This window comes from Streptomyces sp. TSRI0281, from assembly GCF_001905125.1.
Lineage (GTDB): Bacteria > Actinomycetota > Actinomycetes > Streptomycetales > Streptomycetaceae > Streptomyces.
On the sequence record NZ_LWLE01000010.1, the window covers coordinates 57672 to 115342 of the forward strand.

General features: G+C 71.9%; 51 protein-coding genes and 1 pseudogene (1 of these 52 only partly in view). 21 read left to right on the plus strand and 31 right to left on the minus strand.

Translation table 11 applies throughout. The features are described 5' to 3' along the window. The first annotated feature begins 309 nt into the window (after positions 1–309). From A6A29_RS16635 to A6A29_RS16655, 5 genes are all read left to right on the plus strand, one after another. Positions 310–3255, plus strand: coding sequence for a sensor histidine kinase (locus tag A6A29_RS16635; protein ID WP_079182805.1), 2946 nt, complete (start codon positions 310–312; stop codon positions 3253–3255). After that, positions 3252–3689 carry a roadblock/LC7 domain-containing protein gene (locus A6A29_RS16640; protein WP_073720868.1) on the plus strand — a complete coding sequence of 146 codons (438 nt, stop codon included), beginning with the start codon at positions 3252–3254 and terminating at the stop codon, positions 3687–3689. Before A6A29_RS16635 ends, A6A29_RS16640 begins: the two co-directional genes overlap by 4 nt. After that, positions 3686–4090, plus strand: coding sequence for a DUF742 domain-containing protein (locus A6A29_RS16645; protein ID WP_385732344.1), 405 nt, complete (start codon positions 3686–3688; stop codon positions 4088–4090). The genes A6A29_RS16640 and A6A29_RS16645 overlap by 4 nt, the downstream gene beginning before the upstream one ends. Positions 4091–4096: 6 nt before the next feature. After that, positions 4097–4666, plus strand: a complete 570-nt coding sequence (locus A6A29_RS16650) for a GTP-binding protein (RefSeq protein WP_073720869.1) — start codon at positions 4097–4099, stop codon at positions 4664–4666. 62 nt (positions 4667–4728) lie between these two features. Then, entirely contained in the window at positions 4729–5862 is a 1134-nt protein-coding gene (locus tag A6A29_RS16655) for an FAD-dependent monooxygenase (protein ID WP_073720870.1), read from the plus strand. A gap of 79 nt (positions 5863–5941) precedes the next feature. On the opposite strand, the gene A6A29_RS16660 is transcribed toward A6A29_RS16655, so the two are convergent. Beyond that, a complete protein-coding gene (locus A6A29_RS16660) occupies positions 5942–6343 on the minus strand; it encodes a RidA family protein (protein ID WP_073720871.1) in 402 nt (133 codons plus the stop codon). Continuing rightward, the gene (locus tag A6A29_RS16665; protein WP_073720872.1) at positions 6340–7473 is read right to left on the minus strand and encodes an acyl-CoA dehydrogenase family protein; all 1134 of its coding nucleotides are present in this window, start codon (positions 7471–7473) and stop codon (positions 6340–6342) included. Before A6A29_RS16665 ends, A6A29_RS16660 begins: the two co-directional genes overlap by 4 nt. Before the next feature lie 91 nt (positions 7474–7564). Here A6A29_RS16665 and A6A29_RS16670 point away from each other — a divergent pair, with 91 nt between their 5' ends. The 4 genes from A6A29_RS16670 to A6A29_RS16685 all read left to right on the plus strand — a co-directional run bounded on the left by A6A29_RS16670 (position 7565) and on the right by A6A29_RS16685 (position 11538). Further along, a complete protein-coding gene (locus A6A29_RS16670; protein ID WP_073720873.1) occupies positions 7565–9238 on the plus strand; it encodes an AMP-binding protein in 1674 nt (557 codons plus the stop codon). Between the two features lie 4 nt (positions 9239–9242). Beyond that, entirely contained in the window at positions 9243–10064 is an 822-nt protein-coding gene (locus A6A29_RS16675; RefSeq protein ID WP_073720874.1) for a PaaX family transcriptional regulator, read from the plus strand. 143 nt (positions 10065–10207) lie between these two features. Then, positions 10208–11032: a GNAT family N-acetyltransferase gene (locus tag A6A29_RS16680; protein WP_073720875.1), complete on the plus strand. Its 825-nt coding sequence runs from the start codon at positions 10208–10210 to the stop codon at positions 11030–11032. Beyond that, positions 11029–11538 carry a hypothetical protein gene (locus A6A29_RS16685; protein WP_073720876.1) on the plus strand — a complete coding sequence of 170 codons (510 nt, stop codon included), beginning with the start codon at positions 11029–11031 and terminating at the stop codon, positions 11536–11538. Before A6A29_RS16680 ends, A6A29_RS16685 begins: the two co-directional genes overlap by 4 nt. Here the strand turns inward: A6A29_RS16685 and A6A29_RS16690 are convergent. Continuing rightward, a complete protein-coding gene (locus tag A6A29_RS16690; protein WP_079182792.1) occupies positions 11525–13858 on the minus strand; it encodes a bifunctional salicylyl-CoA 5-hydroxylase/oxidoreductase in 2334 nt (777 codons plus the stop codon). The two genes, A6A29_RS16685 and A6A29_RS16690, sit on opposite strands and share 14 nt — an antisense overlap. Further along, the gene (locus tag A6A29_RS16695) at positions 13812–14639 is read right to left on the minus strand and encodes an enoyl-CoA hydratase family protein (protein ID WP_073720878.1); all 828 of its coding nucleotides are present in this window, start codon (positions 14637–14639) and stop codon (positions 13812–13814) included. The genes A6A29_RS16690 and A6A29_RS16695 overlap by 47 nt, the downstream gene beginning before the upstream one ends. A 291-nt stretch (positions 14640–14930) precedes the next feature. On the opposite strand from A6A29_RS16695, the gene A6A29_RS16700 reads away from it, so the two are divergent. Next, positions 14931–15380: an ATP-binding protein gene (locus tag A6A29_RS16700; protein ID WP_073720879.1), complete on the plus strand. Its 450-nt coding sequence runs from the start codon at positions 14931–14933 to the stop codon at positions 15378–15380. Here A6A29_RS16700 and A6A29_RS16705 read toward each other — a convergent pair. From A6A29_RS16705 to A6A29_RS16790, 18 genes are all read right to left on the minus strand, one after another. Continuing rightward, positions 15331–16788 (minus strand): amino acid permease, encoded by a 1458-nt coding sequence (locus A6A29_RS16705; protein ID WP_073720880.1) that lies wholly within the window; start codon positions 16786–16788, stop codon positions 15331–15333. The genes A6A29_RS16700 and A6A29_RS16705 overlap by 50 nt on opposite strands. A gap of 220 nt (positions 16789–17008) precedes the next feature. After that, the gene (argF, locus tag A6A29_RS16710; protein ID WP_073720881.1) at positions 17009–18016 is read right to left on the minus strand and encodes an ornithine carbamoyltransferase; all 1008 of its coding nucleotides are present in this window, start codon (positions 18014–18016) and stop codon (positions 17009–17011) included. 73 nt (positions 18017–18089) lie between these two features. Continuing rightward, on the minus strand, positions 18090–19322 hold the full coding sequence (locus A6A29_RS16715) for an arginine deiminase (protein ID WP_073720882.1): 1233 nt from the start codon (positions 19320–19322) through the stop codon (positions 18090–18092). Positions 19323–19447: 125 nt separating this feature from the next. Beyond that, positions 19448–21991 (minus strand): polynucleotide kinase-phosphatase, encoded by a 2544-nt coding sequence (locus A6A29_RS16720; protein ID WP_073720883.1) that lies wholly within the window; start codon positions 21989–21991, stop codon positions 19448–19450. After that, the gene (locus A6A29_RS16725; protein ID WP_073720884.1) at positions 21988–23577 is read right to left on the minus strand and encodes a 3' terminal RNA ribose 2'-O-methyltransferase Hen1; all 1590 of its coding nucleotides are present in this window, start codon (positions 23575–23577) and stop codon (positions 21988–21990) included. The genes A6A29_RS16720 and A6A29_RS16725 overlap by 4 nt, the downstream gene beginning before the upstream one ends. A 106-nt stretch (positions 23578–23683) precedes the next feature. Then, positions 23684–24628, minus strand: a complete 945-nt coding sequence (gene mmuM, locus A6A29_RS16730) for a homocysteine S-methyltransferase (protein ID WP_073720885.1) — start codon at positions 24626–24628, stop codon at positions 23684–23686. Between the two features lie 119 nt (positions 24629–24747). Continuing rightward, entirely contained in the window at positions 24748–25671 is a 924-nt protein-coding gene (locus tag A6A29_RS16735; RefSeq protein WP_073720886.1) for an LLM class F420-dependent oxidoreductase, read from the minus strand. 239 nt (positions 25672–25910) lie between these two features. Further along, positions 25911–26438 (minus strand): DUF6099 family protein, encoded by a 528-nt coding sequence (locus A6A29_RS16740; RefSeq protein WP_073720887.1) that lies wholly within the window; start codon positions 26436–26438, stop codon positions 25911–25913. Between the two features lie 124 nt (positions 26439–26562). Further along, entirely contained in the window at positions 26563–26922 is a 360-nt protein-coding gene (locus tag A6A29_RS16745; RefSeq protein ID WP_073720888.1) for a nucleotide pyrophosphohydrolase, read from the minus strand. Next, positions 26919–28187, minus strand: a complete 1269-nt coding sequence (locus tag A6A29_RS16750) for a biotin transporter BioY (RefSeq protein WP_073720889.1) — start codon at positions 28185–28187, stop codon at positions 26919–26921. Before A6A29_RS16750 ends, A6A29_RS16745 begins: the two co-directional genes overlap by 4 nt. Positions 28188–28241: 54 nt before the next feature. After that, positions 28242–28646 (minus strand): cell division protein SepF, encoded by a 405-nt coding sequence (locus A6A29_RS16755; protein ID WP_073720890.1) that lies wholly within the window; start codon positions 28644–28646, stop codon positions 28242–28244. A 75-nt stretch (positions 28647–28721) separates the two neighbouring features. Then, entirely contained in the window at positions 28722–29975 is a 1254-nt protein-coding gene (locus A6A29_RS16760) for a cytochrome P450 (RefSeq protein ID WP_073720891.1), read from the minus strand. Beyond that, a complete protein-coding gene (locus tag A6A29_RS16765; RefSeq protein WP_079182793.1) occupies positions 29972–30670 on the minus strand; it encodes a GTP-binding protein in 699 nt (232 codons plus the stop codon). Before A6A29_RS16765 ends, A6A29_RS16760 begins: the two co-directional genes overlap by 4 nt. After that, positions 30648–31001: a DUF742 domain-containing protein gene (locus A6A29_RS16770; RefSeq protein ID WP_073720892.1), complete on the minus strand. Its 354-nt coding sequence runs from the start codon at positions 30999–31001 to the stop codon at positions 30648–30650. Before A6A29_RS16770 ends, A6A29_RS16765 begins: the two co-directional genes overlap by 23 nt. Beyond that, positions 30998–31423, minus strand: coding sequence for a roadblock/LC7 domain-containing protein (locus A6A29_RS16775; RefSeq protein ID WP_073720893.1), 426 nt, complete (start codon positions 31421–31423; stop codon positions 30998–31000). Before A6A29_RS16775 ends, A6A29_RS16770 begins: the two co-directional genes overlap by 4 nt. After that, positions 31420–32973 carry an ATP-binding protein gene (locus A6A29_RS16780; RefSeq protein ID WP_241838521.1) on the minus strand — a complete coding sequence of 518 codons (1554 nt, stop codon included), beginning with the start codon at positions 32971–32973 and terminating at the stop codon, positions 31420–31422. Before A6A29_RS16780 ends, A6A29_RS16775 begins: the two co-directional genes overlap by 4 nt. Before the next feature lie 115 nt (positions 32974–33088). Beyond that, the gene (locus A6A29_RS16785; protein WP_073720894.1) at positions 33089–34132 is read right to left on the minus strand and encodes an MBL fold metallo-hydrolase; all 1044 of its coding nucleotides are present in this window, start codon (positions 34130–34132) and stop codon (positions 33089–33091) included. Positions 34133–34587: 455 nt separating this feature from the next. Then, the gene (locus A6A29_RS16790) at positions 34588–35385 is read right to left on the minus strand and encodes a DeoR/GlpR family DNA-binding transcription regulator (RefSeq protein WP_073720946.1); all 798 of its coding nucleotides are present in this window, start codon (positions 35383–35385) and stop codon (positions 34588–34590) included. Between the two features lie 229 nt (positions 35386–35614). Here A6A29_RS16790 and A6A29_RS16795 point away from each other — a divergent pair, with 229 nt between their 5' ends. Both A6A29_RS16795 and A6A29_RS16800 read left to right on the plus strand, forming a co-directional pair. Beyond that, positions 35615–36499 (plus strand): SIS domain-containing protein, encoded by an 885-nt coding sequence (locus A6A29_RS16795; RefSeq protein WP_073720895.1) that lies wholly within the window; start codon positions 35615–35617, stop codon positions 36497–36499. 153 nt (positions 36500–36652) lie between these two features. After that, positions 36653–37198 (plus strand): annotated as a pseudogene (locus A6A29_RS16800) (LuxR C-terminal-related transcriptional regulator); the annotation flags it as partial. Between the two features lie 131 nt (positions 37199–37329). Here A6A29_RS16800 and A6A29_RS16805 read toward each other — a convergent pair. Genes A6A29_RS16805 through A6A29_RS16820 form a run of 4 tightly spaced genes read right to left on the minus strand, consistent with a single transcriptional unit; the run spans position 37330 to position 41173 of the window. Then, positions 37330–37866 (minus strand): hypothetical protein, encoded by a 537-nt coding sequence (locus A6A29_RS16805; protein WP_073720947.1) that lies wholly within the window; start codon positions 37864–37866, stop codon positions 37330–37332. A 59-nt stretch (positions 37867–37925) separates the two neighbouring features. Further along, positions 37926–39065: a FecCD family ABC transporter permease gene (locus A6A29_RS16810; RefSeq protein ID WP_079182794.1), complete on the minus strand. Its 1140-nt coding sequence runs from the start codon at positions 39063–39065 to the stop codon at positions 37926–37928. Next, complete coding sequence (locus A6A29_RS16815) at positions 39062–40099, minus strand: FecCD family ABC transporter permease (RefSeq protein WP_073720896.1); 1038 nt, start codon at positions 40097–40099, stop codon at positions 39062–39064. The genes A6A29_RS16810 and A6A29_RS16815 overlap by 4 nt, the downstream gene beginning before the upstream one ends. A gap of 24 nt (positions 40100–40123) precedes the next feature. Beyond that, positions 40124–41173 carry an iron-siderophore ABC transporter substrate-binding protein gene (locus tag A6A29_RS16820; RefSeq protein WP_073720897.1) on the minus strand — a complete coding sequence of 350 codons (1050 nt, stop codon included), beginning with the start codon at positions 41171–41173 and terminating at the stop codon, positions 40124–40126. A gap of 392 nt (positions 41174–41565) precedes the next feature. Between A6A29_RS16820 and A6A29_RS16830 the strand changes: the two genes are divergently transcribed. From A6A29_RS16830 to A6A29_RS16860, 7 genes are all read left to right on the plus strand, one after another. After that, on the plus strand, positions 41566–42177 hold the full coding sequence (locus A6A29_RS16830) for a response regulator transcription factor (RefSeq protein WP_158074404.1): 612 nt from the start codon (positions 41566–41568) through the stop codon (positions 42175–42177). Between the two features lie 171 nt (positions 42178–42348). Continuing rightward, positions 42349–43995, plus strand: coding sequence for an ABC transporter substrate-binding protein (locus A6A29_RS16835; RefSeq protein ID WP_073720900.1), 1647 nt, complete (start codon positions 42349–42351; stop codon positions 43993–43995). Further along, positions 43992–44939, plus strand: coding sequence for an ABC transporter permease (locus A6A29_RS16840; protein WP_073720901.1), 948 nt, complete (start codon positions 43992–43994; stop codon positions 44937–44939). Before A6A29_RS16835 ends, A6A29_RS16840 begins: the two co-directional genes overlap by 4 nt. Beyond that, on the plus strand, positions 44936–45811 hold the full coding sequence (locus A6A29_RS16845) for an ABC transporter permease (RefSeq protein ID WP_079182797.1): 876 nt from the start codon (positions 44936–44938) through the stop codon (positions 45809–45811). Before A6A29_RS16840 ends, A6A29_RS16845 begins: the two co-directional genes overlap by 4 nt. Then, positions 45808–47655: a dipeptide ABC transporter ATP-binding protein gene (locus tag A6A29_RS16850; protein ID WP_079182798.1), complete on the plus strand. Its 1848-nt coding sequence runs from the start codon at positions 45808–45810 to the stop codon at positions 47653–47655. Before A6A29_RS16845 ends, A6A29_RS16850 begins: the two co-directional genes overlap by 4 nt. A gap of 37 nt (positions 47656–47692) precedes the next feature. Then, positions 47693–48340, plus strand: a complete 648-nt coding sequence (locus tag A6A29_RS16855; RefSeq protein ID WP_073720902.1) for a nitroreductase family protein — start codon at positions 47693–47695, stop codon at positions 48338–48340. Positions 48341–48537: 197 nt separating this feature from the next. Beyond that, entirely contained in the window at positions 48538–48852 is a 315-nt protein-coding gene (locus tag A6A29_RS16860; RefSeq protein ID WP_073720903.1) for an ArsR/SmtB family transcription factor, read from the plus strand. Between the two features lie 69 nt (positions 48853–48921). Here the strand turns inward: A6A29_RS16860 and A6A29_RS16865 are convergent, their stop codons facing one another. The 4 genes from A6A29_RS16865 to A6A29_RS16880 are packed head-to-tail and all read right to left on the minus strand — an operon-like array spanning position 48922 to position 55345. After that, entirely contained in the window at positions 48922–50262 is a 1341-nt protein-coding gene (locus tag A6A29_RS16865; protein ID WP_073720904.1) for a class II 3-deoxy-7-phosphoheptulonate synthase, read from the minus strand. A gap of 30 nt (positions 50263–50292) precedes the next feature. Further along, complete coding sequence (gene asnB / locus A6A29_RS16870; protein WP_073720905.1) at positions 50293–52128, minus strand: asparagine synthase (glutamine-hydrolyzing); 1836 nt, start codon at positions 52126–52128, stop codon at positions 50293–50295. 12 nt (positions 52129–52140) lie between these two features. After that, positions 52141–53718 (minus strand): phenylacetate--CoA ligase family protein, encoded by a 1578-nt coding sequence (locus tag A6A29_RS16875; RefSeq protein ID WP_073720906.1) that lies wholly within the window; start codon positions 53716–53718, stop codon positions 52141–52143. Further along, positions 53702–55345 carry an HAL/PAL/TAL family ammonia-lyase gene (locus A6A29_RS16880; protein ID WP_073720907.1) on the minus strand — a complete coding sequence of 548 codons (1644 nt, stop codon included), beginning with the start codon at positions 55343–55345 and terminating at the stop codon, positions 53702–53704. Before A6A29_RS16880 ends, A6A29_RS16875 begins: the two co-directional genes overlap by 17 nt. A 267-nt stretch (positions 55346–55612) precedes the next feature. Between A6A29_RS16880 and A6A29_RS46600 the strand changes: the two genes are divergently transcribed. After that, positions 55613–56293, plus strand: a complete 681-nt coding sequence (locus tag A6A29_RS46600) for a helix-turn-helix transcriptional regulator (protein WP_073720908.1) — start codon at positions 55613–55615, stop codon at positions 56291–56293. A 17-nt stretch (positions 56294–56310) separates the two neighbouring features. After that, entirely contained in the window at positions 56311–56784 is a 474-nt protein-coding gene (locus tag A6A29_RS16890) for a hypothetical protein (protein WP_079182799.1), read from the plus strand. On the opposite strand, the gene A6A29_RS16895 is transcribed toward A6A29_RS16890, so the two are convergent. Beyond that, on the minus strand, positions 56774–57671 hold the 3' portion of the coding sequence (locus A6A29_RS16895; protein WP_073720909.1) for a GDSL-type esterase/lipase family protein. 170 nt of this gene lie beyond the right edge of the window; the window shows 898 of its 1068 coding nt (coding positions 171–1068); its start codon lies beyond the right edge, outside the window; it ends in the stop codon at positions 56774–56776. The genes A6A29_RS16890 and A6A29_RS16895 overlap by 11 nt on opposite strands.

Genomic DNA, 57671 nt, shown 5'->3' on the forward strand with positions numbered 1-57671 from the left:
GCGCCGCCCCGCTACTCGACGGCCTGCTCGACGGACCGGGTCCCGACGCGCCCCGAACGGACCCGGTCCCGCCGCGCCTCGGCCGGAACGGACCGTACCGCTGCTCGGGCAGGTCGGACGCGGGATTCGTGGGGATGACGTGGGCGCGCCGTGTTGCCCATGTGAGGCCGCTTTCTTTTCTTTTTTGCAGTGTGACTAATATCTATGTGTCGAAGTTCTCCACGCAATTGACCAGTCGTGAGGCTGGCACCCATCGTCAAGGAGCATGCCCTGCGCACGCGCGCGTCTCGGCGGACCGACTCGACCACCATGTCGTTGCGGACAGCCCTGCTCGTACTGGCCATCGTCCCCGGTGTCGCACTGGCAGCCCTCTGGGCCGTCACCAGTGGACAGACACTGCTCGACTTTCAACGCCAGGCAGCCCAGGGACAGTTGGCCGAGAAGGCCGGCCAACCGTCCAACATCGTGTACTACAACCTGCAGGAGGAGCGGCGGCTGAGCGCCGAAGCCCTGGCCGCCTCCGGAGGTTCCACCGAGGCCCTGGACCGTCAGCGGGGGCTCACCGACGACGCGATCGACACCTTCCAGTCGGTCTCCGACGTGTCCACCGACGACGCTCCCGCGGAGGTCCGTGACGCGGTCGGCAAGGCCCGCGAGGCGATCAAGCAGCTGCCCGCCCAGCGCACTCTGGTCGACCAGGGCGACAACAAGCAGCAAACCGTGGTGTACGACTACTACACCGACCTGATCGCCGTGGACCTCAAGCTGTTCTCCGCGCTCAGCCATGTGGACAACGGCAAGGTGACCACGCTGTCGCAGCCGCTCGTCGACCTGTTCTGGACCAAGGAGATGATCTCCCGTTCGGACGCGATCCTGGCCCGTGGCTGGCCCAAGGGGAAGCTGAGCGTCGAGGACCTCCAGCAGTTGCGCGAGGAGGTCTCCGCCCAGCCCTTCCAGTACGGCACCAAGGTCCTTCCCTACCTGCCCGACGACGAGCGGTCGATGTGGCAGGAGATCACCGACAGCGAGGCCTGGAAGGCCAAGACGGCGGTCGAGGAGAAGGCCCTGCGGCCCGCCGCCCCCGACGACGCCGGGATGGTGGCCCTGGACACGGAGCACAGGACCTGGCGTCAGGCGATGGACGACCTCACGCCCCAGCTGGTGGAACTGCTGGAGCACCGCACCGCGATGGTCGTCGAGCAGGGCAAGGGGACCGTCATGTCCCTGCTGCTCAAGATGGCGCTCACCACCGTGATCGGTCTGGCCGCGGTGATCGCGGTCATCGTGACCACCTGGCGCCTCACCCGCACGCTGCGGCGCCGGATCGGCGGTCTCCAGGAACGGGCCGAGGAGCTGGAGAAGACGCTCCCCGAGGTCGTCGAACGGCTGGGCCAGGGCGAGAAGATCGATGTCGAGGCCGAGGCCCGCGCGATCGAGCCGGAGCAGGGCAGCGGTACGTCCGACGAGCTCACCAAGCTCGGTGACGCCCTGAACCTGGCGCGCACCAGCGCCCTCAACGCCGCGGTCAAACAGGCCGACCAGCACCGCGGCTTCGAGCGGCTCCTCCAGCGCATCGCCCGCCGCACCCAGCAGCTGATCGGCCAGCAGCTCAAGAAGCTGGACGAGCTGGAGCGCAAGCACGAGGACCCCGAGGTACTGGACGGGCTGTTCGACCTGGACCACCTCACCGCGCGCCTGCGACGGTACGAGGAGAACCTCGTCATCCTCGCCGGAGGTGCCCCGCACCGGCGCTGGCGCAAGCCCGTACCCCTGCTGGACGTCATGCGGTCCGCGCAGGGCGAGGTGCAGGACTACCGCCGTGTGGTGCTGGATCTCGACGGTGCCCCGTGGCTGTCCGAGCGGGCCATCGGCCCGGTCTCCCATGTGCTGGCCGAGCTGATCGAGAACGCGCTGAGCTTCTCCCGGCCGCCGAGCCCGGTCGAGGTCCGCGCCGCCAAGGTGAGCCGGGGCCTGGCCATCGAGGTCGAGGACCGCGGTCTCGGGATGGACGAGAAGCAGCTGGCCGAGGCCAACGAGCTGATGAGCCGGCCGCCCCGGATGGACGTCCTCGCGCACGCGGACGACATCCGCCTCGGCCTCTATGTGATCGCCCGCCTCGCGGACCAGCACGGTCTGCGGGTCGAGTTCCGGCCGTCCGCCTTCGGCGGTACGCGGGTCGTCGTCCTCGTCCCCGACGAGCTGACGGTCGCCGATCCGTCCGCCGGTCCCGTCGGTGTGCCGCCGGCCGCCGCGCTCCCCTCCTCCCAGGGCCGGACCACGGCGTCCGACGCGGCTCCGGGCGCCCTGCCCACCCGCGTCCAGGGCAGGGCGATGGCCGGGGTCACCGCCCTGGTCGACCACGCCGCCGCCCGTGCGGAACGTGGCGAGCGCACCGACCGCGCCGACCGCTCCGGTCAGCCGGAGCAGCCGGGCGAGCGGGTCCTGCCGGGCCGGTCCGAGCAGCCCGCGCAGGCCGGTCCGTTCGCCGCCCCCGGGCAGCCGTACACGGCCCCGCAGGACCCGTACGCACCTGTCCCGCAGCCGTACGCCGGCGCCGAGGGCACGTACGCCGTCCCGGAGCAGCCGTACGCGTCCGCCGAGGAGACGTACGCCTCGCCCGACGAGTCGTACCCGCCGTCGGAGCAGCCGTACGGACCGGCCGGGCAGCCGTACGCGGGCGGCGGGTCCGCGTCCGCGTACCCGCCGCCGGGGAACCCGTTCCCGGCGGAGGCGAACCGCTACGCGGGCGCCGAGACCCCGTACGCCGCGCCGGAGCAGCCGTACATGACGGCAGCCGGGCAGTACCCGGTGCCGGGTCACCCGTACGCGTCCGCCGAGGGCCCGTACCCGGCGCTGCCCGAGCCGTCGTACCCGGAGACCTACGCGGAGCCGTCCTACCCGGAGCCGTACGGGGAGCGCGACCCCGTCACGCCCCCGCTCCCGGTGCAGTCCGAACACCCGGCCCTCCCCCCGGCACCGGCGCTCCCGGAGTCCGATGGGGAGCCCCCGCTCCCGCGCCGGGTCCGCCAGGCCAGCCTGGTGGACGAGCTGCGGATCGATCCGGCAGCCCGGCCCGCCGTGCCCAGGCCCCCGAGCTGGGACGAGAACCCGCTGCTCCGGCCGGCCCCCCGTCGGGCCGGAGCCGCCATCGGCGCGTTCCAGCGGAGGTCGCGCGCGGCACGCGCGACCGAGGAGCCGCCGGCACCGCCCGTACCTCCCGCCTCCCCCTTTCCCACGAGAGAAGAACGGTCATGACACGCACAACGGCCACCCTCCAGGATCTCGACTGGCTGCTCGACGGTTTGGTGGACTCGGTGGCCGAGACGCTGAACGCCGTCCTGCTGTCCGACGACGGACTGGTGGTGAGCCATTCGCGCACCATCGAGCGCGCCGACGCCGAGCGGCTGGCCGCCATCTGCACCGGCCAGCAGAGCCTCGCCCGGGGGGCCGGCCAGCTGTTCAACGGTGGTTCCGTCCACCAGGTCATCGTCGAACTGGCCGACCTGTGGCTTTTCATCATCACGGCGGGCCAGGGCACCCATCTGGCCGTGGTCGCCTCCCAGGAGGTGGACGCCGAGGTGATGTCGCTGGCCATGCACAACCTGGTCCAGCAGGTCGGTCAGAAGCTCAGCGCCCCGGTGCGCGGTGACTTCGACGCCTTCGGTACCGGGGACGGGCAGCGGGTGTGACGCCCTACTGGGACGAGGAGCCGGAGGAGGACGGCGCGGGCACCATGGTCCGCCCGTACACCATCACCCGGGGCCGGACCGCTCCCGAGCGGGACGACTTCACCCTCATCACCGTGCTGACGACCGCGAACGATCCGCGGGACGTCCACGGTGTACCCCTGCGAGCGGGCAGGCTCCAGCCGGAGCACCGCATGATCCTGGACCGCTGCCGGCACTCGGCCGCGGTCGCCGAGGTCTCCGCCGACCTCGATCTGCCGGTCTCGGTGACCAAGATCCTGCTGGCGGATCTGGTCTCCCAGGGCCTGCTGCTGGCCCGTGCCCCGCTGTCGGTGGCACGGGCGTCCGGCGGGGCCCGCATGGGCCTGCTGGCCGCTGTACGTGACGGACTCCGGAGACTCTGAACCAAGATGACAACCCCTCAGACAGCGCCCAGCGCCGTCAAGATCCTCATAGCCGGCGGTTTCGGCGTCGGAAAGACCACCCTGGTGGGCGCCGTCAGCGAAGTGGCGCCGCTGCGCACCGAGGAGTACCTGACCAGGGCCAGCATCGGCGTGGACGACCTGGCCGGTGTCGGCCAGAAGGACACCACCACCGTGGCCCTGGACTTCGGGCGGATCACGGTCAGTCCCGAGCTGGTGGTCTACCTCTTCGGGACCCCGGGCCAGGAACGTTTCTGGTTCATGTGGAACGACCTGGTCAACGGGGCGCTCGGTGGCGTCGTGATCGCCGACACCCGGCGGCTCGACACCAGTTTCGCCTCGATCGACTTCTTCGAGAGCCGGGACATCCCGTTCGTCGTCGCGATCAACTGCTTCCACGGCCACAACACCCGTACCAAGGACGAGATCCGGTCCGCGCTCGACCTCGATCCGCATGTTCCGCTGCTGATCGGCGACGTCCGGGAGCGGCCGTTCGGGCGCGATGTGCTGCTCGCGCTGGTGGACCACCTGATGAGTCTGCCCTCGGCGGCCGGCTGACCCGCCGCCGCCCCTCCTCCTCTGTACCTCTTCTCTCTCACCTTTCGTATCGGAGATCCGAGATGGCATCACCCCTGCGCGTACTGATCCACGGCGGCGGGATCGGCGGGCTGACCCTCGCCGTCGCGCTGGCCCGTCGCGGTCACACCGTCGAGGTCGTCGAACTGCGTGACGAACTGGACGCGCTCGGCGTCGGCATCATCCAGCCCTCGAACGCCCTGCATGTCATGCGGGAGATCGGGGTCCTCGACGACTGCGTGAAGGCGGGGTTCGCGTGGGAGGTGCTGACCATCTGCGACCCGGCCGGTGCCACGCTCGCCAAGATCCCGCAGCCGCGCATGGGCGACGCCCCCTCCAACAACGGCATACCGCGCCCCGCCCTGGCCAAGGTGCTCGGCGACGCCGCCGCCGCTGCCGGGGTGCCGATCCGCTTCGGTACGACGATCAGCGAGCTGGCCGACGACGGCTCCGGCGTGGACGTGACCCTGTCCGACGGCTCGGCCGCCCGCTGGGACCTGGTCGTGGGCTTCGACGGCATCGGTTCACCGCTGCGCACCCGGCTCTACGGCGACCGCTTCCGCCCCGAGTACACGGGCTTCGCCAACTGGCGGGTCACCGTGCCCCGTCACCCCGAGGTCCAGGGTGTCGTGATGAGCACGGGCAACCAGGCCGCCAAGGCGCTGCTGACCCCGATCACGGACGAACTGATGTATCTGGGTGCGGTGTTCGCCGAGGCCGAGGACTTCCGGCCGGACCCGGAGCGGGCGCACGAGGAGCTCGCGGAGCGGCTCGCCGGATTCACCGGCCCGGTCGCCGAGGCGCTGCGGGACGTCACCGACCCGCGGGCCGTGGTGTACTCGCGGATCTCCCAGGTGACGGTCGAGGAGCCGTGGCACGTGGGCCGGGTCGTGCTGGCCGGTGACGCCGCGCACGCGAGCACCCCGCATCTGGCGCAGGGCGCGGCGATGGCCGTCGAGGACGCGCAGGTGCTGGCCGAGTCGCTGGACGCCGAGGACGGCGTGGCCGCCGCGCTCGCCGCCTGGGAGGCCCGGCGCCGGCCGCGTGCCATGTGGGTGCAGAGCATGTCGCGGGCGATCCTGAAGCAGGAGACCGGCAACGCGACGACGCCGGAGGAGGACGAGCTGCTGAAGGTCGGCATCCCCGGCGCCGCCCATGTCCTGGTGAAGCCGTACTGATCCGCCGTGCGTGCGTGACGTCGTCCGCCGGTGGGCGGGTCCGGTCCGACCGGGCCCGCCCACCGGCGCGTTCGGGGCCTCAGGGCAGCACGGCGATCCCGTCGAGCTCCACCAGAGCCGGTTCGTCCCAGAGCCGGACCGCCCCGATGACCGCCATCGCCGGATAGTCCCGTCCGGCCAGCCGCCGCCAGACGCGGCCCAGTTCGGAGGCGTGGGCGCGGTAGTCGGCGACATCGGTGGCGTACACGGTGACCCGGACCAGGTCCGCCGGGGCGCCGCCCGCCGCGCGCAGGGCGGTGAGCAGATTGGTGAGCGCCGTCGCGAACTGCTCGGGCAGGGTGCTGCCGGTGATCTTGCCGTCCGGGTCGAGGGCGGTCTGTCCGGCGAGGAAGACGAGCTGCCCGCCGGTGGCCGTGACGGCGTGCGAGAAGCCGGTGGGCGGGGCGAGTTCGGCCGGGTTGATCCGTTGGACAGGGCTCATGCGGGCGGCTCCGTGGTCGGGCGGGCGTACAGCTCCTTGGCGATGATCGTGCGCTGCACCTCGCTGGCGCCCTCGTAGATCCGCGGTGCGCGGACCTCCCGGTAGAGGTGTTCGAGGAGGTGGCCGCGGCGCAGGGCGCGGGCGCCGTGCAGTTGGACCGCCGCGTCGACGACGTACTGCGCGGTCTCGGTGGCGTACAGCTTGGCCATGGCCGCGCGCCGGGGTACGCCCGGTTCGCCCGCGTCGTGGGCCGCGGCGGCCGCGTACACCAGGAGGCGGGCGGCCTCGGTGCGGGTGGCCATCTCGGCGACCTGGTGGGAGACCGACTGGAGGTCGCGCAGCGGGCCCCCGAACGCGGTCCGTACGGCGGTGTGGGCCAGGGTCGCGTCCAGGGCGGCCCGTGCCATCCCCACGGCGAAGGCCCCGACGCTCGGCCGGAAGAGGTTGAGGGTGTTCATCGCGACCCGGAAGCCCCGGTCCGGTTCGCCGAGCATGTCGTCGGCGGTGACGGGTACGCCGTCGAAGTCCAGGGCGCCGATGGGGTGCGGGGAGAGCATGTCGAGGGCCGTTCCGGTGAGTCCCGGGCGGTCGGCGGGGACCAGGAACGCGGTGACGCCACGGGCCCCGGCGCCCTTCGTCGTGCGGGCGAAGACGGTGTAGAAGTCGGCCTCGGGGGCGTTGGAGATCCAGCACTTCTCGCCGGTCAGCCGCCAGCCGTCCGCGGTGTGCTCGGCGGCGAGGGACAGGGCCGCCGCGTCGGAGCCCGCGCCCGGCTCGCTCAGCGCGAAGGCGGCGACGGCGCGGCCGGCCCGGACCTCGGGGAGCCAGCGTTCACGGTGGGCCGGTGTGCCCGCCTGGACGATCGGCGAGGTGCCGAGGCCCTGGAGGGCGAGCGCGGTCTCGGCCTCGGTACAGCCGCGGGCCAGGGATTCCCGGAGCAGGCAGAGGTCGAGAGCACCGGAGCCCAGCATCCTGCCCAGCAGGCCGAGCTCCCCCAGGGCGGTGAGGAGAGGGCGGTTGACATGGCCGGGGTCGCCCTTCTCGGCGAGCGGGCGCAGCTGCTGATCGGCGAGGGCACGCAGTTCTTCACACCAGGCGGTTTGTGCCGGATCGAGGGAGAATACCGTCATACCGGCGCCTCTCTTGTCACGTCTTATCGCGGACCGTTGACTACCGTCACTCAAACGATACGCTCCAGAAGCGACAAGGGGGCGATCCTCGATGGAGCCGAATTCCTCGCCGAGTACGCATGTGTCCACTTCACCCGCCCGCGCCGCGAGCGGGCACACCGACACGTTTTCCCGCGATCATCTCCCGCCGCCCCACCAGTGGCCCGAGCTGGTCTTCGACCGCACCGAGCTGGGCTACCCGGACCGGCTGAACTGCGGGTACGAACTGCTCGACGCCACCATCGGCCATCTGGGCCCGGACCGCCCCGCCTTCCGCACCGACGACGGCACGGTCTGGAGCTACGGCGAACTGCGGGACCGGGTGGACCGGATCGCCCATGTCCTGACCAGTGATCTGGGCGTCCGCCCCGGAAACCGGGTGCTGCTGCGCGGCCCCACCACGCCCTGGCTGGCCGCCTGCTGGCTCGCGGTGATGAAGGCGGGCGCGGTCGCCGTCACCGTACTGGCGCAGGCGCGGTCCCAGGAGCTGGCCACGATCTGCTCGATGGCCGGGGCAAGCCACGCGCTGTGCGATGCCCGGTCGGCCGACGATCTACTGAAGGCCCAGGTCACGGGGGTGCGGATCACTATGTACGGAGGGGACGCGCCGGACGATCTGACCCGGCTCGCCGAGGCCCGCCCCGGCCCGTACGAGCCGGTGGACACCGCCGCCGACGATGTCGCGCTGATCGCGTTCACCTCGGGGACCACCGGTCGGCCCAAGGGCTGTATGCACTTCCACCGCGATGTCCTGGCCGTCGCGGACACCTTCTCCCGCCATGTGCTGCGCCCCGTCGCCGGCGACGTGTTCGCCGGGAGCCCGCCACTGGGCTTCACCTTCGGACTCGGCGGGCTGGTGATCTTTCCGCTGCGGGTGGGTGCCTCGTCGCTGCTTCTGGAGCAGTCGGGTCCGGAACAGCTGCTGCCCGCGCTCGCCCGGCACCGGGTCTCGGTGCTGTTCACCGCGCCGACCGCGTACCGCACCATGCTCGACCGGCTCGACGGCCACGACCTGTCCGCGCTGCGCCGCTGTGTGTCGGCCGGGGAGAACCTGCCCGCCGGCACCTGGCAGTCCTGGTACGAGCGGACCGGGCTGCGCATCATCAACGGCATCGGGGCCACCGAGCTGCTGCACATCTTCATCTCGGCCGCCGACGAGGCCATCCGTCCCGGCACCACCGGGGTCCCGGTACCGGGCTGGCAGGCGCGGGTGGTCGACGCGGACGGCGAGGAACTTCCCGACGGCGAACCGGGCCTGCTCGCCGTGCGCGGCCCCGTCGGCTGCCGCTATCTCACGGACCCCCGGCAGACGCAGTACGTGCGCGACGGCTGGAACATGACCGGCGACACCTATGTCCGCGAGCCGGACGGCTACTTCCGCTACGTCGCCCGCGCCGACGACATGATCATCTCCTCCGGCTACAACATCGCGGGCCCCGAGGTGGAGGAGGCCCTGCTGCGCCATCCGGAGGTGACGGAGGCCGCCGTGGTGGGCCGGGAGGACGCGCTGCGCGGCCAGATCGTGGTGGCGCACGTGGTCCTGCGGGAGGGTTCCACACTGTCGGCGGACTCCCTGCGCGCCTATATGAAGGGCACGCTGGCTCCGCACAAGTGCCCGCGCGTCTTCTCGTTCACGGCGGCCCTGCCGCGCACCGCGACCGGCAAGCTCCAGCGGTTCCGGCTGCGCGACGGGTCCGCCCCGCCCGGCTCCCGGGCTCTAGAGTGATCACGTGGCCGAGTTGCACACCCCCCGTTCCCTGATCGTCACCCTCTACGGTGCCTACGGTCGTTCCCCGGGCAATGCCCCGCTGCCGGTGGCCGAGCTGATCCGGCTGCTGGACGCCGTCGGTGTCGACGCCCCGTCCGTACGCTCCTCCGTGTCCCGGCTCAAACGCCGCGAGCTGCTGGTCCCGGCCCGTACGGCCGGGGGCGCGGCCGGATACGCGCTGTCGGCCGACGCCCGCCAACTGCTGGACGACGGCGACCGGCGGATCTACCGGCATCCGGCGCCCCGGCTCGCCGACGGCTGGGTGCTCGCGGTGTTCTCCGTCCCCGAAGCGGAGCGCCACAAGCGGCACTTGCTGCGTTCGCGGCTGTCCCGGCTGGGCTTCGGCACGGTGGCGCCCGGGGTGTGGATCGCGCCGGCCGCGCTGTACGAGGAGACCCGGCACACTCTGGAGCGGCTGGAACTCGCCCCGTATGTGGAGCTGTTCCGCGGGGAACACCTCGGTTTCGCCGTGACGCGGGAGTCGGTGGCGCGCTGGTGGGACCTGGACGCCGTCGCCCGGCTCCACATGGACTTCCTCCAGCGGCACGAACCGGTGCTGCGGGCCTGGGAGGACCGGTCGCGGGAGGATGCGGCGCCCGATCCGCGGGAGGCGTACCGCGACTATCTTCCGGCGCTGGACTCGTGGCGGCGGCTGCCGTACACGGACCCGGGGCTGCCGGAGGAGCTGTTGCCGAAGGAGTGGCCGGGGGGCCGCTCGGCGGAGGTCTTCGGGCTGCTGCACGAGCGGCTGCGGGACGCCGGGGAGCGGTTCGTACGGCAGTGACCCGGGCGGGGTGTACGGGCGGTGCCCGGTAGCCCGAGGGGTGTGCGGGCGGTGACCGGTTGCCCGGGGGTGTGTACGGGCGGTGGACCGCCGCCGCGCGAAATCCGGGTGCCGCGCGGTCCGCGTTCCCGGCAGGATGAGGCGTGACCTGGACCTTCACGGATGACGTAGACGCGTTCCTGGACGCGGCCGGTGCTTCGCTGTCCGCCCATCCCGCCGACAACAACCTGGTACTGACCGTCACGGCGACGCTGCGGCGCCGGGGCCCGCACGCCTACGGCGAGGGCGACCCGGTGCTCGGCTGGTGGCGCGGGACGGACGGTGAGGTGGCGGGGACGCTGGTGCGGACGCCGCCGTACCCGCCGATGCTGGGCCGGGTGGCACCGGAGGCGATCGGTCCGCTGGCCGACGTCCTGGGCCCGACGAGCATCAACGCGGACCGGGCGAGCGCCGAGGCCCTGGCCGCCGGGTGGCCGGGCCACCGGGTGGAGGTGGAGCAGCGGCTGTACCGGCTGGGCGAGTTGATCCCGCCGTCACCCGCGCCGCCGGGCCGGGCCAGGGCCGCCGCCCCCGCCGACCGGGACCTGCTCGTGGCCTGGCACCTGGCGTTCGCGGAGCAGGTCGGTCAGCCGGGCACCCATGCCGAGCGGCTCGTGGACGAGCGGACGGCGGACGGTGGGCTGACCCTCTGGGAGGACGACGGCGTCCCGGTGTCGATGGCGGGTGTCTCGCCCATGATCGCGGGGGCGGTGCGGGTGGCGGCGGTGTACACCCCGGCGGAGCACCGGGGGCGCGGTTACGCGGCCGCGGTGACGGCCGAGGTCAGCCGGGCGGCGCGGGCGGCGGGCGCGGCGGAGGTCCTGCTGTTCACGGACCTCGCGAATCCGACGAGCAACGGGGTGTACCGGCGCATCGGGTACGAGCCGGTGTCGGACCGGCTGCTGATCAGTGCGGAGGAGCGGCGTTGAGCGAGGGCCGGGAACCCGCGCCCGAGGCCGTGTGGCTGGTCGCCGCCAATGTGGTGCGGTGGCGCCGGTACGGGGATCTGGGCCAGGAACTGCGTCCGGGCACCAAGGCGTACCGGGGCGGCACCAAGGTGTACGTCATCGACACGTATGCGGGAATGGGGCATCAGCAGCTGACCGCGGTGGGACGCGGCAGGCACACCAGGCGCTTCATCACCATCGATACGGCCACCCGTCATCTGCACACCTTCCGGGCCCAGTTGGTGCACAGCCCGGCCGTGGTCACCCGGTCGGTGGGCACCGGACTTCCGCCGGGCAGCCGGGAGCGGACCGAGGAGCTGGCCGCCCTGCTGGAGCGGATCGCCCGGGAGGAGCGGCACGCCCATCACGCGGCGCCGCATCCGGTGCCCTGCCGCTGCCACGAGTGCCTGACGGCCGCCGAGTCCGCCGAGGCCGCCGAGTCCGCCGAGGAGGGCGCCGGGGGCGGGGACCGGGTCAGTCCAGCGTGAGCCTCGGCTTCGGTGCGTCCGTGCGGCCGGTCGGCGGGGGCCGGCTGCCCGCGCGGTACGGGAGGGGCCAGGGCGCGCCCGTACCGCTGTAGCCCTGGTCGGCGGCGGCGTGCAGCGTCCAGTGCGGGTCGTACAGGTGCGGGCGGGCCAGCGCGCAGAGGTCGGCGCGGCCCGCGAGCAGCAGCGAGTTGACGTCGTCCCAGGAGGAGATGGCGCCGACCGCGATGACGGGCACGTCCACGGTGTTGCGGATGCGATCGGCGTACGGGGTCTGGTAGGAGCGGCCGTACTCGGGGCGTTCGCCGGAAACGACCTGGCCGGTGGAGACGTCGATGGCGTCGGCGCCGTGTGCGGCGAAGGCGCGGGCGACGGTGAGGGCGTCCTCGGTGCTGGTGCCGCCCTCGGCCCAGTCGGTGGCGGAGATCCGGACGGTCATGGGCCGGTCGTCCGGCCAGACGGCGCGGACCGCGTCGAACACCTCCAGGGGGAAGCGGAGCCGGTTCTCGGCCGTCCCGCCGTAGGTGTCGGTGCGGTGGTTGGTGAGCGGGGAGAGGAAGCCGGAGAGCAGATAGCCGTGCGCGCAGTGGAGTTCGAGGAGGTCGAACCCGCAGTGGGCGGCGCGCCGGGCGGCGGCGGTGAACTGTTCGCGGACCGCGTCGAGTCCGGCCCGGTCCAGGGCCCGCGGGGTCTGGTTGACGCCCGGTGCGTACGGGATCGGGGAGGCGGCGGAGACCGGCCAGTTGCCCTCGTCGAGCGGCTGGTCGATGCCCTCCCACATCAGCTTGGTGGAGCCCTTGCGGCCGGAGTGGCCGAGCTGGACGCCGATCGCGGCGCCGGGCGCGGAGGTGTGCACGAAGTCGGTGATCCGGGTCCAGGCGGTGGCCTGTTCGTCGGTGTAGAGACCGGCGCAGCCGGGGGTGATCCGGCCCTCGGGGCTGACGCACACCATCTCGGTCATGGTGAGTCCGGCGCCGCCGAGTGCGCGTGCGCCCAGGTGGACGAGGTGGAAGTCGCCGGGGACCCCGTCGACGGCGGAGTACATGTCCATGGGCGAGACGACGACGCGGTTGCGCAGTTCGAGGCCGCGCAGCCGCAGCGGGGTGAACATCGGCGGGGTGCCGGGCGGGCAGCCGAACTCCTCCTGGACGGCGGCGGTGAACGAGGCGTCGCGCAGCCGCAGGTTGTCGTGGGTGACGCGGCGGCTGCGGGTGAGCAGGTTGAACGCGAAGCGGCGGGGCGGCTGGTCCACATAGGTGGCCAGCTCCTCGAACCAGCGCAGGCTGGCCGCGGCGGCGCGCTGGGTGGAGGCGACGACGGGGCGGCGCTCGGTCTCGTACGCGGCCAGGGCGGTGGGCAGGTCGGGCTGTTCCTCGATGCAGGCGGCGAGCGCGAGGGCGTCCTCGACGGCCAGTTTGGTGCCGGAGCCGATGGAGAAGTGCGCGGTGTGGGCGGCGTCCCCGATGAGGACCGTGTTGCCGTGCGACCAGCGGCTGTTGACGACGGTACGGAAGGTGAGCCAGGAGGAGTTGTTGGTGCGCAGGGGCCTGCCGTCCAGGGCCTCGGCGAAGGTCTTGGCGCAGCGTGCGGTGGACTCGGCGGGGTCGGCGGTGTCGAGTCCGGCGGCCCGCCAGACCTCTTCGCGCATCTCGACGATGGCGGTGGAGGCGCCGGCCGAGAAGGGGTAGGCGTGCAGTTGCTGCACTCCGTGCTCGGTCTCGGCGATCTCGAAGCGGAAGGCGTCCAGGGCGAAGTCGGCGGCGAGCCAGATGTAGCGGTTGCGGTGCGTGGTGAGGTGCGGGCCGAAGGCGTCGGCGCCGGCCTCGCGGGTGGCGCTGTGCACCCCGTCGGCGGCGATGACCAGGTCGTAGCGGGTGGCGAGTTCGGCGGCGGGCGGCGCCTGGGTGCGGAAGCGGAGGTGCACGCCGAGGGACGCGCAGCGGGCGTGCAGGATCTCCAGGAGACGGCGGCGGCCGAGTGCGGCGAAGCCGTGGCCGCCCGAGGTGTGGGTGCGGCCCCGGTGGACGATGTCGATGGTGTCCCAGCGGACGAATTCCTCGCTCAGGTCCCGGTACACCGCGGGGTCGGCGTGCTCGATGCCGCCGAGGGTCTCGTCGGAGAGGACGACGCCGAAGCCAAAAGTGTCGTCGGGGGCGTTGCGTTCCCAGACGGTGATGTCGCGTCGCGGGTCGAGCCGTTTGAGGAGGGCCGCGGCGTAGAGCCCGCCGGGCCCGCCGCCGATGACCGCGATCCGCCGGACGGCGGCCGCCACGGCGCTACCGCCCCTGCCACTTCGGCGGCCGCTTCTCGGTGAAGGCGGCATGGAATTCGGCGTAGTCCTCGCCGTGCATCAGCAGGGCCTGGGTCGCCGCGTCCATTTCGACGGCGGCGGCCAGCGGCATGTCGAGTTCGGCGGTGAGCAGGGCCTTGGTCTGGGCGAGTGCGAGGGCGGGCCCGTCGGCGAGGCGGCGGGCGAGGGCCGCGGCGCGGGCGTCGGCCTGCCCCTCCTCGGCCAGTTCGCTGATCAGTCCGATACGTTCGGCTTCGGGTGCGCGGACGGCTTCGCCGAGCATCAGCAGCCGGGTGGCGTGGCCGAGGCCGACGACGCGCGGCAGGAGGTAGGCGGCACCCATGTCGCCGCCGGAGAGGCCGACGCGGGTGAACAGGAAGGCGAAGCGGGCGGACGGGTCGGCGATCCGGAAGTCGGCGGCCAGCGCCAGGACGGCACCGGCACCCGCGGCGACCCCGTGCACGGCCGCGACGACCGGGAAGGGGCACTCGCGCAGGGCCCGTACGACCTGTCCGGTCATCCGGTTGAAGTCGAGGAGCTGCGCGGTGTCCATCGCGAGGGTGGCGCCGATGATCTCGTCGACGTCGCCGCCGGAGCAGAATCCGCGCCCCTCACCGGCGAGCACGAGGGCGCGCACGGAGCGTTCCGTGGACAGTTCGGCGAGGAGGTCACGCAGATCGGCGTAGGCGCCGAAGGTGAGCGCGTTGAGTTTTTCCGGCCGGGCGAGAGTGACGGTGGCCACACCGTCGTGTCTGGTCAGCCGCAGATGGCGCCAGTCCTCCGTGCGCGGGGCGGAGCTGGGAAAAGGGCTCATGGCGGCGGTCCCCTTCAGCCGTCGGGCTGCTGGATGGCACTGCGCGGGTCTCGTTCCGCCTTCGAAACTATCATCCGTACGTGACTACCGTCACGAGCACGCAATACCCCGGCCATGAGACTGTTGGTGCCGAAGGTCCCGTTTGTACCGGTCGGCCGCCCCTATGTCCTTGCCCTTTCGGTTCGTAAGGTTGAAAACAGGAAGTCTCGCTCCGGGACCTCCGGGTCCGGGGCATCCGGGCCCGAGAAGTACCGCTCCGAGGAAGTCCCGCTCCCGAAACGGAAACCAGCCGTGCCGCCCGACGTCCCAGTCCCCGCCTCCTGGCGCATCACCCTGCCGCACTCCACGGCCGCCGTACCGATCGCCCGCGCCCTCATCCGCACCGCGCTGTCGGACATCGACGCCCCGGCCGACAGCGACACCGCCGAACTCCTCACCGCCGAGCTGGTCGCCAACGCCGTCGAGCACACCCGCGGCCACGACCCCATCGAGCTGGTGGTGGAGCTCCTGCCGAGCGGCTGCCAGGTCGAGGTCCACGACCACGATCCGGCCCCGCCGGGCGACCTGTCCCGTCCGCGGCCCGGCTCCGAGCCCGACCCATGGCAGGAACACGGCCGCGGCCTGCTCCTGATCCGCACCCTCAGCTCCGCCTGCGGTCACCGCACCACGGAACACGGCAAGGCGGTCTGGTTCACCCTCCCGGGGCTGCCGGCCCAGCCGGGCCCGTCGCCCCTGAGCTGACCGTCGCCCCTGAGCCGGCCAGCCGCGAACGGCCGCGCCCGTAGCAGGCGTACAGCAGCGAACCGGCCGCCAGGAAGACCGCGAACTGCAGCCAGGTCGTCCAGCCCGTCCCGTACATCAGATACAGGCAGAAGGCGACGCCCAGCACGGGGCTCACGGGGTACAGCGGCACCCGGAAGCTGCGCTTCAGCTCCGGCTCGCGACGACGGAGCACCATGACCGCGACATTCACCGCGACCATGGTGGCCAGCGTGCCGATGGTCGTCAGGTTCACGACGACGTCCAGCGACGCGAAGGCCGCCGGGACCGCGAAGACGGTGGCCACGATCCAGGTGTTGGCGACGGGGGTACGGGTCCTGGGCGAGACGCGTTCGAAGACGCGCGGGATCAGCCCGTCGCGGGACATCGACATCAGGACGCGGGTCTGCCCGTACATCACCGCGAGCACCACGGACGCGATCGCGACGACCGCGCCGAAGGCGATGATCCCGCCGCCCACGGTGGAATCGGTGACCTGATTGACGATCAGGGAGAGCGCGGCCGGTTTGTCGGAGACCGCGTCGGCGCCCAGCGCACCGATGGCCGAGACCGCCACCGCGCAGTAGAGCAGGGTGACGACACCGATGCAGATCATGATGGCGATCGGGATGTTCCGGCGGGGGTTCTTGACCTCCTCGCCCGCGGTGGTGATGGCGTCGAAGCCGATGTACGAGAAGAACGCCAGCGACGCTCCGGCGGTGATCCCGCCCAGCCCCTCGCCCGCGAACGGGGTGAGGTTCCCGTCCTCGAACGCGCTGAAGGCGATCGCGCAGAAGGCGGCCAGGATGCCGATCTTGAGGACCGCCATCGCCGCCGTCGCGGTGGCGCTCTCCCGGACACCGCGTACCAGCAGGGTGGCGGCCATCATGATCACCACGATCGCGGGCAGATTGACCACACCGCCGTCGCCGGGCCCCGAGGACAGTACGGCGGGCAGTTCCCACCCGATGAGGCTGTTGAGCAGTTCGTTGACGTACTGGCTCCAGCCGACCGCGACGGCGGAGACCGAGACTCCGTACTCCAGCAGCAGGCACCAGCCGACCAGGAACGCGGTGCGCTCGCCCAGAGCGGCGTAGGCGAAGGAGTAGGAGCTGCCGGAGACCGGGATGGCGCCGCCCAGCTCGGCGAAGGAGAAGGCGGTGAAGATGCAGGTGACGGCGGCGAGGACGAAGGACAGCACGACGGCCGGTCCGGCCTCGGAGACGCTGTCGGAGAGCCCGACGAAGATGCCGGTACCGACGATGGCACCGACCCCGAAACAGACCAGCTGGAACAGGCCCATGGACCGGCTGAGGCCGTGCCCCTCCAGGTCGGCGCCCGACTCGGCTACCAGCTGATCGGGGCTCTTGCGGCGCAGACCGGAACTCATGCGGGGTGTCTCTTCTCTGGTGGCGCAGGTGACGCGTGTGGGGGGAGCCTGCGCGCGGAGCCGTGGGGACTCCGGGGCGGCACATGGCAAGGGGGTCCGAGCGTGCGAGCTCGAACCCCACCAAGAGGTGACATCGTAGCCACCTCCGCGCATATTCACCCAATCCGGCGCATGGCCATGCGGCTGATGGACGCCCGCCGCATGGCCGTGCGGCGCGTGCCTACCGGCCGCCCGCGAGTGTGGCCACCAGAACGGCCTTGATCGTGTGCATGCGGTTCTCCGCCTCGTCGAACACGACCGAGTGCGCGGACTCGAAGACCTCGTCGCTGACCTCCAGCTCGCTCAGCCCGTGGGCATCGTGGATCTCCCGGCCGAGCTTGGTGCCGAGGTCGTGGAAGGCCGGGAGGCAGTGCAGGAACTTCACCTCGGCATTCCCGGTGGACCGCAGGACGTCCATGGTCACGGCGTACGGCCAGAGGGCCGCGATGCGCTCCGCCCAGACCTCCTTGGGCTCCCCCATGGAGACCCAGACGTCGGTGGCGATGAAGTCGCATCCCCGGACGCCCTCGGTGATGTCCTCGGTGAGGGTGACCACAGCGCCGCTCTCCAGGGCCAGCTCGCGCGCGCGGGCGACGACGTCCTCGCTCGGCCAGTAGGCCTCGGGGGCCACGATCCGTACGTCCATGCCGAGCAGCGCACCGGTGATCAGGTAGGAGTTGCCCATGTTGAAGCGGGCGTCACCGAGGTAGGCGAAGGTGATCCGGTCCAGCGGCTTCTCGCTGTGCTCGGTCATCGTGAGCACATCGGCGAGCATCTGCGTGGGGTGCCAGTCGTCGGTGAGCCCGTTGAAGACGGGGACGCCGCCATGGGCGGCCAGGTCCTCCACGGTCTGCTGACTGTCGCCCCGGTACTCGATGCCGTCGAACATCCGGCCGAGGACGCGGGCGGTGTCCTTCGTCGACTCCTTGTGACCCATCTGCGAACCGGAGGGATCGAGGTAGGTGGTGGACGCGCCCTGATCGGCGGCGGCGACCTCGAAGGCGCAACGGGTGCGGGTGGAGGTCTTCTCGAAGATCAGCGCGATGTTCCTGCCCCGCAGCCGCTGGACCTCGTCGCCCGCCTTCTTGGCCGCCTTGAGCTCGGCGGCCAGGGAGATCAGGCCGCGGAACTCCTCGGCCGTGAAGTCCAGCTCCTTGAGGAAGTGGCGGCCTGCGAGGTCTATGGCCATGATGACTGCTCCTGGGTCGGGCGGGGATCGCGTCGTACGGTAATCCTGGAAGTCTATACGACGCATTGCATTGCTATACAGGATCCCGTTCCACGGGACAGCTCATGCAGCGCGGCCCGCCCCTCCCCCGGCCCAGTTCACTGCCGCGGATCTCGATGACCTCGATGCCCTGCTTGCGCAGATGGGTGTTGGTGGTGGCGTTGCGCTCGTACGCGACGACGACGCCCGGCTCGACGGCCAGCACATTGCAGCCGTCGTCCCACTGCTCGCGCTCGGCCGCGTGGACGTCCTGGGTGGCGGTGAGGACCCGGATCGAGTCGAGGCCCAGCGCGGCGGCGATGGCCCGGTGCATGTGCTCGGGCGGATGATCGGTGACCTTCAGCTCACGGGGACCGGCGCCGGGCTCGATCGTGTACGAGCGGAGCATCCCGAGCCCCGCGTACTGGGTGAACGTGTCGCCGTCGATCATCGTCATCACCGTGTCCAGGTGCATGAACGCGCGGCGCTTGGGCATGTCGAGCGCCACGATCGTCCGCGCGGACCCGGCGTCGAAGAGTCCCCGGGCCAGCATCTCCACGGCCTGCGGTGTCGTGCGCTCGCTCATCCCGATCAGTACGGCGCCGCGGCCGATGACCAGCACGTCACCGCCCTCGATCGTGGAGGGGTAGTCGTCCTGCCCCTCCGACCAGTGGTGGAAGGCGCCCGCCTCGGGGCCGGTGAAGAGCGGGTGGTGGCGGTAGATCGCCTCGAAGTGGACGGTCTCGCGCTGCCGGGCCGGCCAGCGCATCGCGTTGATGGACACCCCGTCGTAGATCCAGGCCGAGGTGTCGCGGGTGAAGAGATGGTTGGGCAGCGGGCCGAGCAGGAAGTCGTCCAGATCCATGACGTGGAAGCGGACGGAGGTCGGCTCGCTGTGCCGGGCCAGGAACTCCCGCTTGGTCATCCCGCCGACCAGCGCCTCGGCCAGCTCGGCGGAGGGCAGCTCCTCGAAGGCGGCCCGCAGATGCTCGGTGGCGAGCGGGCCGTACTCCTTCTCGTCGAAGACCCGGTCGAGGACGAGCCGCCGGGCCGCCGGGATGTCCAGGGACTCCTGGAGCAGATCGCCGAACAGATGCACCGCCACACCGCGCTCGCGCAGCACATCGGCGAACCCGTCGTGCTCCTGCCGTGCGCGGCGCACCCACAGCACATCGTCGAAGAGCAGTGCCTTCTTGTTACTGGGGGTGAGCCGCTTCAGCTCCAGATCGGGGCGGTGCAGTATGACGCGGCGCAGCCGCCCGGCCTCGGAGTCGACGTGGAATCCCATGCCTCCATCCTCACCGCGCGGGGGGCCGTTCACCCGGCGAATCGCCAACGCTTTCCTGAAGCCGGGCCGACGACCCGGCTCAGGGGCGGTCGGGAGGCCGGTCCAGAGGTGGGTCAGAGGCCGGTCTAGAGGCGGGGGTCCACCGGTTCCGACTCCAGGGCGAGCACCGCGAAGACCGCCTCGTGCACCCGCCACAGCGGCTCGCCGTCGGCCAGCCGGTCCAGGGCCTCCAGGCCCAGGGCGTACTCCCGCAGCGCCAGCGACCGCTTGTGGCCGAGGAACCGGGAGCGCAGCCGCTCCAGATTCTCCGGGCGGGTGTACTCGGGGCCGTAGATGATCCGGAGATACTCCCTGCCCCGCACCTTGATGCCGGGCTGGACGAGACGGTTCTTCCCGTCCCGGACGAGCGCGCCCAGCGGCTTGACGACCATGCCCTCGCCGCCGCGCCCGGTCATCTCCAGCCACCAGTCGATGCCGGAGCGGACCGAGGCGTCGTCACCGGTGTCGACGACGAGCCGACGGGTGACCTGGAGCAGCCCGGTCGGGTCGTGCTCGACCAGCCGGTCCAGCCAGGCCAGCTGCTCGTCGTGCGGTACGGAGGCGAGCGAGCGGCCCTGCACGGCCAGGATCTGGAACGGCGCGAGGCGCACCCCGTCCAGTCCCTCGGTGCCCCAGCAGTAGCGCCGGTACGCCCGGGTGAACGCGGCCGCGTCCTCGGCGCGTCCACGCTGCCGCCCGGCGAGGCCCGCGACGTCGATGCCGCGTCCTGCCGCGGCGTCCAGGGCGGCCAGCGCGCCGGGGAGGACGGCACCGGACGCGGCGCCGACGGCGGCGTACTGCGAGCGCAGCAGTCCGGCGGCCTTGAACGACCACGGCATCAGCTCGGCGTCGAGCAGCACCCAGTCGGTCTCCCACTCCGCCCAGAGCCCGGCGGCGGTCACGGCGTCGCGCAGCCGGCCGAGAACCGTCTCGGTGAGCGCCTCGTCGTCCAGGAACGGCCGTCCGGTACGGGTGTGCAGCGCACCGGTCGGGCCGTCGACGCCGAACCGTTCCCGTGCCGCTTCGGCGTCGCGGCAGACCAGGGCCACGGCCCGGGAGCCCATGTGCTTCTCCTCGCACACGACCTTGGCGACGCCGTCCGCCCGGTACTGGGCGAACGCCTCGGCCGGGTGCTCCAGATAGCCCTCCTCGTGGGAGGTCGCGGTCGGCGCCATGGTCGGCGGGAGGTAACCGAGCAGGCGCGGGTCGACGGCGAACCGGCTCATGACCTCCAGCGCCGCCGCCGCGTTCTCCTCGCGCACGGAGACACGGCCCATGTGCCGGGTCTCCACGGTCCGGCGGCCCTGCACATCGGCGAGGTCCAGCGGGCGGCCCTCCCGGCCACCGGGCGCCTCCGTGGTGAGCGGCTTGACCGGCTCGTACCAGACCTTCTCGGCCGGTACGTCGACCAGTTCGCGCTCCGGCCAGCGCAGCGCGGTCATCCGTCCGCCGAAGACGGCACCGGTGTCCAGGCAGATGGTGTTGTTGATCCAGGAGGTGCTGGGCACGGGGGTGTGGCCGTAGACCACGGTGGCCCGGCCCCGGTATTCCTCCGCCCACGGGTAGCGCACGGGCAGGCCGAACTCATCGGTCTCGCCGGTGGTCTCCCCGTACAGGGCGTGCGAGCGCACCCGCCCGGAGGTGCGCCCGTGGTACTTCTCGGGCAGCCCGGCGTGGCAGACGACGAGCCTGCCCCCGTCCAGGACGTAGTGGCTGACCAGCCCGTCGATGAACTCCCTGACCTGTTCCCGGAATTCCGGGTGCTCGGCGTCCTCGCGGTCCAGCTGCTCGATGGTCTCGGCGAGACCGTGGGTGTGCTGGACGGCCCGGCCCTTGAGATAACGGCCGAGCTTGTTCTCGTGGTTGCCCGGTACGCACAGGGCCTGGCCCGCCGACACCATGGACATGACGCGGCGCAGTACGCCGGGGCTGTCGGGTCCCCGGTCGACGAGGTCGCCGACGAAGACCGCCGTACGTCCTTCGGGGTGCGCACCGTCGACGTAACCGAGCTTGCCGAGCAGGGTGTCCAGCTCGGAGCGGCAGCCGTGGATGTCACCGATGATGTCGAAGGGGCCGGTGAGGTGGCGCAGGTCGTTGTAGCGGCGCTCCAGCACCACTTCGGCGTGCTCGGCCTCCTCCTCGCTGCGCAGGATGTGCACCTTGCGGAAGCCCTCGCGCTCCAGGCCGCGCAGCGAACGCCGCAGCTCGCGGCGGTGGCGCTGGATGACATGCCGGGGCATGTCGGCGCGGTCGGGCCGGGCGGCGTTGCGCGCGACGCAGACCTCTTCGGGGAGGTCGAGCACGATGGCGATGGGAAGGACGTCGTGCTCCCTGGCCAGCTGCACGAGCTGCTTGCGGCTCTCCGACTGGACGCTGGTGGCGTCGACCACGGTCAGCCTCCCCGCCGCGAGGCGCTTGCCCGCGATGAAGTGCAGCACCTCGAAGGCGTCGCGGCTGGCGCTCTGGTCGTTCTCGTCGTCGGCGACGAGGCCGCGGCAGAAGTCCGAGGAGATGATCTCGGTGGGCTTGAAGTGCTTGCGGGCGAACGTGGACTTGCCGGAGCCGCTGGGGCCGATGAGGACGACGAGGGAGAGGTCGGTCACCGGCAGGGTGCGAGAGGTGCTGGTCATGCGGCTTCCGCCTCCTTCTTGTTGTTGTCGTCGCCGATGTGCTCGGTCGTGTCGCTCTTGCTGTGCTCGTTCTTGCTGTGCTCGTTAATGCTGCCGTCGGTCCCGTTGCCGCCGGTCCTGTTGCTGTCGGTCCTGTTGCCGTCGGTCGCGGTCGTCGTGAAGACAGCCATCTGCGTGGGCGGACCGACCTCGGGGTCGTCGGGCCCGACGGGTTCGAACGCGACCGTGTAGCCGTGCCGCCGGGCGACCTTCTCGGCCCAGTCCCGGAACTCGGCCCTGGTCCACTCGAAACGGTGGTCGCCATGACGTACGTGCCCGGCCGGAAGGGTGTCCCAGCGGACGTTGTACTCGACGTTCGGCGTGGTCACCAGGACGGTCCGGGGGCGGGCCGAACCGAACACCGCGTACTCCAGCGCGGGCAGCCGCGGGAGATCCAGATGCTCGATGACCTCACTGAGCACCGCCGCGTCATAGCCCCGCAGCCGCTTGTCGGTGTAGGTCAGCGAGCCCTGCCGGAGGGTGACCCGGTCGGACTGCCGCTCCCCCATCCTGTCCAGCTTCAGCCGTCGCGAGGCGATGGTGAGGGCGCGCATCGACACATCGACGCCGACGATCTCCGTGAAGCGGGTGTCCTTGAGGAGGGCCTGCACCAACTGGCCCTGACCGCAGCCCAGGTCGAGCACCCGGCTCGCCCCCGCCGTGCGCAGCGCCTCAAGGATCGCCGTACGCCGGTGTTCGGCGAGCGGCACCGGCTTCTCCTCGGTGTCCGTGGTCTCGTCCACCGCGTTGTCGACGTTGTCCACGTCGAGGTCGTCCGACTCGGCCAGCCGCACCAGTTCGAGTGCCTGCGCGGCCTGGCGGGTCAGGTTCCAGCGACGGGCCAGATAGCGGCTGGTGATCAGGTGCCGCTCGGGGTGGTCGGCCAGCCAGCCCGCACCGGCCCGCAGCAGCTTGTCCACCTCGTCCGGGGCGACCCAGTAGTGCTTGGCGTCGTCGAGCACCGGCAGCAGGACGTACAGCTGGCGCAGCGCGTCCGAGAGCCGCAGCTCTCCCTCCAGCACGAGCCGCACGTAGCGCGAGTCGCCCCACTGGGGGAACTCCTCGTCCAGCGGTACGGCCACGGCGTCCACCGTCGTCCAGCCGAGCGGACGGAAGAGCTTGTCGACCAGCTCCGCACCGCCGCGCGCGGGCAGGGCGGGCACCTCGACGCGCAGCGGCAGGGGCGCCTCGGCCCGCGCGGGCATGGCCCGGCAGGCCCCGCCCAGGGCGGACTTGAAGACCGTGGACATGGCCACGGACAGCAGCGAGGACGCCGCGTAGGGACGGTCGTTGACGTACTGCGCGAGCGCCGCGTCGGGCGCGCCGCCCCGGCCCTTGCCCTTGCCGCGCCGCACCAGCGCCACCGGATCCACCTCCAGCAACAGCGCGGCCGTGCAGCGCTCGGCGGACGCCTCCGGGTAGAAGACGTGCGCGGTGCCGTGCGAGGTGGAGAACGACTGCGCCTTGTCGGGATGCTTGTGCAGCAGGAAGCCGAGGTCGGTGGCGGGTCGTTCCGGGGTGCCGGTCGTACTGATTGTCAGGAACACCTGTCCGAGTATGGTCCTCTCCCCCCTGCCCCACCAGGCAATTTCGCCGCCCCGGCAAGGCCGTTCACCACTGCGGCGCGTACGGTCGTTCCTCCGGTATGTGCCCTCACCGCTCCAGCAGGCCGGCCAGCTCGGCGATGCGGCCGGGCCCCACCCGGCAGCAGCCACCGACCAGCCGGGCCCCGGCCGCGGTCCAGGACCGCACCCGCTCCGGGTCGAAGGTGCTCTCCCCGGTCCAGCCACGGCCCCCGGCATCCCAGCGCTCCCCGCTGTTGGGATACGCGACCACCGGTTTTCCCGTCTCCGCCGCCGCGATCTCCACCGCCCGCTCCACATCCCCCGGATCGCAGCAGTTGACCCCGACCGCCACCACCTGCTCCCGCCCCGCGGCGAGCGCGAACGCCTCCTGGAGCGGCTGCCCGGCCCGGGTCCGGTCACCCTCGACGCTGTACGAGAGCCACACCGGCAGCCCGCACTCCTCGGTCACCCGCAGCAGCGCCTCGGCCTCGTCCAGGTCCGGCACCGTCTCCAGGGCCAGCACATCGGGTCCCGCGGCGGCCAGCGCGGCCACCCGAGGACGGTGGAAGTCCGCCAGCTCCCGGACGGTGAGCCCGTAGCGCCCCCGGTACTCGCTGCCGTCCGCGAGCATGGCCCCGTACGGGCCGACCGAGGCGGCGACCCAGATCTCCCGCCCCGGACTCTCCCGCCGGGCCGCGTCACCGGCCGCCCGGGCCAGCTCCACACTGCGGGCCAGCAGCTCCTCGGCCCGGGCCCGCCCGATCCCGTACCGCGCGAACCCTTCGAACGTCGCCTGATAGCCGGCGGTGATGAGCACCTGCGCACCCGCCCGCACATAGGCCAGATGTGCGGCCTCGATCTGCTCGGGCGCGTCGGCCAGCAGTCTGGCCGACCACAGCGCGTCGGACAGATCGCAGCCCTGCGCCTCCAGTTGGTTGGAGAGACCGCCGTCGAGGAGGACTGCCCCCTCGGCGAGCGCGGCCGCGAGAGTGCGGGCCGACGGGTGGCTCTCACCAGGCCGGGTGGACTGCACAGGTACCGCTCCTTCTTCTCCGGGGCCGGAACGACTCGGGACGGACCGGAACGACTCGGGACGAGCAGGGTCGGGACGGGACGGGCGGGATCGGGACGGGCCGGGGCAACCGGTTCGGTTCAGCCCAGCTGGGACTGGACCTGCGAAGAGATCAGTTCCAGGTGGTCCAGGTCGTCCAGGTCCAGGACCTGGAGGTAGATGCGGGATGCGCCGATCGCACCGTACTGACCGATCTTGTCGACCACTTCGGCGGGCGAGCCCGCCAGCCCGTTCGCCTTCAGCTCCTCCACGTCCCGTCCGATGACCGACGCGCGTCGCGCCACTTCCGCGTCGTCCTTGCCGGTGCAGACCACCAGCGCGTTGGAGTACACCAGGTCGTCCGGTCGGCGGCCCGCCGCCCTGGCCGCCTCCCCGACCCGCGCGAACTGCCTCTCGCTGTCCTCCAGCGAGGCGAAGGGGATGTTGAACTCGTCGGCATACTGCGCGGCCAGCCGCGGGGTGCGGGTCGCGCCGTGCCCGCCGATCAGGACCGGCACCTTGGCCTGGGCCGGCTTGGGCAGTGCGGGCGAATCGGTGAGCTGGTAGTACGTGCCGTCATAGCTGAAGGTCTTGCCGGTCTCCGTCGCCCACAGGCCGGTGACGATCGCCAGCTGCTCCTCCAGCCGGCCGAATTTCTCCTTCGGGAAGGGAATGCCGTACGCCTTGTGCTCCTCCTCGAACCAGCCCGCTCCCAGGCCCAGTTCGACCCGGCCGCCGGACATCTGGTCGACCTGGGCCACCTGGATGGCCAGCACCCCCGGCAGCCGGAACGTGCCCGCGGTCATCAGCGTGCCCAGCCGGATCCGCTTGGTCTCCCGCGCCAGACCGGCCAGGGTGATCCATGCGTCGGTCGGACCGGGCAGCCCGTCTCCGGAGCCCATGTGGAGATAGTGGTCCGAGCGGTAGAAGGCGTCGAAGCCGAGGTCCTCGGCGGCCTTGGCGACGGTGAGCAGCGTGTCGTAGCTCGCCCCTTGCTGGGGCTCGGTGAAGATTCGAAGATCCATGCATCCATCCTGCCCCGTCGGACGCCGGTCCTCCTCTCACGGCCCGGCGCACAACCGGCCCGGCGCACAACCGTCCCGGCCCCCGGCTCACGACCGGCGCACTCCACCCGGCCGGGAGCCCCCTCACAGGGCCGGCCCTCCTCAGGACCCACTCCGCTCAGGACCCGCCCCGCTCAGGGCCGCCCGTCCGCACGGGCACCCCTGCTCAGGGTCCGCTCCCGCTCAGGGGCCGCTCCCGCTCAGGGGCCCGCCGCCGATGTCGCCGGACCGTGGAGCACCCCGTACGGGCTGTCCCGCTTCCCCTCCCGCTCGCGTTCCTTCTCGCGCTCCCTCGCCGCCATCCGTCTCAGCATTCCGTGCACCCGGTCCATCGACTCGTCCGTGGCGTCTATGGCCTCGATGCACTGCCAGTACAGCCCGTCCTCCCCGGTGTCACAGGCCACCCCGACCAACGCGATCCCGGCCTCGCCGAGCAGCAGCGCCAGCCCCGCCAGGGCCTGGCGCACATCGTTGACTTCGGAGAGCTGCGAGGCCCGGGTGCCTCCGGCGAGCACCATCGGGTGGTCGAGCACCGAGAACCCCTGCCCGCCGATCTCACTGAGGCCCCGCGCGTCGCCCCGTAACTCCATCGGACCGCCCTGCGCCAGCCTGCCGCCGACCGTCCGCGCCAACGCCTGGGCCTGCCAGGCTTCCGCCATGATGTCCAGCGCGCCCCGGCTCTCCGCCAGAGCACGCCGACCGATCTCAATGAGCCGCTCCGCTTCCATGCCATTCCCCCGTCCGTACGAAAACCCGCTCACCTCATCCATTACCCACAGTGAGGTGGACGGCACCGTAAGGCCAGGGGAATTCGGAAATCTGTGGACACAAAGTCGACTGTTGATAAAACGATCACTCCGAAGAGTGACATTTTGAGGGTTCTGCGGTGTCCCGAACCGGGAAGCGTTTCTCATTCCGGTCCATCTTGGCCGCCAGCGCCGCCAGCGCATCGATGCCCAGCACCTCGCAGAGCTGGAGCAGATAGGCGAGAACATCCGCGACCTCGTCCGCCACCCGATGCGCCGAGTCCGGCTCCTCCATCACCCGCGCCGACTGCTCGGGCGTCAGCCACTGGAAGATCTCCAGCAGTTCGGATGCCTCGACGCTCAGCGCGGCCGCCAGATTCTTCGGGGTGTGGTACTGGCCCCAGTCCCGTGCCGCCGCGAAGGCGGCCAGTCGCCGCTGGAGTTCTGCCACATCGAGTTCCGTCACGGTCCCAGGTCTACCACTGTCACTCCGGCCGTTCCGAGGGCCCCTGCCGCCGAGATGTCCGTGACGGTCCCCAGCAACCGGATGTGCCCGTCCCGGCAGATCGACGAGGCCAGGGCCAGCAGCTCCCGCAACTGCCGCCCGCCCAGATTCCGGTCCAGTCCGTCGGCCAGCACGGTGAGTGCCCGCATCGCCGACGGCACCTCCGCCGGGGCGTCCGCCTCCAGCACCCGAGGGCCGTTCAGCAGGACCAGGGCATGGGCCAGATACCTGAGTTCACCGTCGCCGAGCCGGCCCATGGGCGTGCGGTGCCCCGCGTCGCGCCCCACCCAGGCCCCCACCGTCCCGTCCCCCCGCTCTTCCGCGTACAGGCCCGTCACCGGACCGGCGCACCCGGCGTCGGCGGCGGCGACCAGCCGGGCGTGCCGGTATCCGCCCAGGGCGCGCGTCCGGGCCAGGACCTCGGCGAGATTGCCGCAGTCCGGCCGCAGGTGCCCCGGACCCACCGGTACCGGCGCCCGCATCAGCTGGGGCTGCGGATCGCAGACGAAGGCCGACCGCAGGGCCACCACCACCTGCTCGGCGGCGGCCAGCACCTGCAACTGCCCCTCCGTGGTGCCCGCGACCCGCAGCGGCAGCAGCGCCGTCGCGAGCCGGTCGTCCGGCAGCGGAGCGCGGGTCACCGCAAGCAGGCCCGCCGTGTGCCAGGCGGCCTGGACCACCGGGCGACGCGGATCGCGCAGCGCGGTGGCCATCAGGGTCTCGCCGCCCCCGGTCAGCCGTTCCCCGACGATGCGGAGCGTGGGCTCGGCCTGGACCGCCACCTCCAGCCGGACCGGACCGGCCGGGCCGTCCACGGTGCAGCCGAGCCGGAACCCGCGCCGCCCCTGGGAGTCGGGGCCCGCCCGCTCGGGCACACAGGCGACCGGATCGGGGAAGACCTCGTCCAGCGGGTCACCGGCCCCGAGCCGCGCCAGCGCCTCGTACGCCCGCAGCGCGGTCGTCCTGCCGGTGCCCGCTCCCCCGGTGACCAGCGTCACCGGCCCCATCGGAAGGACCGCTCGGCGGTGCGAGGCGAAGGCGGCGAGCCGTAACTCGGTGACCGCCGGGCGGACGGGGCGCAGGGGGCTGTCGGTGCGGGCTGTGCCCCCGGGTGCCGGGCGAGCCGGACGGGCCGTGCCCCCGGTTCTCGGGCGGGCCGGGCGGGCCGGGCCTGCGGGGGCCCGGAGCGAAGGGTCCGGGCCGGGCAGCGAGCTGATGGCTGTCATGGGCGGACCGTACGCACGGCTCCGCCCGCCGAACCGTTTTGCCCCGTGACCTTCCTACGATTGAGGGAGACCTGCGGGCGTGACCCCTTCGACCTCCATACCGACCGGCGCCAGCAGGAAGACGTTCCGGTCGACGCGGTGCATACCGCTGCCGAGTCCGAAGACGACGCCGCTGCTGAAGTCCAGAATCCGTTTGGCCACATCGGATTCGGCCGCCGTCAGGTCGAGCAGCACCGGAACCTGTGCGACCAGATATTCGGCGACTTCGCGTGCGTCCGCGAAGACCTGCACCCGCAGCACGACGAGCCGTCGCTGTTCGGCGGCGCGCTCGTCCGGGGCCGTGCGGTGGTCGACCCTGGAAGGCCACTCGTTGCGGCCCCGCAGCGGTACGACCTGGGCGAGCCCCTCCCACTGTTCGTCGGTGGCGTCGTACCTGTCGTACCTGTCGTACCTGCTCACAGGGCCACCCCGTCCGTGCGCCGGTTGGGTTTGCGCCGGCCGCGCTCATTGTTCATCCGGCAATCCTCTCGTCCCTCACCCGTTCGGCGTACCACCGACACGGCGAAGACCGGGATCGAGCGGAGTGAAACGGACCGGCAGGTGGACCAGCGCGCGGTGGAACGGTCCGGGCCGCCACATCAGCTCGGCGGCCTCGGTGGCCAGTTCCAGGTCGCAGAGCTGGCTGGTCAGCTGCTCGATCGCGGTCATCGCGATCAGGAGGGCGGGCTGCTTCGCCGGACACCGGTGCGGCCCGGTCGACCAGGCCAGATGCGCACTGGCCCCGGAACGCACCCCGGGGTCCGAACGGGTGGGCAGGGACTGGGTGTTGGCGGCGGCGAAGGAGACCAGAAGCAGCTGTCCGGCGCGCAGGGCGACACCGTGGAACTCGGTGTCGCGACGGGGATAGTGGGCGCCCAGATTGGCCAGCGGGGGGTCCTGCCAGAGGATCTCGTCGATCGCCTCGTGGGCCGTCATCGCGCCGCCGTGCAGCGAACCGGAGTAGCGCGCGTCGGTGAGCATGTGGAGCAGCGCGTTGCCGATCAGATTGGCCGTGGGGTCGTGCCCCGCACTCATGAGGAGTGTGATCTGACGCACTGTCTCGTCGTTGTCGAGACCCGCCGGGTGGGCGAGGAGGTACGAGGTGAGGTCGCGGCCGGGGCGGGCGCGCCGGGCCGCGACGAGGTCGGTGACGACACCGACGAGATCGGCGTACGCGGCGGCGGCGTCCGCGGCGGAGTTCATCATGCCGCCGACGCCGTTGACGATGCGCTCGCCCTCCCCCGGCGGGACGCCGAACCAGGTGGTGAACACGTGCAGGGGCAGCCGCCGGGCGTACTGGGCGACCAGGTCGCCGCTGCCCGTCGCCGAGAACTCGCCGATGAGCTGCTGGGCGACCCGGGTGACCTCGGCCCGCAGGATGTGGGGTTCGATCAGGGCCACGCTGTCGTTGATGGCGTCGCGGTAGCGGGTGTGTACGGCTCCGTCGCTGAAGAGCGCGGTGGGCCGGTGGCCGAGCACGGGCAGGACCGGTGAGTCCGCGGGGACGGTCTCCTGCCAGGCGCGCGGGTCCTTGGTGAAGGTGTCGGTGTCGCGCACCAGGTCGACGGCGGCCTGGTAGTCCGTGACGAGCATCGCGTCGATGCCGGGGGCGATGACGACCCGGGCGAGGGGGCCCTGTGCGCGGAGCCTGCGGTAGTGGCCGTGCGGGTCGGCGGCGAAGTCGGGGCCGTACAGCGCGAGCGGCTGGAGGGGCGAGCGGCGCGAGGCGCCCGGCGGGGAGACGGTCATGACGGGTCCCGGGGCAGGGGAAGGGACGGTGAAGGAGGCGGGGAGAGAGGCGGGGACGAGGGCTGAGGCGTGGGTGTCGGCCGAGGCGTGGGCGACGGCTCGGGCAGGCGGGTCAGGGCGTGTTCGGCCAGGGCGATCAGCGCGTCGATCGAGCCGCGCCGTTCGCGGGCGTCGCACTGCACCAGCGGTGTCTCGGGAGCGAGGTCGAGGTGTTTGCGCAGGACCTCGTCGGTGTGGGTGGGGGCGTCGGGGAAGCGATTGACGGCGACGGCGTACGCCAGCCCGTGCTCCTCCACCATGTCCATCACGGCGAAGGAGTCTTCGAGCCGGCGCGTGTCGACCAGGACGAGGGCGCCGAGAGCGCCGCGTGCGATGTCCGCCCAGAGCGGGAAGAAGCGCTCCTGTCCGGGGGTGCCGAACATGTAGAGCACCAGGTCGTCGGGGACGGTCAGCCGGCCGAAGTCGACGGCGACCGTCGTGGTGGTCTTGTCCGGGAGGCCCGCGGTGTCGTCGAGCGCGGTGCTGGACTGCGTCATCGCCTCCTCGGTGTGCAGCGTCGGAATCTCCGACAACGTGCGGATCAGGGTCGTCTTGCCCACGCCGAAGGGACCCGTGACCACGAGTTTCATCAGGGTCTGGGCGGCACTCGGCAGATAGCCGATGCCGGTCCGGTCAGTGGAGGGAGCGGAGTCCAACGAGCAGCCTCTCGACGAGCGACCGGTCGATCTCCCCGGCGCTGGGGATCGGAGGTCGGGTGTGCAGATGTCCGGCGGCCGCGAGGTCCGCGGCCAGGAAGACCGTGGCGCTGACCGGCAGTTCCAGGTGGGCGGCGCACTCGACGACGGTGAGTGCGCCCGGTTCCAGCAGCTCGCACAGCCTGCGGTGTTCGGATTCGGCGTCCGGGGGCAGCGCCGAGTCGGTACGCACGAGCACGGCGAGCCGGTCGAGCGTGGGGCCGGTGGGCGCGGAACGGCCACCGGTGACCAGATAGGCGGGGATCAGACGGCGTCCTGGGCCGGGGGTCATGGCCGGGCGGCAGCGTCCGGTTGGCGGGTGGGGGCGTTCATCGCCCGGGTCAGCGCGGTGACTTGCACCTGCATCTGGTACGCGATGTTGCCGAGGTGCGCGTCGGGTGCCGCGAAGAGGGCGAGGGTGGTGTTCCGGCCCGCGGGGACGACGATGGCGAAGCCCAGTTCGGACTCCACGACGGTCTGCGCCAGCCGGGGTTTCTCCACCTCGGTGAAGGCGGTGGTGAAGGCACGCGCCGCCGCGTGCACGGTGGCCGTCATCGCGGCCACGCGCTCGGCGGATGCCCGGTCGAGACCCTCGGAGGCGCCTTCGACGAGCCCGTCGCCGGTGGCGACCACCGCATGCTGGACGCCGGGCAGTTCCAGCAGCGGGGTCAGCACCCAGGCGAGGTCACCGGTGGTGGGGGTGGGGGCGCTCACGTCTCGTCGTCTCCTTGGTCATCCGATGGCGATGCGGGTGCTGGTGCGGGTGCTGGTGCGGGTGCGGGTGCGGGTGATACGGGTGCTGCGGGCGCGGGTGTGACGAGTGCTGGGGGCGCGGATGCCCGCGTACCGGTTCCGTCCGGCGCGGCGGCTTCGGCCTGGCGACCGCTGACGGTGCCCTGCTGGAGAGCCGTCCAGGACGCTCCGGCCTGTTCGGGGGTCCGGGGCGCGGGCTCCTCCGCCACCAGGCGGTGCGCGTCCGCCGTGTCGGGGGCGGCCGGGCGACGGGCGCGTCGGCGGCGGGTGGGCAGCTCGGTGCGGGGCTCAGTGGCGGGCTCGGTACGGGGCTCCGAGGCGGTCGGGGCCACGGCGGGCCGGGGTTCGGGAACCGCCGGACCGGGCTCCCCCGGCGCCTCCGACGTGCCCGGCACGTCCACCGCACCCGGCGCGTCCGGTGCTTCCGCCGCCCGCGTCGGCCGCGGGTGGGCGTGTACCGGCTTCGGTGCGAGCGCCGACAAGGCGCGGCCCTCCTCCATCACGGTGAGCAGATGGGCCGGGATACGGAGCATGGTGCGCATCCCCCCGTACGGCGAGGACTCGATGTGGCAGCTGAAGCCGTACCGCGCGACGAGTCTGCCCGCCACGGCGAATCCGGTCTGCGGCGGGTCCCCCAACTCGGTGAGCAGCACCTCGGACGGCCCGGCCAGCAACGCGCGGGCCCGCTGGAGCGCGTCGTCGTCCATACCGATCCCGGCGTCGTCGACCAGCACCAGGGCGCCGCGCCCCGGGGTCTGCTGGACGGTGACCGGCACCTCGGTGTCCGGGTGCGAGTACGCCGTCGCGTTGGCCAGCAGCTCCGCGAGGACGATCGCGAGGGGTTCGGCGGCGCGGGCGACGACGGCGAGCCGTTCGTCGCGCAGGTGGTTGGCGATCCGGATGCGCTCGTAACCGGCGACCCGGGACTGGGCTCCGAGCACGACCTCCACGAGCGGGGAGTTCTGCCGGGCGAGTCCCGGCCAGGCGTCGCAGAGCACGGCGGTGGCCTGGGTGCGGCGCAGTGCCAGTTCGTTGCGGAAGTCGAGTTGCAGGATGCGCGGGTCGTCGTACTCGTGCTGCATTTCGTGGAGCAGTTGCTGGGACTGGTTGAGCAGTGACTGGATCTTGGCCGAGGTGCCGCGCATCGCGGCTCTCGCGGCGGCGTCGACGCGCTGCCGTTCCTCGACGACCGCCACTCGGGCCGCCTGTACGGCCTCGGTCAGCAGTCGGGCGGCGACACCGTCGACGCCTGCGGCCTCACGCAGTCCGGGCACGGACGCGGTGGGGTGGGACAGGGCGGTCGCGGCGGCGGGTATCCGCCTCTCGGCGAGCTGGCGTATCTCGTCGGTGAGCGCGAGGGTCCGGGCCTCGGCGGCCTTCGCCTGCCGGTCCGCCAGTTCGGCGCGGGCCGTGGCCGCATAGGCGTCACGGGCCGACTGCTGTCCCCGTATCACCGCCGTCACGGCCCAGGCCACGGCGATCAGCGTCACGATCCATGCCACACCGGTCACCGCGTCTTCCGTGTCGGGCGGGTCCCGCGCACCGGACGGTGGCGGGTGGTGGTGAGCGTGATGAGGACGGTGACGGCGGCGGTCGTACGCGCCCGGCCGGCTCCCGGGGCGGTACTCACTCCGCCCTGCCGACCGGTTCGAGCACGGACTCCCCGGCTGCGGTACGGCGGAGGCCGTCGCCCGTACGCGCTTCCTCGACCTCCCGCGCCAGCACGGCCACCTCGGTCATCACCTGGAGCACACCGGGCAGTTCGGAGCCGTCCAGATGCCGGTACTCGCTCCCGATGGTGACCACCAGCCGCTCGGGCAGGCCGAGTGCGGGGTGCCGGCCCTCGCCGATCACCCGGCGGGCCGCCTCCGGCGCGGGCACGCCGGCCGTGTGGAAGGCGTGGGCACGCTCGCGTACGTACTCCAGGTAGACGATGTGCTCCCGCACCCCGGCCGCGTCGAGCACCGGTCCGTGGCCCGGGACGATGGTCTCGGCGCCGGTCGCGAGTACCCGCTCACAGGCCGCGATCACATTGCTCAGCGGGCCCGCCCAGTGCACCGGGTGGTCGCCCGGCTGCCGCGGGGTGGCGGAGAAGATCACGTCGCCGCTGAACACGGTGCGCTGGACGGGAAGATGGACGATCAGGTCGCCCGTGGTGTGGGCGGGCGGCAGGGCGGACACCTGGACCGGGTAGTCGCCGAGGGTCAGTTCCAGTTCCCCGGTGAAGTACGTGGTCGGCCGCACCGGTTCGGTGGCCGACCAGTCGAACGGGCCGAAGTGGCGCGCGAGGTAGGCGCCGAGCGGGGTGGCCGGATCGCCGCCCGCCACCAGCGCGTGCTGCTGTTGCGGGGTGGGCTCGTAGTGGATGTGTTCCCTGGCCTCGCGCGTGGCGATGATCTCAGCCTCCGGAAGCACTCCCGCGCCCCAGAAGTGGTCCCCGTTGGCATGGGTGACGATCACCCGATCGATGGAGACCCCGTCGGGCAGCCGTTTGACGCTCTCCGCCAGGAACTGTCCGGCCAGCAACCGGTCGTAAGGGGTGTCGATCCACAGCGCGCCGCGCGGCGACACGAGGAGACCGCAGTTGGCCAGCCCCCAGCCGCGTTTCGGCGGCAGCCAGGCGTACAGGCCCCGGCCCAGATCAACGACGTCCCCACCCGTGATCGACATGGACGCGATTATGCCGACAGCGATCCGGCCACGCGTTCGAACTCGGCCAACGAGCGGGCCGACTGGCGTGAAATCACCTCTCCCTCACCCACATTCCGCCCCCTTTACACCATCTGTGGCGGCCGACGGTGACGTTCCGGAGTCGAAGCCCTTCGGCCACGCCGGGAACTTTCCGGACCAGTCAGGAGATGTCACCCGATTCCGCGAGCCCGCGCGACAGTTGCCCAGCCGACGAAGACCGAACCGGATTCAGCCGACTACCCACCGAGCATGGCTGAAAACAGCCGCATCAAACGCCGCTCACCCACCGAGCGCACGGACCAGGGCCACGGACCGCTGACCGCTGACCGCTGACCGCTGACCGCTGACCGCTCGAACGAGCCGCCTGCACACGAACCGTGGGTACGGAGCACGGCTACGCAGCGCGAGTACGGAGCACGAGTACGGAGCACGGCTCAGACGGCGATGACGTCGACGCCCGCCTCGATGAACCGGTCCCTCGCGTCCGGCGTGATACCGGAGTCGGTGACCAGCACATCGACCAGGCCGAGATCGCAGACGCGTGCGAACGCCCGCTTGCCGATCTTCGAGGAGTCGGCCGCCACCACCACCCGCTGCGCCCGCTCCGCGAGGAGGCGGTTGACGCTGGCCTCGCCCTCGTGATGGACGTACGCCCCGCGCTCGATGTCGATCGCGTTGACGCCCAGCACGGCGGTGTCCAGGGTGATCTCGTTCATCACACCGACGGCCAGCGGGCCGGTCAGCTCGTACGACTGCGGTCTGGCCACGCCCCCGGTCACGACCATCTTGATCTGCGGCCGCATCGCCAGCTCGCCCGCGATGTTGAGCGCGTTGGTCACCACGGTCAGGGTCGGCTGCCCGGCCGCCGCCCCCGTCTCGCCGACGATGTCGGGGCGCACGGCCAGCGCCCTGGCCACCTCGGTCACCGTCGTACCGCCGGTCAGGCCGACCACCTCGCCGACCGCGACCAGTTCGGAGACGGCGCGGCCGATCGCCTGCTTCTCCGGGGCGCGGCGGCCCGCCTTGTAGCGCAGCGCCAGCTCGTAGGCGACACCGTGCGCGACCGCTCCGCCCCGGGTCCGGGTGAGCAGTTGCTGCTCGGCGAGCTGGTCGAGGTCACGGCGGATCGTCGCGGCCGACACGTCCAGCGTCGCCGCGGCGTCGTCGACCTCCACCCGGCCGTTCTTGCCGACCAGTTCCAGCAAAGCGTCCCAGCGGGCATCCCTGGACAAGAGCATGTCTCCTTCACCGTCCGGCGCGAGCACCACGCTCCCCGGGAACGCGGCCACCGGGACGCGGTCACCGGTGGCCGGACAGACGCAAGCGTCGCACAGGACTCCGGCGGGACACGGACCACCGATTCACCCCCCACCCCGTGCTTGTTCTTGCTCGATAGGCGCATGTAACGTGCAGAATCAAACATTCAATGCTTCATTCACCACGCCCGAGCGGAGTGCAGACGTGTCGTATGTAGAGACCGAGACAGCCAGCCAGCCCGACTGCTGGCGCCGTGCCGCGAAGCTGGCCGGAGACCACACGGCGGCCCTGCCCGCAGCCGGCGAACGCATCGCGGTCGTCGGCTGCGGAACCTCGTTCTACATGGCGCAGGCGTACGCCTCGCTGCGCGAGAACTCCGGCCAGGGCGAGTCGGACGCCTTCGCCGCCTCGGAGTTCCCCTTCGGCCGCTCCTACGACCGGGTCGTCGCCCTCACCCGCTCGGGAACCACGACCGAGGTGCTGGAGCTGCTGACCCGGCTGCGCGGCACGACCCGCACGGTGGCCATCACCGCCGATCCCGAGACCCCGGTGATGTCGGCGGCGGACGATGTCGTCGTCCTCGCATTCGCCGACGAGCGGTCCGTCGTCCAGACGCGCTTCGCCACCACCGTCCTCACTCTGCTCCGCGCCCACCTCGGGCTGCACACCGAGGACGCGGTGCGGGACGCGGAGACCGCGCTCGCCGAGCCGCTGCCGGAAGGACTGGTGGACTGCACCCAGTTCTCGTTCCTGGGCCAGGGCTGGACGGTCGGGCTCGCCAACGAGGCGGCGCTGAAGATGAAGGAGGCGTCGCTGTCCTGGACCGAGTCGTACCCGGCGATGGAGTACCGCCACGGCCCCATCAGCATCGCCACCGCCGGTACGGCGACCTGGATGTTCGGCACCGCGCCGGAGGGCCTGGCGGAGCAGGTGCTCGCCACGGGCGCCCGCTGGGTGCAGAGCGACCTGGACCCGCTGGCCGACCTCGTACGCGTACAGCGGCTGGCGATCGCGCGGGCAGCGGCACGCGGTCTCGACCCGGACCTGCCGCGCCACCTGTCGCGTTCGGTGGTCCTCGACGAGGCATGAGTCCGGGGGGCGACGCCGGTCCCCGCGACCGGCCGCGATCGCTCCCGGCCACGCGTGACGCCCTGCGGTCTCCCGCGCCCCCACGGCAGGGGTGCGGGAAACCGCAGGGTGGATCGACGGGAGACCCCACACCGGCACTGATCTGCGGTTCCCGCAGCGGCCCTGATCCGCGAGGTCGAGGGCCGGACGCCGGACATCGTCGTGGTGGACATCCGGATGCCGCCGACCCACACGGACGAGGGGCTGCGGGCCGCGCTGGAGGTCCGCGAGCGCCGGCCGGAGGTCGGTGTCCTGGTGCTCTCCCCGCATGTGGAGCGCAGCTATGCGGCCCAGTTACCGGCCGCGGGCGCCGAGCGGGTCGGCTATCTGCTCAAGGTCCGGGTCGCGCAGGTCGAGGAGTTCCTGGACGCGCTGGAGCGGATCCGGGCGGGCGGGGCCGTCCTCGACCCGGAGGTCGTAGGGCAGTTGGTGATCCGTACGACGCACAGCGACCCGCCGGCCCGGCTCACGCCCCGTGAGAGGACGGTGCTGGAGGAGCTGGCCCAGGGGCGTACCAACACGGCGATCGCGCAGCAGTCGCACCTCTCGCTGAGCGCGGTCGAGAAGAACCTCCACGCGGTCGTCGACAAGTTCGGGCTGTCGCACACCACGGGGTACAGCCGCCGGGTGCTGGCCGTCCTGCGCTATCTGGAGTCGTGACGACAAGCGGGCACGGCAAGCGGGCATGGGCATGGCAGACCGGCACGGCGGCCGGGTGCGGCAGCCGGGCCGGGGACTGCCCCGCCCGGCTGTCGCACCCGGCCGCTCGCGGTCGGAGCCGGAGCCGTCGCTCAGGACTCTTCGAAGTAGGCGTCCAGAACGGTGTCGAGCTCACCCGGCCATTCCTTGAGCCGGGTCCGGCTCTCCGCCTCGACCTCGGCGTTGAACCAACGGCGCGCCGACAGATGCACGGTGACGGTGAACCGGCGGCCGAAACGGGCGGTCTTGACCTCGACCGCGCCGATCTCGTCCCACAGGAACTCGGCCTCCTGGTCGTCCAGCCGGAACCGGACGCCCTCGCGATCCGCCCGGATCGAACCGCGGCGGTCGCTGACTTCGAAGACGGCCCCGTCCTCGGCCCCCTCCTCCGCCTCGGCCTCGGGTTCCTCACCGGCGGCGTCCGCCTCCGGTGACGTATCCGCGTCCGCTTCTCCGTCCGCGTCCGTGTCCGTGTGCGCGTCCACGTCCGCGCCTGCGGGATCGTCGTCCGACGTCGGCTTCTTCTCCTCCGTCCGAGCCGCGGAAGGGGCCGTCAGGCCGGGGATGTACGCCGGGTCGGTCCCCGCGGCGAACTCGGGTTTCGTGTTCGAATCTATGCTCTGCTCCACGGCGCGCAGTATGGCCGACGAACCTGTACGAGACCAGTCGCCGCGGTCGGCGGACGCCATTACAGCACTCCCCTGCGCCATTCACGGACCAGCAGATACCCGAGGTACGCGCCCCCGATCGCCATCGTGTAGATGCCGACCGGCAGGTCCTCGAACAGCGGGAGCTGCTGGGCGCAGAGATCGGCCGCCACGAGCAGCAGCGAGCCGGTCAGGGCGGACAACAGCAGGTGGGGGCCGGACACCCGGGTGACGCGCTTGGCGATCTGGGGTGCCGTCAGGGCGATGAAGGCGACGGGCCCGGCCACGCTGACGGACGCGGCGGAGAGCACGATCGCGAGGACGACGGCGGCCGTCTTCGTCCGCTTCGGCTCGGACCCCAGACCTTCGGCGAGGTCGTCACCCATCTCGCCGATGTCCAGCCGCCGGCCGATCAGGGCGGTCAGCGGGGCCACCACGAACAGGACCAGCCAGATGGTGGTCACGTCGCTCCAGGAGCGGGCGGCCAGGCTGCCGTTGACGTAGGCGGTGAGGACGGACGCCTTGTCCCGCTCCATCGCGTACACGACGTACTGGGTGATGGCGGCGCCGATCGCGGCGACCCCGATCCCGGCCACGACGAGCCGCGCCGGGTTGCGGAAGCCGGTGCCGGTGGACACGTACACGAGGGCCATCGCGAGGATCGCTCCGACGAGGGCGCCGACGGCCACCGGGACCGTGTCGGGGAACATCAGCGCGGAGATGGCGGCGCCCGCCCCCGCACCGGCCGCCAGGCCGATCACGTCGGGGCTGCCGAGCGGGTTGCGGGTGACGGACTGGAACAGCGCGCCGGACAGTCCGAGCGCGGCGCCGGTACCGAGGGCGACGGTCAGCCGGGGGCCGCGCAGCCGGTTCAGTACGAAACGGTTCTTGCCCTCGGCGTCACCGGTCAGCGCGGCGGGCAGATCGGCCAGGTCGACGCCCAGCCGCCCCATGGACAGGGTCGCGACGGCGGCCACGGCGATGAGGACGAGAAGCACGGCCGCCGCGACGACGGAGACCCGCCGCACGGGGATCGCCACATGGCGGCCGATCGTGAGGAAACCCTTGGGCGAGGCCGACCGCGGAGCGGGTCCCGCGGTGGACCGCGGGGCGGGGCCCGGCGTGGGGCCCGGCGTGGGGCCCGGCGTGGGGCCCGTGGTTGATTCCGGGGTGGTGGTCATGTGGTGCCCCTCATCCGGCGTACGGCGATGAGCAGTGCGGGTGCGCCGATGAACGCGGTCACCACGCCGACCATGAGTTCGGTGGGCCGCATGACGACCCGTCCCACCACGTCGGCGAGGAGCAGCAGGGTGGGCCCCGCGAGCGCGGAGAAGACGATCTGGACCCGGAAGTCGATGCCGGCCAGGGCCCGTACGACATGGGGAACCGCGAGGCCGACGAAGGCGATCGGGCCGACGGCCGCGGTCGCGGCGGCGGACAGCAGGGTGGCGGCCAGCAGACCGCCGCCGCGGATCCGGGCCGGGTGCGAGCCGAGCGAGACGGCCATCGCGTCACCGAGCGCGAGCGCGTTGAGGCCGGGACCCAGCGCCAGGGCGAGGAGGAAGCCGACCGCGGCGAACGGGAACACGGACCAGAAGACGTCGAAGTCGCGGCCGCCGAGGGCTCCGACGACCCAGTAGCGGTAGCTGTCGAACACCTGCGGCTTGCTGAGGGTCACCGCCTGGATGAACGCCATCAGCACGGCGGAGAGGACCGCACCGGCCAGCACCAGTCGCACCACGCTCGTTCCGGTACCGGCGGAGCCGATGACATGGACGAGCACTCCGGCGATCAGCGCCCCGGGGAGCGCCCACCACATGGTGTCGGTGGAGCCGGACGCGCCGAACCAGGCGGTCGCGGCGACGATGCTCGCGGACGCGCCCGCGTTGATGCCGAGCAGGCCCGGTTCCGCCAGCGGGTTGCGGGAGACGCCCTGCATGAGGGTGCCCGCGACGGCGAGGCAGAGTCCGGCCAGGACACCGAGCGCGGTTCGCGGATAGCGGCTCTCGATGATGGTGGTGACGTTGGGGTCGGCGGTGCCGGTGAGCACGTCGATGACATCGCCGAGCGAGGTGCTGCGGCTGCCGAACATGACGCTCGCGCACAGGGCGAGCGCCAGGGCGGCGAGCCCCAGGAGCAGGAGGAACGCCAGCCGAGCGGCGCCGGTACGCGAGGTACCGGCGCCGCTCGGCGGTGCGACCGTGGTGGTTGCCATGGGTGTGCGGGGTGCCCCGGTGCCTTACTTGCCGGCGGTGGCGACGGCCTTGTCGATGATCGGCAGGTAGCGCTCGATCGTCCACGGGACGGTCAGCGGGTTGATGATCGAGGAGGCCGTGACGAAGGAGTTGTCGTCGCTCGCGACGACGGCGCCCTTCTTGACCGCGGGGATCGCCCCGTACAGCGGCTGCGCCTCGGTCTCCTTACGGGTCTTGTCGTCCGTGTAGAACGTGAAGACGAGGTCGCTGTCCTTGAGCTTCTCGGCGTTCTCCAGTCCGATGAGCGCCGAGTCGGTGCCCTCGGTCTCCTTGAAGGTGTTCACGACGGGGTCGACGGTCAGGCCGAGCGAGGAGACCATCTTGACGCGCTGCTCCTCGGGCTTGAAGACACCGAGGGTGCCGGGGCCGGAGGTGTAGATGTACGAGAACGTGACGTTCTTGTAGTCCGGCCGGGTGGCCGCGGCGTCGGCGAGCTGCTTCTCGATCGTCGTCTTCAGGCCGGAGGCGTCCTCGGTCCGGCCGAGCGCCTTGCCGATGATGTCGATCTGCTGGTCCCAGTCGGTGCTCCACGCCTTGTCGGGGTAGGCGACCGTGGGCGCGATGTCCTTGAGGATGTCGTACTGCTTCTGTGTGATGCCCGACCACGGGGCGAGGATCACGTCGGGCTCCAGCTCGGTGATGGCCTCGAAGTCGATGTCCTCGCCGCCGGTGAACTGCTTGGGCAGCTTGTCGCCCGACTTCTTGACGGCCTCGTTGATCCACGGCAGGTAGCCGGACTTGTCGCTGCCCCACTCGTAGCTCTCGATGCCCACCGGGGTGTTGCCGAGCGCGATGGCGGTCTCCGCGGAGCCCTGGCCGAGCGTGACGATGCGCTCGGGCCTGTCCTCGATCTTCGCGGTGCCGAGCGAGCTCTTGATCGAGACGGGGAAGGCTCCACCGCTCTTCGCCGAGGTCTTCGCCGCGTCCTTGTCGCCGTCGCCGTCCGAGGAGCAGCCGCCGAGGGCGAGTGCGAGAGCGGCGGCGGTGGCCGAAGCGGCAAGGGTGTGACGGCGCACGCGGGTGAACCCGAGCATTGGTGTTCCTCATGATTGGCGAACGAGTGAGAGTAAGGCAAGCCTAAGCTAACGCATGGGGCATGCCTCGTCCGCCCCCCTCCCCCGCCCCTCGGCCACCCCCTCCCTCCAGCCCTCGGCCGCCCCCTCCCCCCGACCCCCGACCACCTCCCCTCCGGGCCGCTATCGGCGCCGCCCGGGGTTCGGCGCCGATAGCAGAGTCCAACGGCGCGTGTCCCGCAGATGTAGAGATACGACACAATCACGCAACATTTAATCTTTCACTAGATGATTGACTGACAGACGAAAATTTCGTACCGTCGAGCCTCATGTTGCACTTCGATTCACCGCCTCGGGGGCGGAGTGCGATCCGCGTACTGGCCCCCGGCCGACCGTCGTTGCTCACCGCCGGCATGACGGCATTACTCCAGGAGGACCCAGGGTTCGAGATCCTCACGGCCCGCCCCGCCACGGCGGACGCCGCACCTCGCACTCCCCTCCCCGACGTGTTCCTGATCGAGGACGTCCCCACCGTTCCGGTTGACGAAGCCGTCGGACCCGCCCTGCGTTCTCCCGGCGAGACGCGCGCCACCCGTGCGCTGATCGTCATGGAGAACGGCCGCACCGACCGCGTCTTCGGCTACCTCCGGCTCGGCGCCCGGTCGTTCGTCACTGTCGACGCCGTACCGGAAGTCCTGCTCGCCGCAGTCCGGGCCACCGCCCGGGGCGACGCCTTTCTCACCCATGACGCGGCCCGCCGCGTCATCGACACCGCACTCCCCCACGGGCACGAAGACGTGTCCCCACCGGCCGGCCCCACCACGCCGCTGACCGTCCGGGAGAGGGAGATCCATGCCCTGCTGGCGGCCGGGCGGTCCAACGCGGAGATCGCCGAGATCTGCGGTCTGAGCAGCAAGACCGTGAAGTTCCACGTCTCGAACATCCTGCGCAAGCTCGGCATGCGCAATCGCATCCAGGCCGTCGTCCACGCCGCGCATCTGTGCGGCCGGGGCACGGCGGCCTGAGCCTCGCCCCACCCCTCACGGCCGCCCGGCCCCACCAGGACGCGCCCCACCTCCCACGGCCGCCCGGCCCCACACGGGCGCCCTCGGCCCCGTACGTCCAGCCGCCACGGGGCTCACCGCTCACCCGCACACCCGCCTACCCCCGCGTTTCGCACATGTATGGAGAGGTTCATGCCGACACGACCCGCCGCGGCCGTCGCCGCAACCACGACAGCCCTGCTCCTCTCGCTCACCGCCTGCGGCGGCGGCGAGAACCAGGGCGCCGGAAAGGGGGGCGACCCCGTACGCGGGGGCACGTTCACCTACGCCGCCGCCGTCGGCACCTCCTGCCTCGACCCGCACACCAGCCCGGGGGACATCGCCGCCGTCGTCCAGCGCAATGTGTTCGACTCGCTCGTCCAGCTCGACGCCAAGGGCAGGCTCCACCCCTGGCTCGCCACCTCCTGGAAGGTCTCCGCCGACACCCGCAGCTACACGTTCCAGCTGCGCGACGACGTCACCTTCCACGACGGAACCCCGTTCGACGCGGCCGCCGTCAAGGCCAACCTCGAACACATCAAGGCCCCCGCCACCAAGTCCCTGTACGCCTCCGCCCTGCTCGGCCCGTACAGCGGCAGCGAGGTGCTCGGCGAGCACAGCATCAGGATCACGTTCTCCGAGCCCAACATCCCCTTCCTCCAGGCGGCGAGCACCCCCTACCTGGGCATCGCCTCGCCCACGTCCCTCAAGAAGTTCAAGGACCAGCTCTGCGCGGGCGGGAAGTACTCCGTGGGCACCGGCCCGTACCGCTCGGAGCGGTACGTCAAGAACGACCGGGCCGAGTTCACCCGCAACAAGGACTACACCTGGTCCCCGCGGGGCGCCGCCCACCAGGGTCCGCCGCTCGTCGACAAGCTCGTGATCCGGTTCCTGCCCGAGGACTCGGTCCGGGCCGGAGCCCTGACCAGCGGTCAGGTGGACGCCGCGGCGGTGCCCGTGACCTCGGCGAAGGCGGTGCGGCGCGATACCTCGCTGCGCCTGACCAAGCAGCAGTCGCCCGGCGCCTCCTACTCCCTGTACCTCAACACCGACCGCGGGCCGCTGCGCGACGAACGGGTCCGGCGCGCCTTCCAGCAGTCCGTCGACGTGGACGCGCTGATCCGCAGCATCTACCAGGGCGAGTACGAGCGTGCCTGGAGCCCGCTGAGCCCCACCACCCCCGCCGCGTACGACGATTCCATCAAGGGCGCCGTCCGCCACGACCCGGCCGCCGCGGCCACCCTCCTCGACCAGGCCGGCTGGACCGGGCGGGACGCGAAGGGCTATCGCACCAGGAGCGGTGAACGCCTCGCGCTGCACTGGCCGTTCATCGGCGCCCTCGTCCGCGACCAGCGCGACGTGCTGGCCGAGGCGGTACAGGCGGAGCTGAAGAAGAACGGCATCGACCTCGTCCGCGACCCGGTCGAGACCGGCGCCTACTTCGAGCGCTACGGCAAGGGCGACTACGACGTGTGGGACAACGCCTGGGTGCGCGCCGACCCGGCGATCCTCGCGGGCTTCTACCTCTCCACCAACCTGCCCTCCGCGGGCGGGCAGAACGTCTCCCACACCGACGACCGGCAGGTCGACAGCTGGCTGCGCGCGGGCGCGGCCGAGGAGGAGCCCGCCGCGCGCGAGACGTCGTACGCCAAGGTCGAGCGCTGGGCGGTCGACCACGGCACCGTCCTGCCCCTGTACGTCCCGGTCACCTCGATCGGCACCACCGCGGCCGCCCGGGGCCTGACCTTCGACGCCAACGCGTGGCCGCAGTTCGCCGGTGTCTGGAAGAACACGAAGTGAGCGGCCGCCTCCCCCCGGCCGGCCGCTGGCTGCTCCACCGGGCCGTCGGCGCCGTGCTGGTGCTGTGGGGCGCGGCGAGTCTGACGTTCCTGGTGCTCCACCTCGTCCCCGGCGACCCGGTGACGACCCTGCTCGGCGCCTCCGCCACCGATTCGGCGGCGCTGCGCGAGGAGATCCGGCACGAGTACCACCTGGACGACCCGCTGGCCGTGCAGTATGTGTCGTTCCTCGGGCGACTGGTCACGGGCGACCTGGGCAGCTCCTACCAGCAACAACAGCCCGTCTCCGTCATCATCGGCGAACAGGTCGGCGACACCGCCGAGTTGGCGCTCAGCGCGCTCGCCCTGCTGGTGGTGGCCGCCCTGGTCACGGCCACGGCGACGGCGGGACGGCGGCGCCGGGTGCGCGGCGCCGTCTCCGGGGCGGAACTGGTGGCCGTCTCCACCCCGGCGTTCTGGCTCGGCATCGTGCTGCTGACCGTCTTCTCGTTCCGGCTGAACGTGTTTCCGGTGGCCGGAGCGGGCGACTGGCGTTCGCTGGTGCTGCCGGCCGTCACGCTCGCGGTGCCGTTCGGCTCCCTGCTCGCCCAGGTGCTCCGGGAGGGGATGGAGGCCGCGCTGCACCAGCCGTTCGCGCTCACCGCCCGCTCCCGGGGGCTGGGCGGCACCGCGCTGCGGCTGCGGCACGCGCTGCGGCACGCCGCCGTCCCCGCCGTCACCCTCAGCGGCTGGCTGGCGGGCGGGCTGCTCGGCGGAACGGTACTGGTGGAGACCGTGTTCGCCCGTCCGGGCCTCGGCCGGGTGGCGCTGGACGCGATCTCCGGCCGGGACATCCCGGTGGTCGTCGGACTCGTCCTGCTGTCCGCCACCGTCTATCTCGTCGTCAACGCGATCGCGGATCTGGTCTGCCTCTGGGCCGATCCGCGCCTCAGGAGCCCCGTATGAGCGCCCGGCCCACCGGCGGCGTCCTGGTCCGGCCCACCACCGGCCACCTGCGGGAGCGGCTGGCCGGGTTCCGGCCCGGCCTGCTGCTCTCCGCGGCCGTCCTGGCGGTCGCCGCCGTCGCCTGCGTCAGCCCCGGACTGCTGGCGGGTGCCTCTCCCACGGACGCCGATCCGGTCGCCGCCCTGCTGCCGCCCGGCGCCGAGCACTGGTTCGGCACGGACCAACTGGGCCGGGACGTCTACGCCCGGGTGATCCACGGGGCGCGTCACTCCCTGCTGCTGGGCGTCGGGGCGACCGCGCTCGGGGTGCTGGTGGGCCTGCTGATCGGTCTGCCCGCCGCGCTGCTCGGACGGTTCGCCGACCAGGCGGCGATGCGCGGCATGGACATCATGCTGGCGCTGCCCGAACTGCTGCTCGCCCTCCTGGTGATCGCCGTGGTGGGCCCCAGCTCGGTCAACGCGGCGCTGGCCATCGCGGTCGCCTCGGTGCCGGGATACGCGCGGCTGATCCGGGGGCAGGCCCAGGTGGTCCGCAGGGCGGAGTACATCCGCTCCGCCATCGGGCTCGGGCTGCGCCGCCGCACCGTGGTGCTGCGGCACGTCCTGCCCAACACCCTCGGTCCGCTGGTCGTCCCCGCGACGCTCGGTGTCGGTACGGCGATCATCTCCGGCTCCGCGCTCAGTTTCCTCGGCCTCGGCCCCAGGGCCCCCACCCCGGAGTGGGGGGCGATGCTCGCCCAGGGGCGGGACGCGTTGCAGAGCGCGTGGTGGATCGCGGTGTTCCCCGGCGCGGCGATCACCGTGTCGGTGATCGCCGTCACCGTCGTCGGGCGGCACCTGCACATCGGACTGGAAGGCAGGCCCGGAGCATGACCGCTCCCCCGAAGAACCCGGCGCTCCCCCCGAAGCACGGACCGGACTCACCGGCCCTCCCCCCGCAGGACGGACCGGACTCACCCGCGCTCCCCCCGCAGGACGGAGCCGAACCCGCGGCCGTCGCGCTGGCCGTGCGCGGACTGACCGTCGCCTTCGGCCACGGACGCCGACGCCGGACGGTGGTCCACGACGTCTCCCTCACCCTGGCGCCCGGTGAATGCCTGGCGCTGGTGGGCGAGTCGGGCTCCGGCAAGAGTGTGACGGCCAGGGCCCTGATCGGCCTCGCCGGACCGGAGTCGGCCGTCCACAGCGAAGGGCTCCAGGTCGACGGCCGTGACGCCACCGGCTTCCGCGAACGCGAGTGGCGCACGGTACGCGGCCGGGTGGTGGGGCTCGTCTCCCAGGACGCCCTGTCGGCACTCGACCCGCTGCGGCGGGTGGGGGCCGAGGTCGCCGAGCCGCTGCTGGTCCACCGGCTGGCCCGGCGCGGTGAGGTGGCGGAGCGGGTCACCGGGCTGCTCCGCGACGCCGGGGTCCCGGAACCGGAGCTGCGGGCCCGGCAGTATCCGCACCAGCTCTCCGGCGGACTGCGCCAGCGCGCGCTGATCGCCTCGGCCACGGCGGGCGGGCCACGGGTGCTGATCGCGGACGAGCCCACCACCGCGCTGGATGTCACGGTCCAGGCCCGCGTGCTGGAACTCCTGCGGGAGCTCAAGGAGTCCGGAACCGCCCTGCTGCTCATCAGCCACGATCTCGCGGTGGTCGCCCAACTCGCCGACCGGATCGCGGTGATGACCCAGGGGCGGGTGGTGGAGACCGGCTCGACCGGTCAGGTGCTCGGAACCCCTCGGCACCCGTACACACGCGCCCTGATCGCCTCGGTCCCGGCACTCGACGCCGTGCCCCCGCGGGGACGACCGCCGGGGGCACAGAACGAGGACGCGCCGCTGACGGGGGCCGAGGACGCACCATCGCCGCGATCAGGCGGAGAGGACGCGGCACCGCCGGGGTCCGGGGCCGAGGACGCGGCACCGCCGCCCCCGCCGGGAGCCGGCGCGGTCCTGCTGTCGGCGCACGGGCTGGTGAAGCGGTACCGCTCCCCGGACGGCGGCGTCCGCACGGCGGTCCGGGACCTGGACTTCACGCTCGCGCACGGCGAAACGCTGGGCGTCGTGGGCGAGTCGGGCTCCGGGAAGAGCACGCTCGCCGCCATGGTGATGGGGCTGCTGGCGCCCGACGCCGGTGAGGTCCGGCTGGACGGCGGGCCCTGGAGCGCGCTGGACGAACGGCGGCGGCGTCCGCTGCGCCGGGGCGTCCAGCTCGTCCACCAGGACCCGCTCGGGTCGTTCGACCCCCGGTTCACCGTGCGGCGCCTCCTCGACGAGGCGCTGTCCGTGGCCGGTCCGGCGCGCGGCGCGCGGCGCCGGGAGCGGGCGGCCGAGCTCCTGGAACAGGTCGGCCTCGACACGGCCGTGCTGGAGCGGCGGCCGGCCCGGCTGTCCGGAGGCCAGCGCCAGCGCGTGGCGATCGCCCGTGCGCTGGCCACCTCACCGCGGCTGCTGGTCTGCGACGAGCCGGTCTCCGCGCTCGACGTGACGGTGCAGGCCCAGGTGCTGGAGCTGCTGGCGTCGCTCCGCGCGGCGTACGGGCTGGCGATGCTGTTCATCTCGCACGACCTGGCGGTGGTGCGGCAGGTCAGCGACCGGGTCCTGGTGATGCGCGACGGCGACATCGTCGAACAGGGCCCCGTCGCCGAGGTCCTGGGCACACCCCGCCACCCGTACACCCGTCAGCTGCTGGCAGCCGTACCGCGTCTCCCGGCCGCCCCTCGACCCTCATGATCCGCGACCATGTCACCCGTACCCCGGATGGAGTTCCATGCCCCCGCTCGACCTGACCGCCGACGAAGTACTCACCACCACCCGGGCCGTCCGCAAGCGGCTCGACCTGACCCGGCCCGTGGAACGGAAGCTGATCGAGGAATGCCTCGAACTGGCCACCCAGGCACCCACCGGGCGCAACCGGCAGCGCTGGGACTTCGTCTTCGTGACGGACCCGGCCAAGCGCGCCGCCCTCGCGGACCTCTACCGGCTGGGGCTCGCGCGTCCCCGTCAGCAGGTCGTCCGGGACGGGGTGAACCGTGGTGATCTGGCGCGCGGCCACCGGATCATGGACAGCGCCCAGCGCCTCTTCGAGCATCTGCACGAGGTCCCCGTGCTGCTCGTCCCGTGCATCCGGGTCCAGGGGCGGCACGAGATCGACTCGCACGTCGGGCAGGCCAACACCTGGGGGTCGATCCTCCCGGCCGTCTGGCAGTTCATGCTGGCCGCCCGCTCGCGCGGGCTCGGCACGGCGTGGACCACGCCTCATCTGCACTACGAGCGCGAGGCCGCCGAATTGCTCGGAGTGCCCTACGAGACCGTTCTGCAGACCGCGCTGATCCCGGTGGCCCACACGATCGGCACCGACTTCCGGCCCGGACCGCGGGTCGATGCCGATGAGGTCGCGCACTGGGACAGCTGGTAGCGGCGCGGGCGCCGGGGGCGGGCGGGCGCCGGGGGCGGGTGCGCGCCGGGGGCGGGTGCGCACCCGGTGGACGCGGGGCTTCCGCACGGTTGCCGTTATTTCGATGATGTGCAAACCTACGAACGAAGCCTACGAGCCATCGGCAGGCAGGTGCTCCCGGCCCCCCGCGGTCCGGGGCGAGCGAGAGGAGAGGGCCCGTGCGCACCCTCAGCCACCCCGCCCGGTCCGACATCGAACTCACCGCGGTCTTCCACGCGCTGAGCGATCCGACCCGGCTCTCGATCGTCCGGAGCCTGGTCGGCATCGACGAGCAGTCCTGCGGCACCCTGGACATCCCGCTCTCCAAGTCGACGCTCTCCCACCATCTGAAGGTGCTCCGCGACGCGGGCGTCACACACACCCGCATCGAGGGCACCCACCGCTATATGTCGCTGCGCCGCGAGGATCTCGACGCCCGGTTCCCCGGACTCCTGGACGTGGCACTCGCGGGCGACAGCACGCTCGCGCACTGAGTCCGGCGCTCAGGTCCGGACCGAAGTCCGCGCCGAGGCCGACGCCGAGGTCCGTGCTCAGGTCCGTGCTCAGGTCTGCGGCGTTCCTCCCTTCCTGGTGAACTCGGCCACCCGGAAGGCCAGATCGAGGGACTGGCCGCGGTTCAGCCGCGGGTCGCACGCCGTCTCGTACCGCCGGTGCAGATCGTCCACGAAGATCTCGTGGCCGCCGCCGACGCACTCGGTGACATCGTCACCGGTCAGTTCGACATGGATGCCGCCCGGGTGCGTACCCAGGCCGTGGTGCACCTCGAAGAAGCCCCTCACCTCGTCCAGGACGTCGTCGAAGCGGCGCGTCTTGTGGCCGGAGGCCGCCTCGAAGGTGTTGCCGTGCATCGGATCCGTCACCCATACCGGGCGGGCTCCGGAGGCCGTGACCTTCTCCACCAGTCCGGGCAGCAGGTCACGGACCTTCGCCGCCCCCATCCGGACGATGAAGGTCAGCCGGCCCGGCTCGCGCTCCGGATCGAGCCGGTCGAGATACGCGAGCACCTCGTCGACGTCCGTCGACGGGCCGAGCTTGACGCCGACGGGGTTGCGGATCTTCGAGGCGAACCCGATGTGCGCACCGTCGAGCGCGCGGGTGCGCTCACCGATCCAGATCATGTGCCCGGAGGTGTCGTACAGCTCCCCCGTGCGCTCGTCGGTACGGGTCAGCGCATTCTCGTAGTCCAGCAGCAGTCCTTCGTGCGAGGAGTAGAACTCCACCGCCCTGAGCTGCTCCGGGTCCGTGCCGCACGCCTTCATGAAGGCCAGCGCCTTGTCGATCTCCCGGGCCAGGGCCTCGTAACGCCGCCCGGACGGCGATGACTTCACGAACTCCCGGTTCCAGGTGTGGACCCGGCCCGGATCGGCGTAGCCACCGGTGGTGAACGCGCGCACCAGGTTCAGCGTCGACGCGGACGCCCGGTACATCCGCCTCAGCCGTTCCGGATCGGGGGTGCGGGCCTCCTCGGTGAAGGCCAGGCCGTTGACCGCGTCGCCCCGGTAGGAGGGCAGGGTCACCCCGTCACGGGTCTCGGTCGGGCTGGAACGGGGCTTGGCGTACTGGCCGGCGATCCTGCCGATCTTCACCACCGGCACCGAAGCGGCGTAGGTCAGCACGGCGCTCATCTGGAGCATCGTCTGCAGGGTGCCCTGGACGTACTCCGCGGAGACCCGGTCGAACACCTCGGCGCAGTCGCCCCCCTGGAGCAGGAACGCCTCCCCCCGGGCCACGGCCGCGAGGCGGTCGCGCAGTTGGTCGCACTCGCCCGCGAAGACGAGCGGCGGATACGCGGCGAGCTCCGCGAGCACGCCGTTCAGCGCCTCGGGGTCGGGATAGGCGGGCTGCTGCCCGGTCGCTGCGGAGCCGGGGACCGGGCCCCGCACCTCAGCCCCCCGCCGATCGGCGCGGCGCGTTCACAGGACCACCTGTACGTCGTAGGCGGTGAGCCACTCGTTGAGCTGGAGGGCGCGCGGCAGGATCGGCGGCGGGGTGAAGGTGCCGTTGACCCAGTCCTGGTTCCTGACCATGGCACGCAGGGTGTCCGCGTCCAGCAGTTCCATCGCGGGCGAACCCGGGTCCTCGATCATGTCGGAGACCGCGGTGCGCACGGATTCCAGGTACTCGGGGCTCTGCCCGACGGGGAAGCCGCTCTTGGGGCGGTGGACGACCTCGGCGGGCAGGGCGTCCTCGACGGCGGCGCGCAGCAGTCCCTTCTCCCGGCCGCCGAGCCGCTTCAGTCGCCAGGGCACGTTCCACACGTACTCGACCAGGCGGTGGTCGCAGTAGGGGACGCGGACCTCCAGGCCGTTGGCCATGCTCATACGGTCCTTCCGGTCGAGGAGGAAGGGCAGGAACCGGGTGTGCTGGAGGTAGTAGACCTCGCGCATCCGGCGGTCGACGCCGCTCTCGCCGTCGAGATGGGGGACTTCGCCCAAGGCCTCGCGGTAGCGGCTCTCCAGCCGTTCGTGCAGGTCCAGATGGGGGCGCAGCTGCGGCGACAGCACGGCGTTGCGGTCCTTGACCCCGGCCGACCAGGGAAAGCCGCCGCTGGGCCGCTCGGCCTCGCTCGCGAACCAGGGGTAGCCGCCGAAGGCGTCGTCCGCGCCCTCTCCGGACAGCGCGACGGTGAGGTGTCTGCGCACCTCCCGGAACAGGAGGTACAGCGAGACGTCCAGGTCGCCCACGCCGGGGTAGTCGCGGGCGCGCAGCGCGATGCCGGACTCGGAGAGCAGGGAGGCGGGTTCGACCAGTACCTCCTGGTGCTTGGTGCCGACGTGGTCGACGACGGCACGGACGAAGGGGGCGTCGCGGGAGACGTGCAGGGCGTCGGCGGTGAAGTCGTCCTCGCCGCCGGCGAAGTCGACGGAGTAGGTGGCGAGAGTGCCGAGCCCTTCGGCGGCCATGGCGGACGCGCCGATCGCGGTGATGGCGCTGGAGTCGATGCCGCCGGACAGCAGTGCGCCCAGGGGCACGTCGGCGACGGTCTGCTCCGCGACGATCCGGTCCAGCAGGGACCGGACGGTGGCCACGGTCGTCTCCTGGTCGTCCTCGTGCGGGGCGGTGACGAGCTGCCAGTAGCGGTGCGAGGTGGTGCCGTTGTGGTCGAAGCGCAGGATGTGGCCGGGCAGGACCTGGCGGATCGTGCGGTAGACGGCGTCGCCGGGGCGCTTGGCGGCGACGGTGAAGACGTCCACCAGCCCTTCGGCGTCGACCTCGGGCCGCACGAGTCCGGAGGCGAAGAGCGCTTTGGGTTCGGAGCCGAAGACGACTCCGGTGGCGTGTTCCGCGTAGTACAGCGGTTTGATGCCGAGCGGGTCGCGGCCGAGGTGGAGGGTCTGCGTCCCGATGTCCCAGAGGGCGTAGGCGAACATTCCGGCGAAGCGGGTGATCGCCTCGGCGCCCCATTCCCGGTGGGCGGCGAGGATGACCTCGGTGTCGGAGGCGGTACGGAAGCGGTGTCCCCGGGCGCGGAGTTCGGCGCGCAGCTCGCGGTGGTTGTGGATCTCCCCGCTGAAGGAGACCACCGCGGTGTCGCGCCCGTCGTCCGGGCCGGTCGCGGTCATGGGCTGCCGGCCGTGCTCGGGATCGGTGACGGCGAGCCGGCGGTGTCCGAGGCCGATCCTGGGCGCGGTCCAGACCCCGGAGTCGTCGGGTCCGCGGCGGGCCAGCGTGTCCGCCATGCGGCGTACGGTCTCCGTCTCGCGGGTCAGGTCGCGTTCCCGGTCGAGCCACCCTGCTATGCCACACATGATCGGGTCTCCTCAGCTCTGGGTGGTGGACGCGTACTCGGCGAGGGTCGTCTCGACGACCCCTCTGATGGGGGCGGGCAGCCGGTCCCAGTTGCGGTCGTCGTTGAGGTCGAGCACCCGGGAGAGCTTCCAGCCGAGGTACTGGCCGAGCGAGGCGAGCGGGGGCAGCTTCTCGACCGGGCGCAGGGCGAGTTCGTAGCCGGGGAAGAGTCCGGCGATTCGGCGGGTGGTGGCCTCGGTCCAGGCCGCGTCCGCCTCGCCGGTGGTCGTCGCCAGGCACAGGATGGTGCGGTCGCGGATGACGAGCATGTAGTTCAGGACGTGTGTCGTCCCGGGGCGGGGGGCGGGGACGCGTGAGCCGTCGGCGTCGGCACCTCCCCCGGCCTTCGCCGCCTGCCCGGCCGCGTCACCCGCGTCACCCGCGTCACCCGTGTCGCCCGTGTCGCCCGTGTGACTGATGTGGCCGGTGTCGCCGTTCTCGTCGCCGGCCCAGATCGCGGACTCGAAGTCGTTCTGCCGGATGCCGTTGCCCTCCAGGGTGATGAGGTCCTGGGACCGTCCGAGGGTGCGCAGCAGAGGGGTGGCCACCCCGCAGGGGCAGTCGGCTCCGGTGATCTCCACGAGGTCGCCGGTGCGGTAGCGCAGCAGGGGCCTGGCGAGGATGTCGAGAGTGGTGACGACGAGTTCGCCCCGGTCGGGGCGGCCGTCGACGCGGCGCGTCCCCGATGCGTCGTCCAGCTCCAGGACGTAACTCTGGGTCTGGAGGTGCAGGTTGCGGTGTTCGCAGGTGACGGCGGTGGTGCCGGTCTCGGACGAGCCGTACGCGGCGACATAGGCGCGGGCGCCGGTGAGGCGTTCCAGGTGGCGGACGAAGGCGGGGCCGGTCTGCTCGGCCATCAGGAACAGCTTCTCGAAGGCCGGCACGGGCTCGTCGTTGCGGTAGGCGAACTGGATCATCTCCAGCAGCCGGGACGGGGGTCCGACGAAGACGTTGACGCCCAGCTCGCGGGTGAGCCGGAGTACCCGGGTGTAGTCGCCGGTGATGTTGTCCACCCAGGGGCGCAGTGAGAGGACCTGGAGGTATTCGAGGACCTTCTCGAACTGGTACGCGGCCGGGGCGAACGGCGCGTTGATCAGGATGAGGGCCCGGTCGGCCGGGGAGAGGATCCGGGCCCACAGCTCACCGATGTTGATGGTGTTGGCGACGAGGTCGTCCAGGGCCTTGGGCGCGGCGACGGGGTTCCCGGTCGTGCCCGAGGACTCGTAGTAGTGCAGGAATTCCGACAGACCGCGGGTGAAGGCCCGGTGTCCGCCCTCGCTGAGGGCCTTCTTGGGCAGGAAGGGAAGCTCGGTGAGGAGGTCGCCGATGGCCCGCTCCGGTTCCGTCCCGGCGGCCTTCGCCACCAGGGCGGGCCCGAGGGTGTCCTCGTAGAGACCGGAGCCGGCGGCCGCCCGGAGGGTGGCGGTGAACTTCCGTCCCAGGGAGGCGTGGTCGGGGTGTCCGGCGTGGCTGTCGCGGACGAGGGCGGTGTGGTCGCGTACCGCGTCGGCCAGTTCACGGGTGGTCGTCGTGTCACGAAGCAACAGCATGGGTGTCCCTCTCGTCAGCGGCCCCGGCGGCGCGGGCCAGGCTTCCGTCGGATATGAGGCGGGCGACGACCGTGATGTCCTGGTCCATCCGGCGGTCGCGGTCGGCGTACGGCACGTGCGAGCGGATCAGGGCGTGCACCTCGCGGGTCCAGGGGGCGGCCCGGTCCAGCCCGCGCAGATCGATGGCCTGGGCGGCCGCGAGCAGGGTGATCGCCGTGACCTGGCCGGTGAGTTCGTTGACCGTGCGGGCGTCCCGGGCGGCGGTGGTGGCCATGCTGACCTTGTCCTGGTTGTGCGCCTCGGTGGACCGGGAGAACACGGTGGCGGGCAGTGCCGTCTTGAGCGCTTCGGCGGTGACGGCGGACGCGGCGATCTGCATGCCCTTGAATCCGTGGTGCAGCCCGGCCTCGGCGCTGAGTTCGGGCGGTACGAGATTGGCGGGGAGCCCGCCGCTGAACTTCGGGTCGATGATCAGGGCGAGCTGCCGGTCGAGCAGGTCGGCGACGTTGGCCGTGGCGATCTTCAGGCTGTCCATGGCCTGGCCGACATGGCCCGCGTAGAAGTTGCCGCCGTGGTGCGGCCGTTCCTCGTCGACGGAGAACAGCGGGTTGTCCGTGGAGGCGTTGACCTCGGTGGTGAGCCAGGGGTCCACCCAGGACAGGGTGTCGCGGAGCACTCCGATCACATGGGGGGCGCAGCGTACGGAGTAGTGGTCCTGGATGCGCCGGTCCAGCTCCCGGTAGTCGCTGCCCTCCAGCGACGTGGTCCCGGCCAGGATCTGTTCGTACGTGGTGGAGAGCCGCGATCCGTCGAGCAGCCGTCGCAGGTGGGCGGCGCTGGCCACCTGCCCGGGGTGGGGCTTGGCCCGGTGGAGGAAGTCGGCGAAGTGGGAGGCGTTGCCCAGGAGCGCCTCGCTGACGAAGGCGGTGGTGATCTCGGCGGCGGTGACGATCCGGGCCGCGTCGTGCGCGGCGAGCACGGCGAAGGCGGTGGTGAAGGCGGTGCCGTTGATGAGGGCCAGGCCCTCCTTCGCCTCCAGGACGACCGGGGAGATGCCGGCCTCGCGCTGGGCGTCGGCGACCGGCAGGACGCGTTTGCCGACCTCGGCGTCGCCCTCTCCCAGCAGGGTGGCGGCGACGTAGCACAGGGGCACCAGGTCGCCGCTGGCGCCGAGTGATCCGCGCTCGGGGACCAGGGGGATGATGTCGGCGTTCAGATGGTCCAGGAGTCGGTCGATCACCAGTGGGCGGATGCCGGAGTTGCCGCGCGCCAGGCAGTTGGCGCGGATGAGGAGCGTCGCGCGGACGACGTCCGCCGGTGCGTTCGGGCCGACCCCGTTGAGGTGGTAGCGGATCAGATTGTGCTGGAGCTGTGCGGCGCGCTCGGGGCTGATCTGGTTCGTGACGCTGTCGCCGAACCCGGTGGTGACCCCGTAGATCGGTTTTCGCTCGGCCATGAGCCGGTCGCGCAGCCGCACACTGCGCTCGGCGGCCGTGACGGCACCGGGGTGCAGGACGGCACGGGCCGCGGGCTCCCGTGACGCGGGGCGGGCCAGCCGCACCACGTCGTCAAGGGTCAGGGAGGCGCCGTCCAGCGCGATGCGGGCGGGGTCGGTCCAGTCATTCACCTTCGGAACTCCAGGGAAGCGGGGGGCTTTTCGATTGCGCCCCAATACTTCGCGATGGGAGTGCCGAATTTCTTCTGCCGTCGGACCTGGTTGCGCCAGGTCCGGGGACCTGGGCCGACCCGGCCCATCGGCGTGGACCGCGAATTGTCACCGCACTGTGAACATCGTTACAAGTTTATTTCTTGCCCGGAACCTTTGAGATTCGGATTCCCCCGGCAATATTCTCGCCCTGGCACGGTCCACGTCGTCAACGATCCGGAGGCTTGGATGCCGCATACCGATACGGACCGCGGGCGGCACGGAACCATCCGGGTCCTGGCCCCCGGCTGCCGTTCGCTGTTCACCGCCGGCCTCGCCACGGCCCTGGGCCGGACACCCGGTCTGGAGGTCCTGCCGGCGGACGACGGGGCGGCGGGCTGTCCCGACGTGGCGCTGCTGGAGGACGTTCCGGCTGTTCCGGTGGCCGACACGCTCGCCGGTCTGGTGCGTCGGCTTCCCCAGGGGCCCGGCGACCGAAGACCGAAGATCATCGTCATGATGCGGGACCCGAGGACCGACCGGATCTTCGCCTACCTCCAGGCGGACGTCCGGGGCTTCGTCTGCCACGACGCCCCGCTGGACGAACTGGTCACCGCAGTGAAGGTGGTCTTCCGGAATGAAGCATTCCTGCCGCACGGCATAGCGCTCCAAGTCATCGACGGCATTCTCCCGTACCTCCCGAAGCCCGCTTCGGAAATCTGGCCGCACATGGACACACTCACCGGACGGGAGCGGGAGATATTCGCCCTGATGGCCTCCGGGGAATCAAATGCGGAGATTGCCGACGCCTTCTCCCTGAGTCAGAAGACCGTCAAATTCCATGTGTCCAACATCCTCCGAAAACTCGGAATGAAAAACCGTATCCAGGCAGTCGCCCGTGCCAGCGGAACCCACCGCGCCACGGTCTGAACAGAGAAGGTTCTCCCATGTCCGTCCCCACGTCCGCGCCCGTCCCCGCCCGGCCCGGCTCTTCCGACGGCCCCGGCTCCCCCGGGAGCGCGGGCTCCCTCGGCGCCGCCGCCGCCGCACGGGAAGCCCGCGCCGCGCTCGATGCCTTCCTCGACGCCCTCAACAGCCGCTCCGTGCCCGACTGGGCGAAAACCCTCCACTATCCGCACGTTCGGGTCCATGACGGCGCGGTCACCGTCTGGGAGACGCCGGAGATCTACATCGAGAACTCGACGCCCGAGGTGGGGCAGTTGCTGGCGACCGGCTGGGACCACAGCGGCTGGGAGCGGGTCGACCTGGTCCAGACGTCCCCCGATCAGGTGCACGCCCAGGTCAGGTTCGCCCGCTACGACAGCGAGGACAAGCCGCTCGGCTCCTTCGAGTCGCTCTACGTCCTCACCCGGCAGGACGGCCGCTGGGGCGTCCTGGCCCGGATCGGCTTCACGGCCTGAGCGACGCGACCCGCAGCGGCGGGATCCCGCCGAGCGCGGCACCGATCCGTTCGGCGAGGACGTGTTCGCCTGCGGCGGTGGGATGGAGGCCGTCGGCGTAGAGATGCGCCGCGTCCGCGACGAGGGCGAGCGCGAGCCCGTCCACCGGGTGGAGTGCGCGGTCCCCCAGGCGCTGGAGGACCCGCACCGCCTCCTCGGTGATCGCGCGGGTGTCCTCCAGCGTCAGCCCGGCACTGTTGACGGCCTTCTCGCGGTCGGGCGACGACAGCGGGGTGAGCACCACGACGGGCGTGTCCGGGTGGCCGTCGCGAATCGTGTCGATGAAGCCGCAGACGGCCGGGCCCCAGCTCCGCTCGGTGAACGCCCCCCGGATGTAGGCGTTGATGCCCAGCTCCAGCGTGATCACGTCGGCCGGCGCGTCCCGGACCGCCCGCGCGACGACCGGGTCGAGGTATGCCTCCCCGGCGAACCCGAGATTGCGCAGCCGCCACCCCCGGCCCGCCGCGACCAGGGCGGGCCAGGTCTCGGAGGGCCCCGCCGCGTACATGCACTGGGTGAGTGAACTCCCGTACGCGACCCAGCGGGGCCCCGAGCGCTCTGCCGCCCGCAGGGACCGGTGGCCGCGGAAGGAGACGGCGCCGATCCGGGTGATGCCCAGGTGCGGGAGCCAGACCTCGACCTCGGCCGGGTCCGGCCCCCCGGCAGGCAGCGGGAACGTGACCCGCTGCCTGCCGGGACCACCGGTCCAGCGGTGGACCAGGGTGCCGTCGACCCGGACGTCCAGCGGCGAGCCGCCGGGATCGTTCTCCATGTCCAGCGTCAGCTCGGCGGCGTCGGTGCGGACCGCGAAACGTACTCCCGCGGTGGTCAGCGCGATCCGGGAGAAG

Bases quoted from the DNA above. Each gene is read 5' to 3' on its own strand.
- A6A29_RS16635 (WP_079182805.1), top strand. From the start codon at position 310: ATGTCGTTGCGGACAGCCCTGCTCGTACTGGCCATCGTCCCCGGTGTC.
- A6A29_RS16640 (WP_073720868.1), top strand. From the start codon at position 3,252: ATGACACGCACAACGGCCACCCTCCAGGATCTCGACTGGCTGCTCGAC.
- A6A29_RS16650 (WP_073720869.1), top strand. From the start codon at position 4,097: ATGACAACCCCTCAGACAGCGCCCAGCGCCGTCAAGATCCTCATAGCC.
- A6A29_RS16655 (WP_073720870.1), top strand. From the start codon at position 4,729: ATGGCATCACCCCTGCGCGTACTGATCCACGGCGGCGGGATCGGCGGG.
- A6A29_RS16660 (WP_073720871.1), bottom strand. From the start codon at position 6,343: ATGAGCCCTGTCCAACGGATCAACCCGGCCGAACTCGCCCCGCCCACC.
- A6A29_RS16665 (WP_073720872.1), bottom strand. From the start codon at position 7,473: ATGACGGTATTCTCCCTCGATCCGGCACAAACCGCCTGGTGTGAAGAA.
- A6A29_RS16670 (WP_073720873.1), top strand. From the start codon at position 7,565: ATGGAGCCGAATTCCTCGCCGAGTACGCATGTGTCCACTTCACCCGCC.
- A6A29_RS16690 (WP_079182792.1), bottom strand. From the start codon at position 13,858: ATGCCGCCTTCACCGAGAAGCGGCCGCCGAAGTGGCAGGGGCGGTAGC.
- A6A29_RS16695 (WP_073720878.1), bottom strand. From the start codon at position 14,639: ATGAGCCCTTTTCCCAGCTCCGCCCCGCGCACGGAGGACTGGCGCCAT.
- A6A29_RS16705 (WP_073720880.1), bottom strand. From the start codon at position 16,788: ATGAGTTCCGGTCTGCGCCGCAAGAGCCCCGATCAGCTGGTAGCCGAG.
- argF (WP_073720881.1), bottom strand. From the start codon at position 18,016: ATGGCCATAGACCTCGCAGGCCGCCACTTCCTCAAGGAGCTGGACTTC.
- A6A29_RS16715 (WP_073720882.1), bottom strand. From the start codon at position 19,322: ATGGGATTCCACGTCGACTCCGAGGCCGGGCGGCTGCGCCGCGTCATA.
- A6A29_RS16720 (WP_073720883.1), bottom strand. From the start codon at position 21,991: ATGACCAGCACCTCTCGCACCCTGCCGGTGACCGACCTCTCCCTCGTC.
- A6A29_RS16735 (WP_073720886.1), bottom strand. From the start codon at position 25,671: ATGGATCTTCGAATCTTCACCGAGCCCCAGCAAGGGGCGAGCTACGAC.
- A6A29_RS16740 (WP_073720887.1), bottom strand. From the start codon at position 26,438: ATGGAAGCGGAGCGGCTCATTGAGATCGGTCGGCGTGCTCTGGCGGAG.
- A6A29_RS16750 (WP_073720889.1), bottom strand. From the start codon at position 28,187: ATGACAGCCATCAGCTCGCTGCCCGGCCCGGACCCTTCGCTCCGGGCC.
- A6A29_RS16760 (WP_073720891.1), bottom strand. From the start codon at position 29,975: ATGACCGTCTCCCCGCCGGGCGCCTCGCGCCGCTCGCCCCTCCAGCCG.
- A6A29_RS16770 (WP_073720892.1), bottom strand. From the start codon at position 31,001: ATGACCCCCGGCCCAGGACGCCGTCTGATCCCCGCCTATCTGGTCACC.
- A6A29_RS16785 (WP_073720894.1), bottom strand. From the start codon at position 34,132: ATGTCGATCACGGGTGGGGACGTCGTTGATCTGGGCCGGGGCCTGTAC.
- A6A29_RS16810 (WP_079182794.1), bottom strand. From the start codon at position 39,065: ATGACCACCACCCCGGAATCAACCACGGGCCCCACGCCGGGCCCCACG.
- A6A29_RS16815 (WP_073720896.1), bottom strand. From the start codon at position 40,099: ATGGCAACCACCACGGTCGCACCGCCGAGCGGCGCCGGTACCTCGCGT.
- A6A29_RS16820 (WP_073720897.1), bottom strand. From the start codon at position 41,173: ATGCTCGGGTTCACCCGCGTGCGCCGTCACACCCTTGCCGCTTCGGCC.
- A6A29_RS16830 (WP_158074404.1), top strand. From the start codon at position 41,566: ATGACGGCATTACTCCAGGAGGACCCAGGGTTCGAGATCCTCACGGCC.
- A6A29_RS16835 (WP_073720900.1), top strand. From the start codon at position 42,349: ATGCCGACACGACCCGCCGCGGCCGTCGCCGCAACCACGACAGCCCTG.
- A6A29_RS16845 (WP_079182797.1), top strand. From the start codon at position 44,936: ATGAGCGCCCGGCCCACCGGCGGCGTCCTGGTCCGGCCCACCACCGGC.
- A6A29_RS16850 (WP_079182798.1), top strand. From the start codon at position 45,808: ATGACCGCTCCCCCGAAGAACCCGGCGCTCCCCCCGAAGCACGGACCG.
- A6A29_RS16855 (WP_073720902.1), top strand. From the start codon at position 47,693: ATGCCCCCGCTCGACCTGACCGCCGACGAAGTACTCACCACCACCCGG.
- asnB (WP_073720905.1), bottom strand. From the start codon at position 52,128: ATGTGTGGCATAGCAGGGTGGCTCGACCGGGAACGCGACCTGACCCGC.
- A6A29_RS16875 (WP_073720906.1), bottom strand. From the start codon at position 53,718: ATGCTGTTGCTTCGTGACACGACGACCACCCGTGAACTGGCCGACGCG.
- A6A29_RS46600 (WP_073720908.1), top strand. From the start codon at position 55,613: ATGCCGCATACCGATACGGACCGCGGGCGGCACGGAACCATCCGGGTC.
- A6A29_RS16890 (WP_079182799.1), top strand. From the start codon at position 56,311: ATGTCCGTCCCCACGTCCGCGCCCGTCCCCGCCCGGCCCGGCTCTTCC.